Source organism: Nostoc sp. (assembly GCF_036917535.1).
Taxonomy (GTDB): Bacteria; Cyanobacteriota; Cyanobacteriia; order Cyanobacteriales; family Nostocaceae; genus Nostoc.
Window position 1 is genome coordinate 1 of record NZ_JBALDA010000012.1, and the last position, 51,674, is coordinate 51,674.

At 40.9% G+C, this 51,674-nt stretch carries 39 protein-coding genes and 4 pseudogenes; 23 read left to right on the plus strand and 20 right to left on the minus strand.

Annotated features, from left to right (window positions below):
• Positions 1-202: 202 nt before the first annotated feature.
• From V7K56_RS02870 to V7K56_RS02880, 3 genes are all read right to left on the minus strand, one after another.
• The gene (locus V7K56_RS02870; RefSeq protein WP_334907419.1) at positions 203-1,408 is read right to left on the minus strand and encodes a DUF1822 family protein; all 1,206 of its coding nucleotides are present in this window, start codon (positions 1,406-1,408) and stop codon (positions 203-205) included.
• Positions 1,409-1,433: 25 nt separating this feature from the next.
• Positions 1,434-2,624 carry a sigma-70 family RNA polymerase sigma factor gene (locus V7K56_RS02875; RefSeq protein ID WP_334907421.1) on the minus strand — a complete coding sequence of 397 codons (1,191 nt, stop codon included), beginning with the start codon at positions 2,622-2,624 and terminating at the stop codon, positions 1,434-1,436.
• A gap of 312 nt (positions 2,625-2,936) precedes the next feature.
• Positions 2,937-3,500: a 3'-5' exonuclease gene (locus V7K56_RS02880; protein WP_334907423.1), complete on the minus strand. Its 564-nt coding sequence runs from the start codon at positions 3,498-3,500 to the stop codon at positions 2,937-2,939.
• Between the two features lie 628 nt (positions 3,501-4,128).
• On the opposite strand from V7K56_RS02880, the gene V7K56_RS02885 reads away from it, so the two are divergent.
• The 3 genes from V7K56_RS02885 (at position 4,129) to V7K56_RS02895 (ending at position 11,393) form a co-directional block, all read left to right on the plus strand.
• Positions 4,129-7,842, plus strand: coding sequence for a diguanylate cyclase domain-containing protein (locus V7K56_RS02885; protein ID WP_334907425.1), 3,714 nt, complete (start codon positions 4,129-4,131; stop codon positions 7,840-7,842).
• Positions 7,843-8,399: 557 nt separating this feature from the next.
• The gene (locus V7K56_RS02890) at positions 8,400-9,122 is read left to right on the plus strand and encodes a carbonic anhydrase (protein ID WP_334907427.1); all 723 of its coding nucleotides are present in this window, start codon (positions 8,400-8,402) and stop codon (positions 9,120-9,122) included.
• Between the two features lie 762 nt (positions 9,123-9,884).
• On the plus strand, positions 9,885-11,393 hold the full coding sequence (locus V7K56_RS02895) for a UbiD family decarboxylase (RefSeq protein ID WP_334907432.1): 1,509 nt from the start codon (positions 9,885-9,887) through the stop codon (positions 11,391-11,393).
• 205 nt (positions 11,394-11,598) lie between these two features.
• On the opposite strand, the gene V7K56_RS02900 is transcribed toward V7K56_RS02895, so the two are convergent.
• Complete coding sequence (locus V7K56_RS02900) at positions 11,599-12,480, minus strand: TauD/TfdA family dioxygenase (RefSeq protein ID WP_334907434.1); 882 nt, start codon at positions 12,478-12,480, stop codon at positions 11,599-11,601.
• Between the two features lie 282 nt (positions 12,481-12,762).
• On the opposite strand from V7K56_RS02900, the gene V7K56_RS02905 reads away from it, so the two are divergent.
• The 6 genes and pseudogenes from V7K56_RS02905 to V7K56_RS02935 all read left to right on the plus strand — a co-directional run bounded on the left by V7K56_RS02905 (position 12,763) and on the right by V7K56_RS02935 (position 17,353).
• A complete protein-coding gene (locus tag V7K56_RS02905; RefSeq protein WP_334907436.1) occupies positions 12,763-13,302 on the plus strand; it encodes an SH3 domain-containing protein in 540 nt (179 codons plus the stop codon).
• Positions 13,303-13,378: 76 nt separating this feature from the next.
• A pseudogene (locus tag V7K56_RS02910) lies at positions 13,379-14,162 on the plus strand (DUF4058 family protein).
• 23 nt (positions 14,163-14,185) lie between these two features.
• Positions 14,186-14,974 carry a DUF4058 family protein gene (locus V7K56_RS02920; RefSeq protein ID WP_334907438.1) on the plus strand — a complete coding sequence of 263 codons (789 nt, stop codon included), beginning with the start codon at positions 14,186-14,188 and terminating at the stop codon, positions 14,972-14,974.
• Between the two features lie 471 nt (positions 14,975-15,445).
• Positions 15,446-15,769: a hypothetical protein gene (locus V7K56_RS02925; protein WP_334907440.1), complete on the plus strand. Its 324-nt coding sequence runs from the start codon at positions 15,446-15,448 to the stop codon at positions 15,767-15,769.
• Positions 15,770-15,832: 63 nt separating this feature from the next.
• Positions 15,833-15,907, plus strand: a pseudogene (locus tag V7K56_RS36890) (hypothetical protein); the annotation flags it as partial.
• On the plus strand, positions 15,902-17,353 hold the full coding sequence (locus V7K56_RS02935) for a tetratricopeptide repeat protein (RefSeq protein ID WP_334907499.1): 1,452 nt from the start codon (positions 15,902-15,904) through the stop codon (positions 17,351-17,353). The pseudogene V7K56_RS36890 and the gene V7K56_RS02935, both read left to right, overlap by 6 nt.
• Before the next feature lie 51 nt (positions 17,354-17,404).
• Here V7K56_RS02935 and V7K56_RS02940 read toward each other — a convergent pair whose 3' ends face one another.
• The gene (locus V7K56_RS02940; RefSeq protein WP_334907442.1) at positions 17,405-17,854 is read right to left on the minus strand and encodes an endonuclease domain-containing protein; all 450 of its coding nucleotides are present in this window, start codon (positions 17,852-17,854) and stop codon (positions 17,405-17,407) included.
• A gap of 95 nt (positions 17,855-17,949) precedes the next feature.
• Between V7K56_RS02940 and V7K56_RS02945 the strand changes: the two genes are divergently transcribed.
• The 3 genes from V7K56_RS02945 to V7K56_RS02955 all read left to right on the plus strand — a co-directional run bounded on the left by V7K56_RS02945 (position 17,950) and on the right by V7K56_RS02955 (position 20,186).
• Positions 17,950-18,186: a hypothetical protein gene (locus tag V7K56_RS02945; protein WP_334907444.1), complete on the plus strand. Its 237-nt coding sequence runs from the start codon at positions 17,950-17,952 to the stop codon at positions 18,184-18,186.
• 10 nt (positions 18,187-18,196) lie between these two features.
• Positions 18,197-18,343: a hypothetical protein gene (locus V7K56_RS02950; RefSeq protein ID WP_334907446.1), complete on the plus strand. Its 147-nt coding sequence runs from the start codon at positions 18,197-18,199 to the stop codon at positions 18,341-18,343.
• A 220-nt stretch (positions 18,344-18,563) separates the two neighbouring features.
• Positions 18,564-20,186: a tetratricopeptide repeat protein gene (locus V7K56_RS02955; RefSeq protein WP_334907448.1), complete on the plus strand. Its 1,623-nt coding sequence runs from the start codon at positions 18,564-18,566 to the stop codon at positions 20,184-20,186.
• 181 nt (positions 20,187-20,367) lie between these two features.
• On the opposite strand, the gene V7K56_RS02960 is transcribed toward V7K56_RS02955, so the two are convergent.
• From V7K56_RS02960 to V7K56_RS02970, 3 genes and pseudogenes are all read right to left on the minus strand, one after another.
• Positions 20,368-20,904, minus strand: a complete 537-nt coding sequence (locus V7K56_RS02960) for a multicopper oxidase domain-containing protein (RefSeq protein WP_334907450.1) — start codon at positions 20,902-20,904, stop codon at positions 20,368-20,370.
• Complete coding sequence (locus tag V7K56_RS02965) at positions 20,894-21,355, minus strand: aromatic amino acid lyase (RefSeq protein WP_334907452.1); 462 nt, start codon at positions 21,353-21,355, stop codon at positions 20,894-20,896. Before V7K56_RS02965 ends, V7K56_RS02960 begins: the two co-directional genes overlap by 11 nt.
• Positions 21,340-21,921 (minus strand): annotated as a pseudogene (locus V7K56_RS02970) (3-deoxy-7-phosphoheptulonate synthase); the annotation flags it as partial. The gene V7K56_RS02965 and the pseudogene V7K56_RS02970, both read right to left, overlap by 16 nt.
• 265 nt (positions 21,922-22,186) lie before the next feature.
• On the opposite strand from V7K56_RS02970, the gene V7K56_RS02975 reads away from it, so the two are divergent.
• On the plus strand, positions 22,187-23,308 hold the full coding sequence (locus tag V7K56_RS02975) for an alpha/beta fold hydrolase (RefSeq protein ID WP_334907454.1): 1,122 nt from the start codon (positions 22,187-22,189) through the stop codon (positions 23,306-23,308).
• Between the two features lie 413 nt (positions 23,309-23,721).
• Here V7K56_RS02975 and V7K56_RS02980 read toward each other — a convergent pair whose 3' ends face one another.
• The gene (locus V7K56_RS02980; RefSeq protein WP_334907456.1) at positions 23,722-25,101 is read right to left on the minus strand and encodes a 1-acyl-sn-glycerol-3-phosphate acyltransferase; all 1,380 of its coding nucleotides are present in this window, start codon (positions 25,099-25,101) and stop codon (positions 23,722-23,724) included.
• Positions 25,102-25,520: 419 nt separating this feature from the next.
• Positions 25,521-26,090, minus strand: coding sequence for a Uma2 family endonuclease (locus V7K56_RS02985; RefSeq protein WP_334907458.1), 570 nt, complete (start codon positions 26,088-26,090; stop codon positions 25,521-25,523).
• A 205-nt stretch (positions 26,091-26,295) separates the two neighbouring features.
• On the opposite strand from V7K56_RS02985, the gene V7K56_RS02990 reads away from it, so the two are divergent.
• Both V7K56_RS02990 and V7K56_RS02995 read left to right on the plus strand, forming a co-directional pair.
• The gene (locus tag V7K56_RS02990) at positions 26,296-28,110 is read left to right on the plus strand and encodes a proline--tRNA ligase (RefSeq protein WP_334907460.1); all 1,815 of its coding nucleotides are present in this window, start codon (positions 26,296-26,298) and stop codon (positions 28,108-28,110) included.
• A gap of 387 nt (positions 28,111-28,497) precedes the next feature.
• Positions 28,498-29,109 carry a GerMN domain-containing protein gene (locus V7K56_RS02995; RefSeq protein WP_334907462.1) on the plus strand — a complete coding sequence of 204 codons (612 nt, stop codon included), beginning with the start codon at positions 28,498-28,500 and terminating at the stop codon, positions 29,107-29,109.
• A gap of 314 nt (positions 29,110-29,423) precedes the next feature.
• Here V7K56_RS02995 and V7K56_RS03000 read toward each other — a convergent pair whose 3' ends face one another.
• The 3 genes from V7K56_RS03000 to efp all read right to left on the minus strand — a co-directional run bounded on the left by V7K56_RS03000 (position 29,424) and on the right by efp (position 31,058).
• On the minus strand, positions 29,424-29,771 hold the full coding sequence (locus V7K56_RS03000; protein ID WP_334907463.1) for an ArsR/SmtB family transcription factor: 348 nt from the start codon (positions 29,769-29,771) through the stop codon (positions 29,424-29,426).
• 62 nt (positions 29,772-29,833) lie between these two features.
• Entirely contained in the window at positions 29,834-30,391 is a 558-nt protein-coding gene (accB, locus tag V7K56_RS03005) for an acetyl-CoA carboxylase biotin carboxyl carrier protein (RefSeq protein ID WP_334907465.1), read from the minus strand.
• A 109-nt stretch (positions 30,392-30,500) separates the two neighbouring features.
• Positions 30,501-31,058, minus strand: a complete 558-nt coding sequence (gene efp / locus V7K56_RS03010; RefSeq protein WP_334907467.1) for an elongation factor P — start codon at positions 31,056-31,058, stop codon at positions 30,501-30,503.
• Positions 31,059-31,323: 265 nt separating this feature from the next.
• Between efp and V7K56_RS03015 the strand changes: the two genes are divergently transcribed.
• Positions 31,324-32,430, plus strand: a complete 1,107-nt coding sequence (locus V7K56_RS03015) for a peptidylprolyl isomerase (RefSeq protein WP_334907469.1) — start codon at positions 31,324-31,326, stop codon at positions 32,428-32,430.
• 77 nt (positions 32,431-32,507) lie between these two features.
• On the opposite strand, the gene V7K56_RS03020 is transcribed toward V7K56_RS03015, so the two are convergent.
• Positions 32,508-33,089: a Uma2 family endonuclease gene (locus V7K56_RS03020; protein WP_334907471.1), complete on the minus strand. Its 582-nt coding sequence runs from the start codon at positions 33,087-33,089 to the stop codon at positions 32,508-32,510.
• 89 nt (positions 33,090-33,178) lie between these two features.
• Between V7K56_RS03020 and thiL the strand changes: the two genes are divergently transcribed.
• A complete protein-coding gene (thiL, locus tag V7K56_RS03025; RefSeq protein WP_334907473.1) occupies positions 33,179-34,201 on the plus strand; it encodes a thiamine-phosphate kinase in 1,023 nt (340 codons plus the stop codon).
• Between the two features lie 41 nt (positions 34,202-34,242).
• Here the strand turns inward: thiL and V7K56_RS03030 are convergent, their stop codons facing one another.
• On the minus strand, positions 34,243-35,256 hold the full coding sequence (locus tag V7K56_RS03030) for a type I glyceraldehyde-3-phosphate dehydrogenase (RefSeq protein WP_334907475.1): 1,014 nt from the start codon (positions 35,254-35,256) through the stop codon (positions 34,243-34,245).
• A gap of 116 nt (positions 35,257-35,372) precedes the next feature.
• Complete coding sequence (nadD, locus tag V7K56_RS03035) at positions 35,373-35,999, minus strand: nicotinate (nicotinamide) nucleotide adenylyltransferase (protein ID WP_334907477.1); 627 nt, start codon at positions 35,997-35,999, stop codon at positions 35,373-35,375.
• A 403-nt stretch (positions 36,000-36,402) separates the two neighbouring features.
• Here nadD and murC point away from each other — a divergent pair, with 403 nt between their 5' ends.
• From murC to V7K56_RS03055, 4 genes are all read left to right on the plus strand, one after another.
• Entirely contained in the window at positions 36,403-37,866 is a 1,464-nt protein-coding gene (gene murC / locus V7K56_RS03040; protein ID WP_334907479.1) for a UDP-N-acetylmuramate--L-alanine ligase, read from the plus strand.
• 125 nt (positions 37,867-37,991) lie between these two features.
• Positions 37,992-38,990, plus strand: a complete 999-nt coding sequence (gene murB / locus V7K56_RS03045; protein ID WP_334907481.1) for a UDP-N-acetylmuramate dehydrogenase — start codon at positions 37,992-37,994, stop codon at positions 38,988-38,990.
• Positions 38,991-39,191: 201 nt separating this feature from the next.
• Positions 39,192-39,539: a YbaB/EbfC family nucleoid-associated protein gene (locus V7K56_RS03050; protein ID WP_099100025.1), complete on the plus strand. Its 348-nt coding sequence runs from the start codon at positions 39,192-39,194 to the stop codon at positions 39,537-39,539.
• A 299-nt stretch (positions 39,540-39,838) separates the two neighbouring features.
• A complete protein-coding gene (locus V7K56_RS03055; protein WP_334907483.1) occupies positions 39,839-40,342 on the plus strand; it encodes a low molecular weight protein-tyrosine-phosphatase in 504 nt (167 codons plus the stop codon).
• 39 nt (positions 40,343-40,381) lie between these two features.
• Here the strand turns inward: V7K56_RS03055 and V7K56_RS03060 are convergent.
• Both V7K56_RS03060 and V7K56_RS03065 read right to left on the minus strand, forming a co-directional pair.
• A pseudogene (locus tag V7K56_RS03060) lies at positions 40,382-40,648 on the minus strand (IS1634 family transposase); the annotation flags it as partial.
• A gap of 347 nt (positions 40,649-40,995) precedes the next feature.
• A complete protein-coding gene (locus tag V7K56_RS03065) occupies positions 40,996-42,300 on the minus strand; it encodes an MFS transporter (protein WP_334907487.1) in 1,305 nt (434 codons plus the stop codon).
• A 1,024-nt stretch (positions 42,301-43,324) separates the two neighbouring features.
• On the opposite strand from V7K56_RS03065, the gene V7K56_RS03070 reads away from it, so the two are divergent.
• Together V7K56_RS03070 and V7K56_RS03075 are read left to right on the plus strand one after the other, a co-directional pair.
• A complete protein-coding gene (locus V7K56_RS03070; RefSeq protein ID WP_334907489.1) occupies positions 43,325-46,663 on the plus strand; it encodes a PAS domain S-box protein in 3,339 nt (1,112 codons plus the stop codon).
• 484 nt (positions 46,664-47,147) lie between these two features.
• Entirely contained in the window at positions 47,148-48,239 is a 1,092-nt protein-coding gene (locus V7K56_RS03075; RefSeq protein WP_334907491.1) for a hybrid sensor histidine kinase/response regulator, read from the plus strand.
• A 122-nt stretch (positions 48,240-48,361) separates the two neighbouring features.
• Here the strand turns inward: V7K56_RS03075 and V7K56_RS03080 are convergent, their stop codons facing one another.
• Both V7K56_RS03080 and V7K56_RS03085 read right to left on the minus strand, forming a co-directional pair.
• Positions 48,362-49,675 (minus strand): dihydroorotase, encoded by a 1,314-nt coding sequence (locus V7K56_RS03080; RefSeq protein WP_334907493.1) that lies wholly within the window; start codon positions 49,673-49,675, stop codon positions 48,362-48,364.
• 308 nt (positions 49,676-49,983) lie between these two features.
• Positions 49,984-51,336 (minus strand): histidine phosphatase family protein, encoded by a 1,353-nt coding sequence (locus tag V7K56_RS03085; RefSeq protein WP_334907495.1) that lies wholly within the window; start codon positions 51,334-51,336, stop codon positions 49,984-49,986.
• Between the last annotated feature and the right edge of the window lie 338 nt (positions 51,337-51,674).

Sequence of the window (51,674 nt, forward strand, 5' to 3'; positions counted from 1 at the left end):
CAGTGAGGTTGCTGGAATACGCCATTAGCATTGGATTGTAGATGCTCAGGAGTACCTTAATTCAAAACCTCATAAGATGTCAAATGGGTTCTATACTAGAATTACGTTGTGTCTATCTCAATGGTCAACTGGCTATTTGATATTTTTGTATAAGTAGGATGCTCTCAATCAATACCAATTTGACACTGCTGGCTCCTAATAACTAAATTATGAAATTTTCTGTTATTTGATAATTATTCAGATCAATCTGGATGCTGAAACATTCTCCTACTTCCCCATTAAAGAGTTTCAATTGCACATAACTATCTTGAATTCTTGCTTGTACTTGTTGAACTATTTCCCCTCGATCTGAAAGTAAAACTAGCTTGATATTAGCAGGTAGGTAAGGTTGATTACAAGCTGGATGTAGCTGCACGCGAATACTAACTTGTTGGTTAGCTTCTGGTATTAAGGCAATTAATAAAATAACTTTGTGAGCCTCTATATCCATTCCCAAGTCAATCAGCTTGGCACGTTTGATAGCGGCAGCATTTAACCTAGAAGAAGTGCGGAAATTAAAAGCTAAGCTACTGGAGTTTGGCTCAAAAAAAGTCTCTATAGCTTGCCAAGAAGCATCGTAAATCTGCTCTAGCCAACGACTGAGACTCACTTGTACTTGTGAAAATTGCGTAGGTGCAGCCTGTTGTAGATATCGTAGCCTTTCTTGGTACAAACGCTGCCGCCACTGCTGATTTTCTAGTAGCATTCCCCAGGTTGTAAATGGCACTGCAAGTCTCGGAAATGTTACAGAGGAATTACCTAACCGTTGTATAAGATTTTCTGCTTGAACATTCGATAATTCTGGTAGTGGAGCGATCGCAGCTTTCATCTCCTCTGTTCCACAAAATTGGTAGGTCATCCAAAAAGCATTAAGGTCTTTAATTAAGTGGCGTGCATCTATACAATAAGTCCTATCTACTTGGTCATAGTATGCTAATGATTTTAGTTCACTATGGGTTATATAGCTCCAAATTCTTATCCACTCCCCATCTGGTGTGACTTGCACTGCTAAATAATAGTCTGCTGCCCAAGTGGGAATGTCTACCCATTCTTGAGGAACTTCTAACTCTTTATCATCAATTGCCTCGCTAGGAATTAAAACGACTCGCTTTTCCTTTAACAAAATTGCTGTGCCATTGACAAATTCCCAAAAAGCAGGAATACCAGGGGAACTGTGCCACATACTTGCTTCTGGAACATATTCAGCTTTTACCCAATTCAAAAACCCATGAAGGCAAATTTGATTTATGTAAGCACGCCAGCGACTGCTAGGTGTGGCGTACATTTGGCTTTCTTGCCAAGAGCTTGTCTGTAATGATGGTGATATTTCTAACAATAGTTCCTGCGGTTCTGTAAAAGCGGAAGTCATTTTTACTACCTCATCTTTCATAACGTCAGCGAGATTCTCCATACTTAACTTTCAACCATTCTTCCAAAGCACTACTCATATCATTAACTAGGTTGGAAGTCACAGAAATATTAAGTGTGTCTTGACTCCATTCGATCAATGCTTTCAGCATTGATTCTCTACATTTGATCAGCCGACGAGAAACAGTAGGCTGACTCATTTGTAGGCGTTCTACAATCTGTGGCTGAGTTAACCCCTGTTGGTAGTAAAGTTGAAGTATTTCCTGGGTTTTTGCCTCAAAAGTTTGTAAAGTTTTTAACAAAACAGCCTCAATTTGAGATTGTTGATTTTGTTTATTTTGGGCATCCTCTTGGGCTATCATCTCCGTGATTAATGAGTCAGATAATGGATCTGGCAAATCAAAAGTTGTTGTGTAGTCATCTTCTGATATCACTAAATTTAGAGAACTAACAGGTGGATACAGATAACCACGCACGTATATAACTGCCTGGGTTAACCACTGTTCAATTTTCTCTCTCGTACATTGTGAAGTGGGTTGAGTTAACTGATTTTGACGTTCGCGGTTGTAGAGGTTGACAATAGCTTCCCAAAGTTGGGGTTCTGGTTCTGGTAGTGACTTTGTGCCACCTGGTTGGTTTTGAACATACAGTTCTTTGAAACAAGTCCAGGCTAGTCGATATTGGGCAATTAGAATAGGTGATAATCCAGCTTGAGCAAGAGCTTCTAAGAACTGCTTTTTGCTTACTTTGCGTAACAATGCCCAATTTGTGCAAATATCAACTTCTTTGCGTTGGCGTAAAATATCTTTTAGCCGACTAGGAACTGCTATAATAGCATAGGCTTTTAAGCTAGAGCATTTTTCTGGGTTAAATTGTTTAAGAATTGTTTCAATTTCAGCATTCGCCATTTGAAAATAATCTGCTAGGCTATGTTGACTATTTGTGAATTTGGCAATTGTTTTTTTAGCAGCCCAATAATTTGATTCCTGTAAATAAGCAGATAAATGCATTTTAGCAAGGCTATTAGATTCCTCTCGCCAGCACTTGTGCCAATGTAACACCCAAAAATCTTCTGAGTTAGGAACGAATGGTGAAGACTTCAAGCTATTTTGAATATTTCGATGTAGTTTGATATCAATCAACCATTTGCTGAATCTGTCTCCTTCCAACTCAATAAAGGTTGAGAACATCTCGATAATTTTTTGACGAGGACGCATAGCAGTTAAAAATTTCAATTAATCCGAACTTAAGCAACTATCAAAGCCGCAGACACCTCTGTGAAGAATTGCAGGATACTGCTTTTATAATTTACAATTCAATAGCGCACATATTTTATTTCTTGATGTTTTTTGAAGATAACTCTATTCATATTTTCGTTTGTAATTATGGGTTCAGTAGCCATAGTTGCGAACATACACCTAATTAAGTCTTTTTAGGAATATGCCCTTTGGTATACTTTTGACTATTTACTTTTCCTAACTCCCTAAAAAATGGCGAACCGGGAGTAATTAAAGTTAATTGCTTATTATTCAGCTTAGTTTTTTGTTTTTAATATGTCTGTAGATAGTTGCAATATTGCGGGCATCATCAATAGCACGATGGTGTGTGCCTTTTAATTCTATCCCTAACTCATTGAGAGCCTGTGCCATGCCAAATTTTTTTGATACACCAAGATATTCCGAAAATTCCTCTTTGATATTTATATGTTCTGAAGTAAAAGGATAGGGAAAATTATGAAACGCGCAATCTTGAATAAATTGCTTTTTGTCGTAATTACCCCAAGAACAAAAAATATAGTTGGGAAATAAATTAATCCATTCTTTGAAGCGAGAAATTGCCTTGATAAATTTTGGTGCTTCGTCAACATCTTGCTGCCGAATACTAGTCAATTCTGTGCAAAAACCTGTCAGTTGCATATGTCTCACAGGTTGGATGAATTGCTGAAACTCTGAATCAATTTCCCATGTTGTTCGATTGAGCATCACTCCACCGATTTCAATGATTTCCATTTGGTGACGGGGAATAGTTTTACTGTTACAGCATGTAGCTTCTAAATCGACTATCAGATAATAGTGGGATATTTTAGTATTCATATTATGTAATAGAGTAATAATGGCTAAAAACTAGTAACTATTTATACATTACTTTGAGTAATTACACAATTAATTATGTAAGCTTATTGTATTTATTATATTACAAAAGTATGATGCTTACAGCCTTTTTGATTTATTTGAACTACAGCTAGCTCCCGGTTGCTTTTACCTGGGTAATGCTCAACTCAGTCTTGGCAGTTTACAACGCTATACTCAAGAGCTACAAACTTGGTTCTCTCCGTCTCTAATACTCTACGGCTGTGTTGGAAATGCAGGATATATAGCAATACAGTTCAGTTAAGAAAAATTTTTGGCGCTAACCCAAGCGTACTGCAATATATAGTAGGATTTACAATTACTTGGACTACAAAAAATTCGTAGGGAGGTACAGCTAGCTGTGCGTCTCTAGCGTATATATCGTTCAAATGAAAATTGCTATAAATTGCAGTACGAATATTAAGGTTTAGCCTTTAAGTAATTGGTTTGATTTTGAAGTTATTACTAACTATCAAGTTGAAGCTTGAATTTAACTTAACGTTTTGGGTAATTTAGAATAAAATGAGATACTGAAGCAAAATTTTTATATTTAAGTAAGTGCAAATACATAAAGTCTTACTATAAGATTACTATGCTGTTCAATCGTCTATCGGGTTCTGAAATTGATTTAAAGCAAATCCTCGATCAAATTAAAATGCTGGCCGATCAAATTCATCAGTCACTTGAAGTGAGTGAAATTCTCAAGATTATTGTCAGCGAAGTTAGAACAATTTTAGAAAGCGATCGCGTCATTATCTATCGCTTTTTGCAAAATGGAGATGGAGTAATAGCAGAAGAGTCTGTAAGTAATGGATGGAAACCAATTTTAAGGCAATTAATTTACGACCCTTGCTTCAATACAACGCGATATCGAGATGGATACGTTAGTGTTATTGAAGATATTAATACTACAACACTTGATCCTTGTTATAAAAAACTATTAATGGACTTGCAGATTCGAGCTAATTTAGTAGTTCCAATTTTAGTAAATAATCAACAAATTGATGGAATTTCTAGTACATATCCTCATTTGTGGGGCTTACTAATTGCTCACCAGTGCAGTGGCTCACGTCAATGGAGTTCTTTAGAAATTGAGTATCTTCAACTCGTGGTTACAGAGCTAAGAATCGCTCTTGGGGAAGCAGAACGCCATCAGCGAAGGGCTACATCCTGCCAAAAACTAACGCCGCAACTCAATCAAAACCTGAAAAACTTGACAGTTCAGCCAAAGTTGAGGTTGACATCAATCAAAATAAATCTGTATAAAAATTTTAGAGAATCCATTGTAACAAGAACGGTATTGCCAAAGAATATATCAGTTACAGATTTGATTGCATTTGACCGATTACAAACTCCAGTTTGGATTTATGATATTCAAAACTTGCAGATGTGGTGGGCGAATCAATCCGCACTGCATATTTGGAATGCTCAAAGTCGAGAAGAATTGCTCAATCACAACTTCAGTGATGTTTCCCAGTTTACTCACATTCGACTGCAAAGTTATTTGCAAGAATTTCAGCAAGGGAAAACCATCGCTGAAAATTGGATATTTTACCCACAGGGAAAACCTGTTTCTCTTCGCTGCATCTTTTCTGGAATTCAAATTGAACAAGGGCGGATGGCGATGCTGGTTGAAGGATCAACACAAGTCATCAATCAGATTGATCGAGAAACACTCAGATCGATTGAAGCCCTACGTCACACTACAGCGATCGTCTCACTTTATACGATGGATGGTGTGCCTTTGATACAAAATCCGGCAGCCCTTCGCTGTTATCGGGATACCCTACACCCTAACTCGTTAGTTGAGAATATTTTCTTAAGTCACTTTGTCGACAAGAGTGTTGGACAACAGGCTATGGAAGCGATTAATTTAGGTGAGGTATTCAGCATAGAGGCTCAGGTGTTTACTACTGAAGGGATTCAATGGCATGGGATGGATATACGATGCACCCGCGATCCCGTAACGGGTAACTCCATCATCCTCGTCAACGAAAAGAATATTACCAAGCAACAAGCAGCGCTACAAGAACACCAGCGTGCAGAGTCAGAATTGCGCTGGCGGGAAACTTTGCTGCGTTCCATGACTGACACTTCTTTGCTGGGATTCTTTGTTGTTGACAATCACACCGACGAAATCCTTTATTTCAATCACCACTTCTGTAAAATTTGGGGCATCGAACATCTAGAAGACCAAATGCGTCTGGGTACTTTAAAAAATAATCAGATCATTCCTGATTGCATATCTTCAATTGTCGATGTATCGGCATTTGTTGAATCCTATAAACCGTTGCAGTCTGAAGAAAATCGTTGCACGATTGAGGATGAAATTTTATTCGTCGATGGGCGAACGATTCGCCGCTTTTCCAGCCAAATTCGGGATACTCAGGATCGATACTTTGGGCGGTTATACATTTTTGAAGACATCACCTCACGTAAACAAATCGAAGCCGCACTCAAAACCAGTGAAGAAAGATGGCAGTATGCCTTGGAAGGAAATGGGGACGGAGTTTGGGATTTGAATGCTGAAACTAACGAAGTCTTTTTCTCCCAGCGATGGAAAGAAATGTTAGGGTTTGCAGAGCATGAAATTGGAAATACCCTCAGTGAATGGGAACAACGGGTTCACCCTGATGATAAAGCGAGGGTTTATGAGGAGATTATCAAGCATTTGTACGGTGAAACCCAACAATATGTCAGTGAATATCGGATCGAGTGCAAAGATGGAACCTACAAGTGGATTCTAGATCGGGGGCAAATTTCGAGTCGCGCAACCAATGGTTTTCCCCTACGGATGTTAGGAACCCATACTGATATTACTGAACGCAAGCGTATGGAAGAAGCGCTGCGAGAAAGCGAACAACGCTATCGTTCTGTAATTACAGTGATGGCAGAAGGTATTGTCGTACAGCAATCCGATGGGCGAATTACCGCCTGTAATAACAGTGCCGAAAGAATTTTAGGGTTAACAGCTGATCAAATGATGGGACGAACTTCCATCGATCCGCGATGGCGTGCAATTCATGAAGATGGTACTTCTGTTACAGAGAAAACTCACCCTGCCTTTGTCACCTTACGCACCGGACAACCCCAATTTCATGTCATTATGGAAGTTCACAAACCTGATGGCAGCTTGACTTGGATTTCAATCAATTCTCAACCACTGTTTGAATCCGATGAATCAAAACCATCTGCGGTGGTCGCATCACTAACAGATATTACAGACCGTAAACAGGTACAAATTGCCCTAGAACAGCAAACAGAACGGGAACGCATGGTCTATGCGATCGCTCAACATATCCGCAAGTCTTTAGAATTGGATGAAATCTTGAACACAACTGTTGCTGAAGTTCGACGTTTTCTGCAAACTGATCGCGTGATCATCTACCGCTTTAACCGTGATTGGAGTGGTGTAGTTGTCACCGAGTCTGTGGCAGAAGGTTGGCAAACGATTTTGAATATGGAAATTACAGACAGCTATTTTGTCAAAACACAGGGACAGTCTTATCAAGAAAGTACGCTCAAAGTTACTCCAGACATCTACACCGCCGGATTGGATCCTTGTCATCTAGAGTTATTGGAAAAGTTGCAAGTCAGAGCCAAGCTAGTTGTACCAATTTTACAAGGCGATCGCCTTTGGGGACTTTTGGTTGCTCATGATTGTAGCACCCCGCGTCAGTGGCAACCTTGGGAAAGCGAACTGCTTCAGCAATTGGCAACACAGGTAGCGATCGCTATTCAACAATCAGAACTTTATCAACAATTGCAGCGTGCCAACCAGCAACTTGAAAATCTGGTGATGGTAGATGAATTAACTCAAATCGCCAATCGTCGATGTTTTGATAATCGGCTTAATTCTGTCTGGCAATATCTTTTACGAGAACAAGGTTTTGTCTCATTACTTTTATGCGACATTGATTATTTTAAACAATATAACGATACTTATGGTCATGCCACCGGAGATGATTGTTTGCGCTTTATTGCCAAAGCTTTCAAACAAAGTGTCAAACGTTCTAGAGATTTAGTTGCTCGTTATGGCGGAGAAGAGTTTGTTATTATCTTACCTAACACTGCTAGTGATGGGGCTGATTACGTCGCCCAAGAAATTCATAAAGCTCTAGAACAGCTAAATATTCCCCATGCGGCCTCGGCTGTGAAACATCACGTCACCTTGAGTATCGGAATTGCCACAGTGATTCCTACACCCAATATAGTTCCTTTAGATTTGATCGAGGCAGCCGATCAAGCCCTTTATCAAGCCAAAGCAAACGGGCGTAATCGTTCTTGTATAAATAGACTGTCTTAGCTCGACTTTCTCCATTTTTTCCCAACGCGATACTCCTACGGAGTCGTTGCACGAACGCTTAAACTTAAACCTTTATGGAACAGTAGTTTTACTTTTTTAACTTCATCAATAATCTATGACGTGAAAAAAGTATTTGCCAAAAAGTTAGGGTTTTTGCCGGATAAAGAAAACCGAGTTCTTAATTTTGGATAAAGTCGAGCTTAGGTAGCTATAAGTAAGTATCGTTTGAATGCCAGGTACAAAAACTATTTTACTTATGTTAGCACTGCAAAGCGTAGCCCATTTTGACTTTATCTAAAATTTTTTTCACGAAAATACTTTTAAAAAACTTATGAATTGATTGATTATTAAAATTTAGAAAAGGAGCGACAAAGCCGCTTTAACGACTATCTTCTATCGCTTGTTTAGCTGCTTTCATCACTAACGCAGACTGGATTTTAATAACTCTAAATCGTGTGAATATTAAATGACTCTTAAATCGTGTCATCAGGTACTCTTGCATCTTATTTAAGTCTGATATCTTCTAAAGAACAGCTTTGTTGTTGTCAGGTAGATTGATGAGTCGAATTAATGGATTTGTCGGGCGACGTAATTTCTTGAAATTCGCCAGTGTTGTAGGTATTGCAGCTACTATTTTTGGTGATAGCTTTTGGAATACAGAGCAAACTGCTGTTGCTGATATTCATCCAGTTAACCCTAATTTAATCACTCCGAATGAAGCCATCAGACGCTTGCTTGATGGTAATCAAAGATTTATCCATCAAAAACGTCAATATCCCGATCAATCACTAGAACACCTACGATTAGTTGCTAAAGCTCAGTATCCCTTTGCTGCCATATTGGGCTGTGCAGATTCTAGAGTACCTGCGGAAATTGTCTTCGATCAAGGACTTGGAGATTTATTTGTTGTGCGAGTTGCTGGTAATGTTGTCAGTGACACGGTGATAGGTAGTCTGGAATATTCTACAGCAGTATTGGGTTCGCAGTTGATTATGGTTTTGGGTCATAGAAGATGCGGTGCAGTAGCAGAAGCAATCAAAAACGAACCACTTCCTGGAAGAATTGGTTTGATTATTGAGAGCATCAAACCATCTGTAGAAAGGGTAAAGTTTAGAACGGGTGATAATATGCAAGATGCAGTTATAGCCAACATTCAATATCAGACTGAAAAATTGCAAGAAAGCTCAACTATTTTAGCTAAATTGCTTGGTGAAGGTAAACTAAAAATTGTTGGTGCTTGTTACGATATTGACACTGGTAAAGTCAATATTATTACTTGAATATCTCACATTTTTTAAGTGTATAATTTTTAGTTTGATGATGTTAAAAAATTATTAGCTATATATTTTTTGGCACCAATATATAGTTGTACACCCTTACAGCTAAAGCATTTGATATAAATATTTTTGAAAACAGTGTTGGTGATGTTTGAATTGATCTACCCTAACGCAAACTCACGAAAATTTATAAAAAACTTAAAGCTTATAATAAATAAACCCAGCAGGGACTATATAACAAGACCGCCTGCCAGGAAGGTATAGTATATTCTGGGCCATGTTTGATTGGTTAACGCTTATTTGTAAAAAATAATTGCGTATCCCTAAATACAATAACTAAATGCATCGGAAAATACAGTTAAGAAAAGTTACTAAATAGGTTAATTTCTAATTAAAACCCAATACGCTTGGGTTAAGAATTATTCGGTTTAGATAATTAGTTTTTCAAGACGCGATCAATCGCGTTTCTACATTAGGGTTTTGTTGCTCATTTTAAACTGTATTGAATTAAAACTAACAATTTCCTAAATGGAGAGGACAAAAGGGACAAGAGACAATGATTGAACATGATTGAACAAGTTTCTTCTTTGTCTCTTGCCAATGACGCCAGTTGCTTCTCTCAAGGGGAGACGTTGCGCGTAGCTTGCTTTCCCGGAGGGGTACAAGTCGGGCATTGCCCGCCCAATGCACTGGCTCCCCAATCCCCAATACCCCATAATATAAGAAAGCGCTTCACACTTCTTAAATAATCAGTTTTTTAGAACAATGGCGAGAGACTTGCGGGGATTCATTAAAATTTTGGAAGAAAGAGGACAATTACGGCGAATTTCAGCTTTAGTTGACCCAGACTTGGAAATTGCTGAGATATCCAACCGGATGCTGCAAAAAGGTGGCCCAGGATTGTTGTTTGAAAACGTCAAAGGCGCTTCCTTCCCGGTGGCGGTGAATTTGATGGGAACTGTGGAAAGGATTTGCTGGGCGATGAATATGCAGCATCCAAAGGAGTTAGAAACTCTAGGGAAAAAATTGAGTATGCTGCAACAGCCAAAACCACCGAAGAAGATTTCCCAGGCGATAGATTTTGGAAAAGTGCTGTTTGATGTGGTGAAGGCCAAACCAGGGCGAGACTTTTTCCCCCCTTGTCAGCAAGTTGTGCTTCAAGGTAATGATTTAGATTTAAATAAGTTGCCTTTGATACGTCCTTATATTAAGGATGCTGGCAAGATTATCACGCTGGGACTAGTAATTACCAAGGATTGTGAAACTGGTACTCCGAATGTAGGAGTGTATCGTTTACAACTACAATCTCAGAATACGATGACGGTTCACTGGTTATCGGTACGGGGCGGGGCGAGGCATTTGCGAAAAGCAGCCGAACGTGGGAAAAAATTAGAAGTTGCGATCGCACTTGGTGTAGATCCTCTAATTATCATGGCAGCAGCTACACCCATTCCTGTAGATTTATCAGAATGGCTGTTTGCTGGACTGTACGGCGGTTCTGGTGTGCAGTTGGCGAAATGTAAAACTGTGGATTTGGAAGTTCCCGCAGATTCCGAATTTGTCTTGGAAGGAACGATTACACCAGGGGAAGTCTTACCAGATGGGCCCTTTGGCGACCACATGGGTTATTACGGTGGTGTGGAAGATTCGCCGTTAATCCGCTTTGAGTGTATGACGCACCGGAAAAATCCGATTTACTTAACAACATTTAGCGGTCGTCCACCCAAAGAAGAAGCGATGATGGCGATCGCATTAAATCGCATTTATACGCCCATACTACGGCAACAAGTATCAGAAATTGTCGATTTCTTCCTCCCAATGGAAGCTTTGAGTTACAAAGCGGCGATTATTTCCATTGATAAAGCATATCCAGGACAAGCGCGACGGGCGGCTTTAGCGTTTTGGAGTGCTTTACCACAATTTACATACACCAAATTTGTAATTGTTGTGGATAAAGACATAAATATTCGCGATCCGCGTCAAGTTGTCTGGGCGATTAGTTCTAAAGTTGACCCAGTGCGAGATGTCTTTATTCTCCCAAATACACCTTTTGATACGTTGGATTTTGCCAGTGAAAAGATTGGCTTAGGTGGACGGATGGGAATTGATGCAACTACAAAGATTCCGCCGGAAACAAACCATGAATGGGGTTTGCCTTTAGAATCCGACCCAAATGTGGCGGCGATGGTAGAGAGACGATGGGCAGAGTATGGTTTGGCAGAGTTACAGTTAGGAGAAGTAGACCCGAATTTGTTTGGCTATGATATGAAATAACCTGTTATAGCTCGATACAGTTCAGAATAAGCAACAAAACCCTAATGTATAGACGCGATTTATCGCGTCTTTTAAAACCAATTATCTACACCAATAACCATTAACTAAAACGTATTGTGTTATGGATCGTGCAGTAAGAGCACAGCAATGCTGTACCTTGACGACAGATATTATTTAAATAAATAAAAACTGCTGTAATAAAATATCAAAATGAAAAAGCTGGAGAGCACAGCCTGATATAAATATCTCTTTGATCGTCAGCAAAAGACCTTCTTCCATGAAGTATTCTTGTATTATCAATCATTAAAATATCGCCTTTTTGCCACGAAATTTCCGTAGTTATTTTTTCAGCAATTTCATTAAGTTCAGATACAACCTCTTCAGGAATTTCTGAATCATCTTCAAAATTAAGAATCTTTGGGTTTAACTGCTTTGCAGGCAATAAGCTATTAATAAATACTTGGTATTTTCCACATCTGCTGGGGATAATGGCTGGAGAAATGTATTCAAGCAGAATCGATTGATCGTTATTTACTGTCAGATGTGTATTATTTTTCTGACACATTTCTTCTAGCTGATTCAAATCATCTGTTTGATATTTTTTCTGCCAGTCCTTTTGAGATATCCAAACAGTAAATTTTAACTTCTTTTTACTGAATAACTCTTTGGTTGAACTACTAATTTCATTAAAAAACTGTCTGCCATCACATACTGTAGTTTCACCATCTTCTAATGGTGGATTAGCACAAAAAAACCACAGCATAAGTGGGATATTCTGCTGATAATACATTTCGCCGTGCAACTTAATCTCAGATTTAAAATCATTGACGCTTAAAAGAGTCTCATCTCCATTAATTACCCTTCTACTGAATGCACCACCAGCATAATTTATAAAATCGATACTCAAGAGATTGGTAAATTCTTTAAAAATATCAACATCAACATCAAATCCTCTAAAGAGTAAGATTCCATTAGCTTTAAATAAGCTAATAATTTCTTCTTTATTTAATTCTAAAATACTCACATTGTCAAGATTATTAATTTCTTGAACTATGCTATCTGATCTGGAATGTATTTTCTTATTCATATAACTTAATGAATCTTTGTAGAAATTCTAACTTACTGTTGGCGTTAATTACACCATATACTGACATATTAATACTCAATGATATCGTTGTGTTGCATTCATCAGCGTAGGCGTAGCCCGTCGTAGACATCGCAGGACTAAATTTTGTAAAATGCTATTATAGTACTAAAATTTATTTGATAGAACTACGTTACAAAGTTAACCAAAATTTGTTTAGGTAGATTCAGAAATATAAATTAAGACTCCAGTTTTTGGTAATGATGCTAGAAACTTGAAGAAATTATGATAAAAAAAGTGAAAAATGTAGCATCAAAGTTAGCGGTCGGATTGGCATTCAGTTGTATTAATATGATACTCAATACTGGTATAGCTAGTGAAATAAGTTTAGCGAAATCAACTAATCCTCAAAAGTGCGATATTCTTGCCTACGTCACCGATACGGATCCACAAGGTTTAAATGTGCGGAGTGGTGCAAGTACAAATAACGTAATTATAGGACAAATACCCATCAACGAAACAGTTCAAGTTATTGGTGCGGCTGGAAATTGGGTGCAAATTACTAATGCTAGCAATGGTTTTCAAGGAACTGGATGGGTATTTGTGCCAAAGTTAGGCTTAACAACGCGGGGCTACGGTACTAACGGCGTGGATTTATATGCTAGTACCAGTCAAGAAAGCCAAAAAGCGAGAAGAATTCCTGCTAATACGGCTGTCAAATTGTTAGGCTGTCAAGGAGATTGGGCGCAGGTGGAATATCAAGGTGTTAAGGGTTGGTTAGCCAGGGAAGATCAATGTGGCGCAGCCCTTACTAGTTGTTCTTAGAACCTCACTCCCTCCCCATAAGTGAGTATGGGGCTATGAGAATTACTTTTAAAATTTTGGTTTTGAGATATTTGTTATGGCTTATCCATTTCCAGGAATGAACCCGTATTTAGAAGATCCTGCATTATGGCAAAAAGTTCATAAGCGCTTGATAATAGCGATCGCAGATGCTTTATCTCCTCAACTACGTCCTAAATATATAGTAGACATCGAAGAACGAGTATATCAAACAAGTGGAGAAGATTCTCTCTTGGTGGGTATTCCTGATGTAGCAGTGCAGCGTCAAAAAAGTGTAATAAATTCAGATATAGCGAATGTTGCGATCGCTTTGCGCCCAGTTCAAGCTGTGAGAGTGATAGTTCCTATGCCTGAAACTGTCAGGGAAATGTATTTGGAAGTGCGAGAGGTAGCAACAAAAGAAGTGGTGCAGTTATTGAAGTTTTGTCTCCCAAAAATAAACGCCCTGGAGAAGGACGCTGCGCCTACGAAAGAAAACGTCAGCGGGTACTGGGAAGTTTTACAAATCTAGTTGAAATTGACTTGTTGCGTGACGGTAAACCAATGCTAATTTTTGGTAATGATACGCACAATCATTATCGAATTTTAGTTTGTCAAGGTGAAATCGTCCTCAAGCTGATTTATATGCCTTCAATTTACAAGATATAATTCCTGCATTTCCCTTACCATTGGGAACTGGTGATAGTGAACCTTTGGTAGATTTGCAGAGTTTATTAACTGAGATTTATGACCGCGCAAGTTATGATTTAGTAATAGATTACAGTCAAGAGACAGAATTATACTTGTCAGAAGATAATGCCGTTTGGGTGGATGCACTGTTACGGGAAAAAGGACTGCGTTAAAGAAGACAATAGGAGGAAAATCAATGCCTTCAACCTTTCCTGGGATGAATCCCTATTTAGAACATCCTGAATTATTTCCAGGATTACATCACTTGCTAATTAGTGAAATTGCCAGGTTTTTATCTCCCCAACTGCGTCCTAAATATCGAGTTGCTGTAGAGGTGCGGATGTATGAAACGACTGATGAAAATTCACTACTTGTTGGCATTTCTGATGTGATTGTGAAGAATCGGCAGACTGTAACTGATGATTCTATAAATACAAATGTAGCAGTAGCCGCACCGACACCTAAACCTATAAAAGTAAAGATTCCTATGCCTGTTTCTATCAGGGAAGGATATTTAGAAGTGCGAAAAGTAGGAACAGAGGCATTAGTTACTACTATTGAAATTTTATCTCCTACCAATAAACGTCCGGGTAAAGGACGGCAAACATATCAAGAAAAACGCGAACAAGTATTAGCCAGTCGTAGTAATTTAGTTGAAATTAATTTACTACGTAAAGGTGAATCAATGCCAATGATGGGCAATGATATTCAGAGTCACTATAGAATTTTAGTTTGTCGTGGCGATCGCCGTCCTTATGCTGACTTATATGCTTTTAATTTACCAGATATCATTCCACCTTTTCCCCTGCCTTTGCGTTCTGGAGATACGGAACCAGTTATAGATTTGCAGACATTGTTAAATGAGGTATATGATATCTATGGTTATGATTTGGTAGTAGATTACAGTCAACAGCCAGTACCAGCGTTGTCAGAAGTTGATGCAGCTTGGGCGGATGCACTGTTGCAGGAGAAGGGGTTACTGTAGAACAACTTAATAAGGATTTGAGATTTCTGTCACTTAACTGGGAATACTAACCGGAGATTCCTTGTAAGGTAAGACTGGATTCCTAAAAACATGAACTTGACTACATTACAAAAAGCAAAACGGGCTGTATTTATAAAATTTTCTAATGTATTGCAGCACTTATTTAAACTTGTACTTTGTATTTTACTCGCATCGATTCTGAGTATGATAGATATTATTAGGACTTACGCACTGTACAAAATAACTATCTTGTGTATTAACCTAAATACGTTGTTTTAGGCTTTTGTCAATCATCCTTGATTAGTTGCGATCGCCAAAATATCATTGAAAAATCTAGCTATAAGCCTTGAAAACTATACGTGTTATTTTGGCTTGTTTGTCAATGCGTAAGTCCTAATTATTTTACCTATTATACCTCTAACAAGGCATGGAGCGGCTGAGGCAGTTTCCATAAATAAATATATATCATCCTTGCAAGTAGATAAGACACTTACAGTTTTGGAAAAAGCTAGGAATTTTATTGCCACAGGGAGTTCTTTTATCCCAGATATTTCTATTTTAAGAGCAACATTGGCGCCAACTATTGCTCCTACTTTCGCACCTACTTTCGCACCTACTTTCGCACCTACTTTCGCTCCTACTTTATCTTTTATTGGCAGAGTAGATTTCTTTTTTGAAGCTCAAGAGGTTAACTTAATTAAGATTAATATAGGTGATAAAAAAGATTCCTTTGTGTCTCCTGCTCTAGAGTGTTATAAATTAGGAGTCGAAAAAGCTCAAGGAAAAGCAGATTAGAAGGGTGCTGTTAAGCATTACAGCGATGCTTTAAGTAGAGATGGCAAATTTGCAGAGGCCCATGTAAGCCGAGGCCGTGCATATTCTGAGTTAGGAGATCAGGATAGAGCTATTAAAGATTATACTATGGCAATGAATATTAGCCCCAAATTTGCCGAAGACAAAGATAGATATGTTGAACCATTACTAGGACGAGGTACTGTTTATATAAAACTTGGTGATTATCAGTCAGCACTTGATGATTTTAATCTAGCAATTAAACAAAATCCTGACTTTTATGATGCTTATTTAGGCAGAGCTATTATCTATATTGAACAAAAAGATTATCACCAAGCAATTAAGGATTTAACAGAAGCATTAAAGTTAACTGCTGATAATTATCCGGCTGCGTTTCTGAAACGGGGTTCTGTTTGGGCTGAATTGGGCGAATATGAAAAAGCTATTGAAGACTTCACTCAGGCTATTTATAGTAATGCAGATGATGCTAATACCTATTATCCAGATGCCTATTATAAGCGTGGACTTATTAATTTAAAATTAGGCGAACCAGAAAAAGCAATCGAGGATTTAAATAATGCTATTAAGCGGGATTCTAAGTATTATGAAGCTTATGATATTCGTGCGATCGCTCACGAAACACTTGGAGAATACGAAGCTGCAAATAAAGATTACATCAGTGCAGATTATAGTAAGGCATTATTAATATATAATCTCACAGGGCATTCAGGAATGTTTGCTGCGGTTCGGTCAATGGCTATCAGTTCTAATGGAACAACTTTAGCTAGTGGGAGTGAAGACTCAACTATCAAACTATGGAATTTCAAGACAGGACAAGAGATTAACACACTTTCTGGAAATTCAGGTTCAGTTCTTGCTGTAACTTTTAGCCCTGAAGGTCAAACTATTGCGAGTTCCGGTACTGAAAAAACTATTAAAGTTTGGAATATCAGCACAGGAGAAGAAATCCTTACTATATCAGGGCATTCTGGTTATATTCGTTCCCTTGCTTTTAGTTCAAACGGACAGACCATAGCTAGTGGAAGTGATGACAAAACCATTAAATTTTGGAATATAGAAACTGGAGAACAAATTCACAGCTTAGTTGGACATTCGGATTATATTCAGTCTTTGAATTTTAGTCCAAATAATAATATTATTGCTAGTGGAAGCTGCGACAAAACTATCAAACTATGGGATGTGCAAACTGGCAAAGAAACTAATACTCTAGAAGGACATCAAAAGTGTGTTCGTGCTATAGCTTTTAGCCCAAATGGTCAGACTTTGGCTAGTGGTAGTGAAAATAATAACATCATACTTTGGGATTGGCAAAATAATAGGCAGATACGTACTTTTAAAGGTCACTCTAATGCAGTGACATCCTTGGCTTTTAGTCCTGATGGTCTAATCCTTGTAAGTGGCAGTGACGACAAAACCCTTAAAGTATGGGATGTGCATACTGGACTACCAATTATCACTCTTTTTGGGCATGAATCTTATGTGGAATCAGTAGCTTTTAGTCCAGATGGTAAAAATATTGTTAGTGGTGGTTATGATAAAACAGTTAAAGTGTGGGAAATGCCTTGAATGGATATTTTAATAGAGTAATCTCATTAAAAGATTTGCATAAACTCGCACTTACTCACCAAAAACCATATAATTAGCCCCCTCCATCCTTTCCAGAACATCCTCATTTCTAAATCGCACAACCTGCAACCCCAAACTCTCCAAAAATTCTTGATGTATCGCATCTTCCTGTTGCGTGTAGTCGTGAATTTCCCCATCCACTTCCACCACTAACCGCGCTTCATTACAATAAAAATCAACGATAAAACGGTCAATTGTTTGCTGACGGCGGAACTTGAAACCCAAAAGTTGCTTGTGTCTCAACTTCTGCCAAAGTAACTTTTCTGCTAGAGTTGGTTCACAACGCATTTGTCGCGCTAATGGCTTAAGTTTTTTCCAAAGTTCGTGTGGGGTTTGCCAAGGGTATCCCTGAACCCCACCCCCTAACCCCCTCCCCGCAAGCGAGGAGGGGGTACTGGAGTTGGTGATAGGCTTTGGGTTGGGGTTGTGATTTTCGGCCATTTGCGATCTTGGTGGTTAGCTAATTAATATTTCATGTATTATTCCCAGCGATCGCACTCTTCCCCTAACTCCTCAAAACTTTGGCATAATCAGACATGGCCACACCTTTAAAGTGGAAGCTTCATTTAACGAAACGACTCTACAAAAGAGGTTATCAGCGCGAAGATATCATCAACCTGTTTCGCTTTATCGATTGGGTGATGAGATTACCTGAAGAATTAGAGAACAGTTTTTGGCAAGAAGTAACTCAATATGAGGAGGAAAAGAAAATGCCGTATATTACCAGCATAGAAAGAAGGGGCATTCCAAGGAAAAAGAGAAGGACTTATTGAAGGTATTGAAATGGGTTTGGAATTAAAATTTGGTAGCCAGGGGCTAACAATATTACCAGAGATTGTCCAGATACAGAACGTAGAAATATTAAGCGCTATTCTCACCAGTATCAAAACTGTGAATAATCTAGAAGAAGTTCGGCAAATCTATCAATAATTCACCACTTCTACTCGACTCTAAAAAGCAGCAATGTTTGAGAGAAAATGCTATATCTTAATACACTCGCTTTAACCCCATCTCACCCTCTGCAAATTTTCATATATTAAGTTAAATTAAGAATTATTGCAAAATAGTAAACAATTTAGCTAATTAAAAGGTTTACGCCGAATGGATATTTTAATAGAATAATTTCATCAAAAGATTCGCAGAAATATAAATGGACTGGATTACACTACTGCGATCGCTACAATCCGATTTTATTAAAAGGCTAGCATCTGGTTGTCTGCTTCATTGTGAAACAGAAGGTCAATATAGTGAATTAACAATAATTTCTGGAGAAAGATTAAAGGTACTACGGGAATTTTGCTGGCAGATGGCTGAAAAATATAAGCGTGTTTTACCTGTCCGTGATGTTTTTATTAGCTATCTCAAAGGAAAGTTGGGTGAGGAAGTTGTCAAAGAACGTTTAGCTGATTTTGTTACCGAAGTCGATTATGAAAAGCGATTTGGCGGCGATGGCAATATAGATTTTACCTTGACTTCTGACCCATCTATTGGTATTGAGGTTAAATCTCGTCATGGTCACATTGACAGGGTTAGATGGTCAATTAGTTCTGAAGAAGTTGAAAAAAATGCAGTTGTAGTTTGCATTTTAATTCAAGAAGATGTCAGTGAAGCACAATCTGAGTATCATCTTTTTTTGGCTGGCTTTCTCCCAACCCAAATGATTAAGTTGAAGACTGGTAAAATTTCTTTCGGAATAGAACAATTACTATATGGTGGTGGTTTATGGTGCTATCTAGAACAGTTCCAATCTTCTATAAATAATTCTTCTCGGCAACAACCACCTATTTACAAATATCTTCCAAAACAGGAAATTCTATCTAAGCCAACTAATTATCAGGTACTCAAATCTTCTTTTCAGCCTGAATACGATAATGAAGATTTAAATATGTTTTATGTAAAATTGGGTGATGAATGCTTTCAAAGGGGAGAATATACAAATGCAATTACTAACTATAATCAAGCCTTACAAGTTAATCAAAGCGATGTTGATTTGTTATATTATAAACGAGGTTTAGCTAATTATCAAATAGGAGACTATGAAGCTGCGATCGCAGATTATTCTCAAGCAATCCAAAGAAATATTCAGGATGCTAAATCTTACAATAAGCGAGGTTTAGCTCTCTATCAACTGGGGCGATTAGAGGAAGCCATTGATGATTATACCCAAGCTATTAGAATTAATCCTAATGTTGCCGTAACCTATAAAAATCGGGCTGAAGCTCGTTCTCATGTTGGAGATAACCAAGGAGCAATTGAAGATTATACCCAGGCTATTAAAATTAATCCTCATTATGCTGATGCTTATAAAAACCGTGGGATTGCTCGTTATTTATTAGGCTCTCAGCCAGGATTGCCTCAAGCAATCAAGATTAATCCTCAAGATGCCATAGCTTATAAAAAACGTGGTAATGCTCGTTCAGATTTAGGAGATTTTGAGGGTGCAATCGAAGATTATACTCAGGCAATCCAGATTAATCCTAGTTATGCTGATGCCTATTATAACCGTGGTAATGCTCGTTCAGATTTAGGAGATTTTGAGGGCGCAATTGAAGATTATACTCAGGCAATCCAGGTTAATCCTAGTTATGCTGATGCTTATTATAATCGTGGCAATATTCGTTTAGAAATTGCGGATAAACAGGGAGCAATTGAAGATTTTCAAAAAGCGGCAGACATCTATCGTAAAGAGGGTAAACTAGAAGCACTCAAAGATACACGAGAAATAATATTAGATTTAGAGATAGAAGAATCATTAGATATTTTAAACTTCTAGATAATTGCTATATAGGACTTACGCACAGGTAACGGAAAACGAACCACAGAGGCCACAGAGTTCACGGATAAATGAGAGTTTGAGAGGGTTTTTGCGTAAGTCTTATAAATCTCCGTCTGAAAATGTCTTTAATTTTGAATTTTGAATTGTTAATTGTGTAACTAATAGCTGTTGGCAAGGGCTACAGTAGCACGTCAAAGGGTAGCATCATGTCGTTATCCTCGTGATTAAGCATGTGGCAGTGCCACATGAAGCGTCCAGTAAATGAATTGCCAAAAAGTAAATTCGCTGTGGCTTTAGCACCGAAGGGAACTATCAGACGAACAACCTCAAACGGATTGACTACCACAGTATCCTTCCAACCAGCTTCGTTTGCTGCTGGTGGTTTTGCTAAACCTTTTAAATAGGGGGTAGGATCAAGTGGTGGATAAGCGAATGGCACTTTATCCCCACCAGGTGCATGGTGCATAAGTACTTGACGTGGCCCAGTAGCTTTGTATGCTGCGGAGTAGGCAGTATCATTAATTGATTGGCGGTTGAGGATTTGAAATGGTACTAGATGCAGATACATTGTGTGGGCGAATGGCTGTAGATTGATGAAGTTCCACTGCTCTACTGTGTCTACTTGTGGTTGCTCCCTCAATTCTGGGTGGTTGGCTGCTTCATGCCAGTAAACTGCGTTGAGCATCATTGCTAACACCTGAAAGTTAGAGTTCAAAATAAATGTACTGCCCTAAGAAATTACCACCATGATAACTTGCTTGGTTTTCTACATCGATGAGCGGGTTGTCAGTTACAGAGTTAATTTCTACTTCAATTTGTTTTTGAATTTGCTCAAGTCCATCGACAATTGGCCCTATATATTGAGGTAAACAACGCAGTGAATAACGGTCTTGAATCGGATCTTCACCACGATAGTTGTGAGAACCATTTAACTCTTCTCGAACTAATCGTGAACCTGTCAACAGGTTGAGCATTTGGTTAGCTGCCCATTTTTGTCCTGAATGTAGTTTCAGCTTATGAATAAATGGGTGAAATGATTGATTAGTCCCATTTAAACCTTGAATAGCTAAGGCGTGAGCGCCCATTGCTAATGCTAAAAGATTTTTGGTGTCGTAGACGCAATTGGCAGCGATACCTGTCACTTCAACATAATGCCCCGTTCGCATAAAATCACATTGGGATTTCCTGCTGCCAAAATATACTCAGCAGACATCAGCCAATCTTTAATAGTAACTGACAAACCACGTTTGAGTAACATAGGTTTAGCTGTTGCACCGACTTTTTTCAAAAGGGAAAAATTTTGCATATTGCGGGCACCAACTTGCAGGATGTCTGCGATTGATGCCACCATTTCTAATTCAGCCCCATCCATCACCTCAGTAATAATACCCAAGCCAGAAACCGATCTAGCTGTTGCTAACCAGTCTAAAGCACTTTCTCCATGTCCCTGGAAAGCATAGGGTGAAGTTCGTGGTTTGTAAGCACCTCCTCTGAGAAACTTTGCACCTACGGCTTTGACTCGCAGCGCAGTTTCTACAATCATCTCTTCGCTTTCGACAGAACAGGGGCCTGCAATTACGACTACAGGATGGTTTTGACCAAAGGTGACAGTTTCGGAGGGTGTAGACACCTTTACATCGCTGGGTTCACCATAACAAAACTCTAAACTAGCTCGTTTGAATGGCTTCTTTACCCGCAGCACTTGCTCAATAAAAGGGTTTAGATTTTGCAATAAGTCTGCCAAGCTGTAGACATTACGCGTCAGCAGTATCGCATCTGTCAGTTCAAATGTTGCATCATGGGCTTTCCCTAAATGTCTGTAGGCGGCTTGACGAAATTCTTCGAGTACAATGAAGTGTTTCCTTGCTGAATAACTCTATTATTGAGAATTAAACGCTTGTATTTCTGGTTTGGCGTTAGTAATTCTCAATAGAAATCTCTGTCCCCTAACGCATAATACAAATAATACTAATTTGTTACGCTCCCAGTATTCGACCATGACAGCCCCATTTCAACCGCTCAGTTTTGCAGCCGGCCTGACGCTCAACCGACGTTCCATCCTCCTCGGGATGGACGCAGCCACCCTGTCGGGTGTAGCATTGGGAATGCTTTCCACGCTGGTTTCGCGCACTTTCAGCACGCCTCGTCAGACAACGCACTACATCGAGTGCGGGCCGGCCGACGGACCGCTGATGATCTTCCTCCACGGCTGGCCGAGCATCGGTTTGATGTGGCGCGCCCAGATGGACGCGTTCGCCGCCGACGGTTGGCACTGCGTCGCTCCTGATCTGCGCGGCTACGGCGGCTCTTCCACGCCTGCAACCAACGACGCCTACACCATCAAGGAAGTCGTGGCAGACATGGCGGAGCTCCATGACCACCTTGGCGGCAAGCCTGCGATCTGGGTTGGCCACGATTGGGGCAGTGTTGTGGCCGGTGAGTTGACCGGGCATGAGCCCAAGCGCAGCCGTGGCGTCGTGCTGACCTCGCTGGCGTATTTTCCCGACGCGAACGCCCTGCCCACGCTCGTCCCGCTGGTCGATCGAACGATTTACCCGGCTGACCAGTATCCGGATGGCCAATGGGATTACTACCGATTCTACACGACGCACTTCGAGGCGGCGATCGCCGACCTCGACGCAGACCGAGCAGCAACGCTGGCGTCGATCTTTCAACCAGGCAGCCCCGCCGCCGTCGGCAAGGTTTCGCCGAATGCGGTGGTCACGCGCAACGGGGGGCGCTTCGGCGCCGCGCACCGCGCCCCGCCGACTCGACCTGACCCGGCTCTCTGGCCGCCGACGGACTTCGACGTGTTGGTACAGGCGTTCAAGGCTCATGGCTTCCGCCCTCCCTGCGCGTGGTACCTGAACGATGACGCCAACATCGCCTACGCTCGCAAGGCGCCCAATGGCGGCCGCCTGTCGCAGCCAGTGCTGTTCGTCAACGGCGACTTTGACCAGATCTGCAGCATCACCGGAAATCACCAAGGCGACCCGATGCGCGCGGCCTGCGCAGACCTTACTGTGACAAGTCTGCCCGCTGGACATTGGCTGCCGCTGGAGCGTAAGGCAGAACACATCCAGGCCATTCGCACCTGGCTCCAGAGCAAAAATCTTTGATGGCGACAGTGGGAAAGTGAAGTCCCACACGCGGAGCGGTTGCCCTACGGCACGCCCGATCGGCTGCGGGACATCTGGTACATGGCTTTCCATGAGACCGAATGTGCGCCGGCGCTGATCGGTGCCGCACCTGAGACGGTTCAGCTCTATATCACCACCTTTCTCAAACATCGGTCTTACCCGAACAAAATGGGAGCCTGAAAGCCCCCGTCTTTATAAGCGGGGGATGAAAGGCGACTCAACAGGTTTTAACCTGTTGTATTTTTTCACTAAGCCTTGTATAGTTCAAAACATTGTACTATTCTAAGCCCGTAGATATATTGAAGCATTCAATTCAGTTACTATTTCATTACTTGAAGTATTGGGAAATACTCGTATTAAACTGAATCATCCCGCATTTATGCAACGCCGAATTAAATCAATTTTTCCAACGCGTGCTGTAAATCATTTGTCACATCAGCAACAGCTTGCCTAGCACCCAAACGATTTTCCTTATACGCTGGGTAACGCTCAGAAATAGATATGGGTTCACCCACAGTAATTTTTACCTTTTGCTTACCCAATTGTGGACGTTGCACTTTATTACCTTTGATTTTAGCAATCATCTGCCATAAAATTAAAGTCGTCTCAGCGAACCTTTCTGCTGTTGGATTTTCACGAATATAATTACCAGAAACTGCCACAAAACTTTCTACTAAACGCATGTGCCACATCCGTGCATTCGCTTCTTCAGCAATGCGATCGCCTAAAGCTCTTTCAACAGCAGATACTCCTTTTACATCCTTAAAATCTTCTCTAAATATATAATTCCACCCAGCTTGTTCTACCCGCCGACATCGGTCACTTAAAGTACCTTTTGACTGCAAATCAAAATACTGTTCTGATATTAGTAACGCCGCATTCAATAAAGCTTGCAAACGAACAGCTAATGCTTCATTTCTATTTTCGATTTCTTTTTCTACTGTTTTGGCATCTGTAAGCTTTAGATGATAAAAGCGTGTGTAAAATTTTTCCATCAGCGAAAGTAAATGTTCAGCCAAAGTCAACAACCGAGGATAAAGCGATTCTATAGAAGCATTTTCTGCTGGATTCACAGGTAAACCACTAGCCGCTTCCAATTCACTCAAAAGATTAGCGATCGCATCCCAAGGAGCATCAACATAACTATATTTAATTCCAACTGGTACAATTAGAACCTGTTGGTCGCTTCCAGCTTTGTGCAAATCTTCAGCACACCAAAAGCCTAATTGGGCGATACCAGGTTCTAGAGGGCTAATATTCTCTGATAAACCATTGGTAGCACCTTCTGGCGCAGCCGCCATCGGGAATTTGCCATTGGCAAACAACTCACGCGCCGAACGTAATCCCGTCCAGTCAGCCTTACCTCGTTGAATTGGAGTACCACCTAAATGAGAAGCAATCCAGCCAACGTAAGCACCTGCCCATAGAGGAATGCCGCGATCGTAGATAAAATGAGCATGAATGGGAAATTGTAGTGTTGTACCTTGCGATCGTGCTACCTTTGGCACGAGTTGAGACAGCAAGTAGCCCAAACAAAACGGATCGTCTGTTTTCGGATGACGAAATGCCAGCAGAAAACGGATTTTACCCTCCTGAAATTGGCGATAGAGATCCACCAAAACTTCTACGTTGTCTGCTTCAATTTGGGTAATAGGTGTTTGCCATTTTATCCAACTGGGTAGCAACAGATGGACAACTCGTAGTAATAAAGGGTTAAACGCTGGGGGAATAAATTCTAAGGGTGCTTGTGCTTGATAAATTACATCTGCCAAAGTATTTTTCTCCTAAAGATGCCCTGATTCTAATCGCCTGATGATTATTTCTTTTAAAATATTCTAATGGCTGTAATATGCCCTAAATAATGAAGTTTAGGTAAAACCTGCCTATTGCGTTGTGCTTCGCACATCACTCAGCTTAGAAAACTAGGATACCTTCTTAGCTCGACTTTATCCATTTTTTGGCAACGCTCAAGCTGACGCTGAAAGCTTTGTTGGGCAGTAGTTTGACTTTTTCGTTTTCACGAAGCATCAGTGACATGGAAAAAGTTTCTGCCAAAAAGCTAGGGTTTTGCCGATACAAGAGAAGCAAATTCTGAGACTTTGATTTAATCGAAGTTTGAGGCTTTATAAAGTATTTTCTACTGCAATGGAAAGTATGGGCGATAGTAGAGGTTTAGCAGCACTTGCAAATCTTAATAACAGGATAGACTCAACCTAAATTCTGGCAATACATCTTCACCCGATAATTGTATGGGTAGATTTCGCACTTCCGTATCTTGTTTTTGGCGATAAATTTCTACTTGCTGCTGTTGGGGGTTAATTAACCATGCTAATTGCACTCCTGCATTCATATATTCCTGCATTTTAGAACGCAACATTTCCAAATCATCTGTTGCTGACCTTAATTCAATGACAAAATCGGGTGCAATGGTGGGAAATTTGCGTCTTTGTTCAGGTGTAAGTGCTTGCCAACGTTCTCGTTGAATCCAAGCAGCATCTGGAGAACGATCAGCACCATTAGGTAATTTGAATACAGTAGAAGAACTGAAGGTAAAACCAAGGCCAGTTTGCCGATTCCAGATTCCTAAATCAATAATTAAATCTGCTTCTCGATTCCCGCTTTCACCTCCAACGGGGGACATGATGATTAATTCTCCCTTGGTAGTGCGTTCAAACTTCAATTCGCGGTTATTTTGACATAAATGATAAAATTGTTCGTCGCTTAGGTGAACGGTGTCTAGTTTTAATGTCAAAGGACTCATAACCTAGACCTAGATTAAATAGTTGCAAAGATTATATCATGCCATATCTTAACGGCTGTATGATGCCTATCACGCTTGCCCTAGACGTAGCAAAAACTAGGATACCTTCTAAGTCCGCGCAGGCAAACGAGAGTTTGTGTGGCTGCGATTTCTAATCGCCAGGTGGTTTATAAACAAATTAGTGATCAAAGAAAGGCTATAAACGATGCGACTGTCACAAATGTTATTCGTTACACTCCGGGACGATCCAGCTGAAGCTGAGATTCCCAGCCATAAATTATTACTCCGTGCAGGTTACATTCGTCGCATCGGTAGTGGGATCTATGCTTATCTCCCGTTAATGTGGCGAGTACTACAAAAAGTTTCCCAGATTGTACGGGAGGAAATGAACGCTACAGGCGCACAAGAATGTCTTTTACCACAATTACAACCTGCTGATTTATGGAAGGAATCGGGACGCTGGGACACTTACACCAAAGCTGAGGGGATCATGTTTTCCCTAATTGACCGCCGGGAGCAACAATTAGGATTAGGCCCAACTCATGAGGAAGTCGTCACAGCGATCGCTCGTGATATGATTCGCTCTTATCGCCAGCTACCCCTACATCTCTACCAAATTCAAACCAAATTCCGCGATGAAATTCGTCCCCGCTTTGGTTTAATGCGCGGACGGGAATTTATCATGAAAGATGGCTACTCTTTCCATGCCGATGAAGCTAGCCTCAAAGAAACTTACCAGGATATGTATAAAGCCTACAGTAATATCCTACGGCGTTCTGGTTTAGCTTTTCGGGCAGTGGAAGCTGATTCTGGTGCAATTGGTGGTTCTGGTTCCACAGAATTTATGATTTTGGCAGAAGCTGGTGAAGACGAAGTTCTTTACACTGAAGATGGTAAATACGCCGCTAACGTAGAAAAGGCTGTTTCTTTACCAATTGACGCCGAAACCTCACGGTTTACAACCTACGAGAAACGCGATACACCTGGAACAGAAACGATTGAAAAGGTGTGTCAACTCCTCAACTGTTCTCCCACTCAATTGGTGAAAAACGTCCTTTATCAGACAGTTTATGATAATGGTGTAACGGTGTTAGTTCTGGCGAGCATCCGAGGCGATCAAGAAGTTAATGAAGTCAAGTTGCAAAATGAATTGACTAAACTAGCGGCTTTGTATGGCGCTAAAACTATTATTAGTTTGAATGTACCAAATGTAGAAGCCCAACAAACATGGACAACTAAATCTCTACCTTTAGGCTACATTGCGCCAGACATCGCAGATGAGTTTATTACTGCTAATAAACAGATCCATCCCAAGTTTTTACGCTTGGTGGATCAAACAGCCGTTGATTTAAAAAACTTTGTTACAGGCGCGAATAAAGCTGGTTATCACGTAGTTGGTGCTAATTGGAATGAGCAATTTAAATTACCAGAACGAGTAGTAGATATTCGTAAGGCAAGACCAGGCGATCGCGCCATCCATAACCCAGAACAAACCTTACAAAGCGCCCGTGGAATTGAAGCAGGTCACATCTTCCAATTAGGCACTAAATATTCACAAAGCATGGGAGCAACTTATACCAATGAACAAGGTGAAGAAAAGCCGCTAATTATGGGTTGTTTTGGTGTCGGTATATCACGATTAGCACAAGCTGCCGTAGAGCAATCTTACGATAAAGATGGAATTATTTGGCCAGTTGCGATCGCACCTTATCATGCGATCGTCACAATTCCCAACATAAAGGATGCTCAACAAATCGAAATCGCTTTAAATATTTACACAGAACTCAATTCCCAGGGAATTGAAACCCTACTAGATGACCGCGACGAACGTGCGGGAGTGAAATTTAAAGATGCTGACTTGATAGGCATACCTTATAGAATTGTAACGGGGCGGGCGATCGCTAATGGCAAAGTTGAAGTTGTAGAAAGAGCAACCCGTAAATCTCAAGAAATTGCCATTGATGAAGTGACAACAACACTTCATAAGTGGATTACGGAAGCAATAGGAGATGGAGCATAGGGCATGGGGAATTGGGCAAACAGGGCATGAAGAAGAGACAAGGTAGACAAGGAAGAGGGGGGAGACTTGGGAGAGACTTGTTCAATAATTCCCCCTTGTCCCCCTTGTCCCCCTTGTTCTCACTGTCCCTCTGCCTTTCTGTCCCCTAGCTCCCCTGCTCCTTTGCTCACCTGCTTCCCACTCTCCATTCCCCATAATTTACATAATCTGGTAGGTGACTGATTAAAAATAAAAATTCTAAAATTAGATTGGGGATTTATAGGATTAAAAGCCATCAAGTCTCCTCTAAATTGTGGGTGGGAAACTCTCTACTTATAAGTATCGTCTTTAACCAGGCTGCTCCTCACATAACTACCATATCAGCCCTCAGTTAGGAAGGTTTTGAACATGAAAGACCAACAAGGATCTAATCGTATTTCTTCAGGCGTAATTGCAGCCGTGTCAGCAGCGGTTGTAGCGGTGGGTGGCGGTGTAGCTTGGTTTACCACACAATCTGGCAATACTCCTACACCGTCAAACCCCTCTGGGCGCATTGAACAGCCCGTACAGCCATCAACTAGGCAGCCAGCTAATGAGCAAACCCCTAATGTTTATTGGCTCAGACCAAAAGACAAAAATGTTGCTTTGGTTCCCCAACCTGTTAAAGTCGCTTCTATTCGACCCAACCAGCCTTTGGAAGCAGCTTTCCAGAGTTTGTTAGCAGGCCCAACAGAAGGGACAGATTCAACAACTATCCCTAAAGGAACCAAGCTATTGGGACTGAAGGCGGAAAATAACGAGGTTCACGTTAATTTATCTGAAGATTTTACCAGTGGTGGTGGTAGCACCTCAATGATGGGCCGCGTCGGACAAGTTGTTTATACTGCGACAAGTTTAAATCCCAAAGCCAAGGTATACATTGACGTGAACGGCAAACCGTTGGATGTTTTAGGCGGCGAGGGTTTAGAGTTACAACAACCGCTAACTCGCGAACAGTTTCAGAAAGATTATCCGCTTTAGTCATTAGTCATTGGTCATTAGTCATTAGCTTTTCACAAAGGACATAGACGCGCCAGCGGTGAAGCAGCGCGGTCTTGGGGGTTTCCCTCATGAGTGACTGCTGTTAGCGTAGCGTTAGCGAGGTACGAGCGTCACCCGAAGGGCTTCCCGCAGGATAGGACAAATGACGTAGACGCGCCAGCGGTGAAGCAGCGCGGTCTTGGGGGTTTCCCCCATGAGTGACTGCTGTTAGCGTAGCGTTAGCGAGGTACGAGCGTCACCCGAAGGGCTTCCCGCAGGGTAGGACAAAGCGCAAAGGACAAATGACAACTGACCTAATTCTTGCTATTTAACACACGAAAATTACGGGCTTGCTGCTCTAACCTTGTGGCGAGACGATCGCAAACCCGATTACACAAATCAAAAATCATTTGATCTTCCACCCGGTAATAGGCGCAAGTTCCTTCACTGCGGCGGCTAAGAATACCTGCTTGCCACATTACCTTCAGGTGTTTTGATACATTTGCCTGAGAAGTCTGTGTTGCCTCTACCAACTCTTGCACGCATTTTTCTTCATCCCGTAATAAGTGTAGCAGCCGTAGGCGCATTGGCTCACTTAACAGGCTGAAGTATTCAGCTACTTGTTGCACCACTTCTGGTGGTAAAGGCAACGTTTGTTTCATCAGGATTAACCCGCAAAGACTGAAAGTTTTAACAATGACTCACATCATATATACATTAATACTTAATCAGGGTTAATTCGCATCAAAGGTTGACCATATTCTACAGCATCGCCATTTTGGAGGAGAATTTCCATCACCTGTCCAGAGACTTCGGCTTCGATTTCATTCATCAGCTTCATGGCTTCAATGATACAGACTGTTTGACCCTTGTGGACGCGATCGCCTACTTCCACAAATGCCGCTTCCCCAGGCGCAGAAGCGCGATAAAACGTTCCGACCATTGGGGAAGGCACTTCTACTAATCTCTGGTCAATAGTTGAGGGAGGATTTACTGACAACTGCATTTGTGTGCTAGTTCCAGTATTCTCAAATACACGAGATGTAGACACCTCCGTCACCTGACTTCCGCTCGTCTGGTTTCCCCCAGATGAACCCAATGTCAAGCCTGAACCTACCACACCGCCTAAAGTCCCTTGACCTACCGACAACATTTGATTGCTAACGCTCACAGCCTTACGGACTGTTAGCTCAAAATCATCGCTTTTGAGCGTGACTTCTGCAATATCTGTTTGTGCGATAGTTACCAGAAGTTGGCGGATTTCATTAAAGTCCAATGGCACAGTTTTTATTACCTCGACCTATCCGTAAATGAGCATCTTAAGTGTGGCAGGAAATTAATCCCTGTGTAGGGATTTCAATTGGGAGCAAGCATCTTTGTAGAGATGAAAGTTATTCCCTGCTGATATATTTATCTTCTTGGGTATCAACTTTGATACGTTCCCCTTGGGAAATAAATAAAGGAACCATCACAACTGCACCAGTTTCCAGAGTTGCTGGTTTTGAGCCACCTGTGGCAGTGTCACCTTTTAAACCTGGATCTGTTTGTACAATTTCCAGAACCACAGACTTAGGTAACTCTACTCCCAGTACCTGTTCGCCCCACCGAATCACTTCGGCTTCCATACCTTCTTTGAGGTACTTGACGCGATCGCCAATTTGTTCTCTAGTCAATCTGCCTTCTTCATAGGTTTCCATATCCATAAAGACGTACTCATCGCCTTCTTTATAGGTATGCTGCATCGTGCTTTTTTCTAGAGTGGCTTGCGGCACTGTTTCCCCTGCGCGGAACGTTTTTTCCATAACGCTCCCACTCTGGACATTTTTTAGCTTAGTTCGTACAAAGGCGGAACCTTTGCCTGGTTTGACGTGCAAGAATTCAAGCACTCGCCATACAGACCCATCCAATACAATTGAAACACCGGGTCGAAAGTCGTTACTGGAGATCATGAAACTTTCAAATTTTGGAAGACAATCGGCATTTATTGTACCCTTCAAGCGGAGTAATTAGCTATTTAGTCACGGGGCATTGGGCATTGGGCATTGGACATTGGGTTCTTCCTCATCCCCCTCATCCTCCACTCCCCACTCCCCCCATCCACTTGCATTTATTTTCACTCAGCACTTAGCACTCAGCACTCAGCACTCATACTGTGGGAAGATTATTGATGGGTTACGTCCAGTCAACAATTCACTGCTGCATTTGAGTTATCCCATGCTTAACTTATTAAAATCCTGGCTGAAGAACAGCCTAATGGCAATACTGCTGGTAACAATATTTTTAGGCATAACTACAGCTGGGTGGACTCCCTCCAGTAGCGCCGCACTGCCAGCTGGCAATGCAGTTACCGACGGAAAGGCTTTGTTGCGGTATGCACTCCCGATAGATAACAAACCTGTGCGGCAACTACAAGGCAGTTTAGAGGACATCTCTGTCCAACTGCGGGCGAATCGACGTTGGGGTGCTATTTCCAAAGACATCAGCCAAGCATCCCGCATTCTCGATAAACCTTCCCAAATCTTAACAAGCGTTCCCGCAGAACGCCAACCCCAAGCCGAAGCTTGGATTACCGAGTTGAAAGCTGGGGTTGGTAAATTGGAAGAATTGGCGAACAGCAAAGATAAAGAACAAATTCTGCAAGAGAGAACTAAACTGCTAAATCTCGTTACTGGGCTAGAAGATTCAATGGTGAAACAATTCCCCTTTGAAGTTCCTGCCCAATACAGTAACCTGCCACAACTTAAAGGTCGTGCCACTGTAGAAATCAAAACCAACAAAGGCGATTTGGCCCTTGTCGTAGACGGTTATAGTGCCCCTGTAACTGCTGGTAATTTTGTAGATTTGGTACAGAGAGGTTTTTATAATGGCTTAGAATTTACCCGTTCTGAAGAATCTTACTTTCTCCAAACTGGAGATCCTGCCGGGAAAGATGTGGGCTTCATTGATCCAACAACGGGCAAATATCGTGCTATTCCCTTAGAAATCTTAGTTCAAGGCGATAAAGCACCTACTTATGGCATCACTTTAGAAGAAGCTGGTCGTTACGTTGATATGCCAGTTCTACCCTTCTCTGCCTTTGGGGCAGTAGTGATGGCTCGTCCTGAAAGTGAAGTAAATGGTGGTTCATCACAATTTTTCTTCTTTTTGTTTGAACCAGAACTCACCCCCGCCGGACGCAACCTATTGGATGGTCGTTATGCCGTTTTTGGCTATCTCACCGAAGGTAAAGAAGTTTTGGATAAACTGAAGGCTGGTGACAAAATTGAATCGGCAACTGTGGTTCAGGGAATAGAAAATCTGGTTGAGCCGCAAGCTGCATAAGAAGGAGCGGGAGGAGCAGGGGGAGCAGGGGGAGAATAATTACTAACTCTTAAGTTCTAATTTCTAACTCCTAACTTCTAACTCCCCTGACTCAAATTCCCGGCAGTGAACACTTGATCAACGGCAATCACTAATTCTGGAAAAGTCCGTGATCCAATTTGCTGGTTGGCAGTAAAAACTGTCTCTTCGTAAAATCCATCTTCCAGTAGTAATACCGAAATTTTTACTTTTAGTGGGTCTACAATCCAATATTCAGGGACTTCTAAAGCCGCATATTCAGAGCGTTTATAACGATAGTCTCGTTTTACAGACTCTGGACTGACCACCTCGACAATTAATAACGGAGGTGACTCAAATACTGCTGAAGCATTCAACAATTCTCTAGCTTGCTCCAGTGTCACTACACACAAATCAGTCAACCTAGATTTATTTCTACCTGTTCTCACCCCACTTTCTTGAAAGCACAACCAAGTAGAGTTACAACGTTTGATTTCTGCATCTAGTAATTGCTCAAGAAATTTGGCAATCAGGAAATGTTCAATAGTAGGTGGATTCATTAGCTCTAGCTTGCCATCCACTAGTTCATAATGGAAACCCTTGCCATCATCGTAGGTTAAGTACTCTTCAAATGTGATGCTGGTTACTGGTGTTATTACCATTCCAACTGACTCCTAGACGATATCTTTATCTTAAGCAGTAAAGTAAATCATCAGTTTTCTTAGTAATTTTGCAACCCGGAAAACCGATTGTGAACAGTGAGTTATCTTCTCAACAAATAAAAGACATTGGTGAACAAGGTCTTTTAGAAAGATTACAGCGCTTCTGTCCTCCAGAACTTATTGGTGATGATGCCGCAGTATTTAAAACTGCACCAGGGCAATCTTTGGTAGTGACTACAGATGTGCTGGTTGATGGCGTACATTTTAGCAACCTCACTACTTCCCCAGAAGATGCTGGTTGGCGAGCTGCTGCTGCCAATTTATCAGATTTAGCAGCAATGGGTGCTTCGCCATTGGGAATCACTGTCGGGTTGGGACTCCCCGGTGAAGTTAGGGTGAGTTGGGTTGAACGACTATACCAGGGAATGACAGAATGTCTGCAACAGTACAATACCTCAATTGTCGGGGGTGATGTGGTGCGATCGCCTGTTACTACTCTGGCAATTACCGCTTTTGGTCAAGTTAACCCTAGTCAAATTATCCGCCGTTCTGCTGCTGTTGTGGGAGATGCGATCGTTGTTACAGGCGTTCATGGAGCCTCAAGATCTGGCTTAGAACTGCTCTTACATCCCGAATTAGGACAAAACCTCAAAGATGCAGAACGCACCGCTCTAATCCGCGCACACCAGCGCCCACAGCCACGATTAGATGTCCTACCAGTAATCTGTCAAGTTTTAGCATCCCCATGTCCCATGCCTATTGCTGGTATGGATAGCAGCGATGGTTTGGCAGATGCGATTATTCAAATCTGCCGCGCCAGTAGTGTTGGCGCTGTCCTAGAATGCAGACAAATTTCCATGCCAGCAGCTTTTGGCCATTGGCTGACAAAAGAACAAGCGCTAGAGTATGCTCTATACGGTGGTGAAGACTTTGAATTAGTGCTGTGCTTGCCACAAAAGTCAGCATTAGCCTTAGTACAATATCTTGGTCAAGGTGCTGCGATTGTAGGCAACATAATACCCGGATCAATAGTACTATTGCACGACGAACAAAAAAAATTCCCCGACCAAGTTCTGAATCTTAGCCAGGGATTTCAACATTTTGATGATTAATCCTTTGTCATTTGTCTTAAACTAATGACCAATGACTAAATTTATTGCCATTTCTCGGCTACCAATTCTGCCAAATCCAAGACTCGTTGGCTGTAACCCCACTCGTTGTCATACCACGCCATAACTTTTACTAGGTCATTGCCCATAACCAAAGTCAAGCTAGCATCGACAATCGAAGAAGCGTCAGTACCTTGATAATCAGAAGAAACCAGTTCTAGTTGGCTATATTCCAAAATCCCTTTAAGTGGACCTTCGGCAGCATCTTTGAGAGCTTGGTTAACTTCTTCAGTAATAGTACGCTTCTCAACCTGAACTACGAAATCTACCATTGAGACGTTCGGGGTTGGTACGCGTAAGGCAACGCCATTTAGCTTGCCTTTGAGGTCTGGGATAACCAGTGCCACTGCTTTTGCTGCGCCAGTAGAGGTAGGTACAATGTTTATCGCTGCGGCCCTTGCCCGTCGCAAATCCCGGTGAGAAGCGTCTAACAAGCGCTGATCGCCTGTATAGCTGTGGGTGGTGGTCATCGTGCCTTTGATGATGCCGAACTTATCGTTCAACACCTTGGCGATTGGTGCCAAGCAGTTGGTAGTACAGCTAGCGTTACTGATAATGTGGTGTTTGTTGTGGTCATAGTCATGATGATTCACACCAACCACAAAAGTACCATCCTCGTTTTTACCAGGAGCGGTAATCAGAACTTTCTTGGCTCCAGCATTTACGTGCCTGAGCGCTCCTTCTTTGCTAGTAAATACCCCGGTTGCTTCGATAATTAGGTCAATTCCCCAATCTTTCCAGGGCAAGTTTTCGGGGTTGCGATCGGATACGCATTTAATCGTCTTACCGTTAACGATGATAGAGTTATCATCGGCACTAATCTCAGCATCCTTGATCTTGCCTAGCATTGAGTCATACTTCAGCAGGTGGGCATTGGTTTTAGGGTCTGAAGTGTCATTAATAGCGACAAGATCGAGCTTGCTATTCTCTCTACCCACCCAGCAACGCGCAAAGTTACGTCCAATCCGCCCGAAACCGTTGATTGCAACTCTAATCACAGTGTCTTGCCCTCTGTATTTATGCTTATATGTTGATATCGTTGACCCCAATCATATCGCAAAGGGGGGGGGCACTTATAACAATAAAGTGTTAGATCAATAAAAAAACACATAATTTATTCAGATTTGTAAGAGTAGAGATTGTTGTTAGTGATATATGATCTGACCGATTCCGGGACTAAATAACGAATTGACTGGCGTTCGCGGCAAAATTTGCGAATTAGACTTGACGAAACTCCTATTAAAGGTATATTCAAGAGTTGCCAGTGAATGTTGTATGACTGCTCTCTAAGTTGTTGCTCCACTCGCTTGCAGATTAATTTGCTTTGAGTTATAGTCTCACCACCTAGCTGTCGGGGTGCGATTAACCAATCACACATTTGTGCTAGTTCGTGTCCCCGGTACCAACCGGGTAAGGTTTGGAAAGTATCCAAGCCCACAATCCAGTACCAGTGAGTATTTGGGTAACAAGCAGATAAGTCAATCAGGGTGTTAATGGCATAAGAAGTCCCAGAGCGATTTGTCTCCACTAGTGAGACAGTAAACGCTGGGTTATCTTTGATGGCTAATTGCAGCATTTTGACACGATGCTCAAATAAAGCTGCTTCTTTGTGAGGCGGATTTAGGGATGGCACCCAAATTACCTTTTCAAGGGATACTTGATGCAAAGCTGTCTCGGCTACGAGCAAGTGTCCCCAGTGAATTGGATCGAATGTGCCACCAAAAATTGCTAGTTGCTGCATCCAGATAAGTCTGGGTTATATGCTATTGAAAAATAGTTTCATTATCAATGTACTATTGTACTCAATTCACGCCTAAACTTGATGCAATTTCAAATTAGTTTCACTAAACAATGTATTATGTAGCCAATTCCAGTAAGGTAGCCAAAAATATGTATTTGACATTACAAGAATTTCTTTCCCGATGCGACCAAAATTTTCAGAATAATCTTAAGAACAGTTCAGAAATAGCAAAAACCTCTAACCAAGGTAAAATCATTCTCAACCAGGAAAACCAGAGCAGAAACATCATTTGGGCATCAAACATGAACATGATACAGAAGTAGTTACGGTAAAAATCAAATTCCTGTTATGATACGCGTGTCATTTGTGATTATGGTGTGGTGTGGTGTAAGAGGAGCAGTAAATGACTAATTCTGTAGATTTTAGTGGTAGACCATTTCATTTTATTGGCATTGGTGGCATAGGTATGTCTGCTCTGGCGTACGTTCTTGCAAAGCGTCAATTTCCAGTATCAGGTTCGGATCTTCGTCCCAATCATATTACGCACAAGTTGGAATCTATCGGTGCTCATATTTTTGGTAAACAAGAGGCAAGCAATCTCGAATTCTTTCACCCTCAGGTATTGGCTAATACAGTAGTATTAAATTCACAAGAACAATTACTTACTGATACTAAGTCAAAACTGCCTCAAGTCATTTGTTCAACAGCAATTAACACTAATAATTTAGAATACAAAGCAGCGCTGGAATTAGGTTGTCCAATTTTACATCGTTCAGATGTACTAGCAGCTTTAATTGCCGATTACTACAGTATTGCAGTGGCAGGAACACACGGCAAAACTACAACCAGTAGTATGATTGGCTATATGCTTCTGGAAGCAGGTCTAGACCCAACGATTTTAGTCGGTGGCGAAGTCAATGCTTGGGAAGGTAATGCTCGATTGGGACAAAGCCAATATTTGGTAGCCGAAGCAGATGAATCAGATGGTTCTCTGGTAAAACACGCTCCCGAAATTGGTATTATTACCAATATTGAACTCGATCACCCTGACCATTACGATACTTTAGAAGAAGTCATTGATACCTTCCAGACATTTGCTAAGGGTTGTAAAACGTTAATAGGTAGTATTGACTGTGCTACGGTGCGCGATCGCTTGCAACCCACAATTACCTACAGCTTACACTCAGATACCGACGCCGATTACACCGTCACCAATATTGATTATCGTGCTGATGGTACCACGGCTTTGGTTTGGGAAAGAGGCAAAGCTTTGGGAGTGTTGACGTTGCGGTTGCTCAGTCGGCACAATCTCAGCAATGCCCTAGCCGCAGTAGCTGTTGGTCGCGCCTTGGGCTTAGAATTTGGAGCTATTGCCAAAGGTATCGCCACTTTTGAAGGAGCAAGACGACGCTTTGAGTTTCGAGGTGAAGTCAATAACATTACCTTCATTGATGACTATGCTCACCACCCTAGCGAGATTCGCGTTACTCTCGCCGCAGCACGTTTACAGGCAAGACCAGGGCAAAGAGTAGTTGCCGTCTTCCAACCCCATCGCTATAGCCGTACACTGACCTTTTTAGAAGAATTTGCCGAGTCCTTTACCCATGCTGATTTGGTTGTACTGACTGATATTTACAGTGCAGGCGAACCTAATTTAGAGCAAATTAGTGGTGAACGTCTAACGACGGAAATTGCTAAACAGCATTCGCAGGTAGTTTATCAACCAACTTTGTCCGCAGTGTGTGAGTACTTGCTACAAACACTACGCCCAGGAGACTTGGCGCTGTTTTTGGGAGCTGGAAATTTGAACCAGGTGATTCCTGAAATAATTACGACACTCTGTGAACCGATTAAAGCTACATCCTAAGTGGATACTTTGCAAAGTTTTATTTCCAAACAAAGTGTCCCTCTAGCAACGGTTTCATCTGTGAATTCTATTACCGTGTCTTTGCGGTAAATTAATGTAAAAATTTTACCAAAACAAAAGTAAAGATGATCATTTCCCAGGCATCTGGAAACGTCTGCACAGTTCCTGTTTTGAATACAAAGAAACATCAAACACCTAATTCAGTGGAGAGCGAAGTAATTTACTTACCCAGTACTGATTGTGCGATCAAGTCCCAGGCTTCTTTGTCAGCGTTTACTTCCTATAGAGTTGGGGGAGCCGCTGATTTATACGTTGCCCCCCGAAACTTAGAAGCACTGCAAGCAAGTCTTAAATACGCAAAAGAACGTAATTTAAAGGTGACAACACTGGGAGCAGGTTCTAACTTACTGGTAAGCGATGGTGGTATATCAGGTTTAGTCATTGCTACTCGTCATCTCCGCTTCAGTAACTTTGACCCCCAAACCGGTCAATTAACCGTTGCTGCTGGAGAATCAATTCCCAGCCTGGCATTGGCGGCAGCAGAATTAGGGTGGCAAGGATTGGAGTGGGCTGTTGGTATCCCTGGAACAGCCGGAGGTGCAGTGGTAATGAACGCGGGGGCACATAATAGCTGTATCGCAGATATGTTAGTTAGTGCCCAGATACTTTCACCCGATGGTACGTTGGAAACTCTTACCCCGGAACAGTTAGGTTACAGCTACCGGACTTCATTATTGCAAGGTGGCGATCGCATAGTCACCCAAGCCACCTTACAACTCGCGCCAGGTGCAGACCCAGCAAAAGTTGTGGCAATCACCAAAGAACATAAAAAGCATCGCTTAAGCACTCAACCATACAACTTTCCCAGTTGTGGCAGTGTGTTTCGCAATCCGAAACCTTACAGTGCTGGCTGGTTAATTGAACAAACAGGTCTGAAAGGCTACCAAATTGGTGGAGCACAAGTAGCACAACTCCATGCTAATTTTATCGTTAACCGTGGCGGGGCAAAAGCTAGTGATATCTTCTGTCTCATTCGCCACATCCAACATCGAGTACAAGAACGTTGGTCTATTAATTTAGAGCCAGAAGTCAAAATGCTCGGAGAGTTTCAAGGTGCTTGTTGAAACTTTCAATTCACGGGATGGGGATTAGGAAGTGGGGAGATGAGGGAGATTAGAAAGATGGGGTATAACCAATGCCCAATGCCCCATGCCCAATGCCCAACTCCAAGATGCATTAATTATTGGTAAAAAAAGAGGCAAATTACTTACCGCATCTATAATTGAATTTGATTTGTTATTCAACGCACACGCGTACAAATAATTATGACAGGAAAAGGACAGGGATTCGGCTTTGGCTTAGGAAAAATGAAAGAATTAGCCGAAGCTTTTAAGAAAGCACAGCAAGTTCAAGAAGGTGCAAAGCGACTCCAAGAAGAATTGGAGCAAATGGAGATTCAAGGAGAATCTGGCGGTGGTCTTGTGAAGGTGATTGTCAGTGGGAACCAAGAACCCAAGCGGGTAGAAATTTCTCCAGATGCTTTAGCAGAAGGTGCAGAAGTACTTTCTGATCTTGTAACAGTGGCAATGAAAGAAGCCTACAACAAGTCCACAGCAACAATGCGGGAACGTATGGAAGAGTTAACCAGTGGGTTGGAGTTACCTGGATTTTAGTCATTGGTCATTAGTGAGCTAGCGCGGTCTTGTTTCTAAGGGAGAGGCTAGCGCCTTTCCTTCGGAACGCTACGCGAATGCGGAGCGTCTTGTAAAGAAGGGGTTTCCCCCATAAGTGACTGGCGCTAGCATAAAGCCTACGGCATAGCTGAGTCGCAAAGCGACACGCTGCGCGAACGCTTACCGCGCGGCGTCTCGTAGAGAAGCGATAGCGACGCAGGACGTCACTCGTAAGGGTCATTGGTCATTAGTCACTGGACAAAGGACAAATGACTATTGACTATTGACAAAGTATATCTATGCCTTACAAGTTGCTGTTTGTCTGCTTAGGTAACATCTGCCGATCGCCATCGGCAGAAAATATCATGAATCATCTAATTGAGCAGGCTGGCTTGAGCGATAACTCCGCCGACCCCAAAGGCGTACGCATTCTCTGTGACTCTGCTGGTACATCTAGCTATCACGTTGGTAGCCCACCTGACAGACGTATGAGTGCTGCGGCTGCTATTAAGTTGGGAATTAAACTGCGTGGTCGAGCACGCCAGTTTCAAAAGTCAGACTTTCAAGACTTTGATTTAATTTTGGCTATGGACCGAGAAAATTATGAGAACATCCTCACTCTTGATCAAACTAAGCAATATCAGCATAAAGTACGTTTGATATGCGAGTTTTGCTCTCGACACACTTTAAAGGAAGTTCCAGATCCCTATTACGGTGGTCAAGAAGGATTTAATCAGGTCATTGATTTACTGATCGATGCTTGTGAAGGTCTGCTCACAAAAGTTAAAAGTGAAGAGTTATGACTCCCGGTTCGCCCATTTCTTCGGGAGTTAAAAGAAAGGCTACTCAGGAGTAAACGATTGACCACCAAGTTGAGTATAAATATTAGTCACGAACCCAAGTAAAACAAGAATACGCTGCTTGAAAGGGGAAAGACCAGTCAAATGAGCATAAACTTCGTTTTTAACCTCAATCAAGAACAGGGTAATCTTCTTAAATGCAGCAAGAACTATTTCAGCAGTAGAACGTGCGGTTTCTCGTTTAGGATTACTAACATAAAGTCCAGTTAGCTTTTCTTTATCTTTCTCCAGATTGCGACGAACTTGAAACAAAGATAACCGTCAAGCAGCAGTCAATATTGTGGTCAAAGAAAACAAGTTATCACCAGAAGCGGCTAGCTTAACTTTAGGTCATCGAAACTTAATATTTGAACCTCCAAATGATGAGTATCGTCAAGAGTTGATTAACCAGTCCTAATTATTTGCTCGTCTTGGACTGATTAAACAACAGCCAAATTGGGATAAAGCGATTGATACAACATTAGCTAAAACTATCGCTGCTTCTTAATACCGTACCACTAAGCGGTGCGCTGACAATGATAACAGAGTACTTTTTTGTTTTCTGTTTGTTGGTTTATCTTTAAACTATTGCTTGCCTGTAAGAAAGTCTTTTTCGACTAATTTAACTTTTCCAAAGAGAAGCGACTTTTTTCGCCACCGATCCAACGGCTTATTCCAGGCAATTGTGCAGAGAACCATAGCGCACCTAAGATAATCAGACCACCACAGACAATTAAAGCATTAGTAGCACCAAAATTATGTGCTAAAGTTCCAGCTAACAGATTGCCAAAGGGCATTGTACCTACCATTGCTAGGGCATAAAAACTCATTACTCGTCCACGCTTATCTTCGGTAACTAGGGTTTGGATAATCATATTACAACTCGTAATTTCAAGGATGGCAAAGCAGCCTACAAACACCAGTATGATTATTGACAGCCCAACTTGACGCGATAGTGAAAAGGAGATCAGACTCATCCCGATTAAAATTTGAGCAATTACAATCAAACGGTCTAAGCCCACAATCCCTCGTCTGACACTCAGATACAAACAAGCAAACAACGAGCCAATCGGCGCTGAAGTACTGAGGTGAGCCATCGTAGTTGCATCCCCATTTAAAATCTTAGCCGCGAAGACGGGCATGAGCGCGACATGAGACATCCCGACTGAACCCTGTAATGCCAGTATTAATAAAATTGCTCTAATCGGCTGGAATTTGGAGACATATTCAAAGCCCTCCTGCAATTTCAGCAAAGTATCGCTAAGGTTCATAAAGGTCTGCGTGGGTCTGACTTGAAGCCGCATTGCTAGCAGGGTAAAGATGGCAGGGATATAGCTGAGGGTATCGTAGAGAAAACAATATTTTACCCCGAAGGTCGCAATTAAAATCCCGCCCATAGCTGGCCCTAATACCAGAGATGAACTTAACATCACTGAATTTAAAGCGATTGCATTACTCCAATCAGCGCGATCGTCTACGGTTTCGGTGACGATTGTATGGCGCACGGGCATATCTAATCCCTTGAGCAAACCATTGAGAACACTCAGTATCAATAAGATAGGAAACGTAATCGAATTCGTAAAGGTAAGAATCGTTAAAGCCAAGGAAACGCTAATTCCCAATATCTGCACCAGCATTAATAAGTCACGACGACTCCAGCGATCAGACAATACGCCCGAAAATGGAATCAGTAATAACGTAGGTAAAAATTGTACAAACCCTGCAACTCCTAACAACCAAGCTGATTTAGTCAAATCGTATACTAGCCAAGGAATAGTTAGCTGCTGGGTCATAAATGTCCCAGACATTGATAGTAACTGTCCCCCAAAAAACAGGCGAAAATTACGCCAACGAAAGGCAGGTAAATAGCGATAAATGGTCTTACTGACGCGATCGCCTAGTTGTCCATTCCAAATTTTCATGAGGAAAGTTTTAATATGTTTTACTAAGTGTTAGGTTAGCTAACAATTATAGGATAATCGCGTAGTTTACCGCCGCAGGCATCGTTTATTTGCCTGGGCTAACACTTTTGCCGTGGTGAGGCTGATACCCGCCCCCATTGAAGCGATGTTCTACTTTTAACCCTCTTTTATCACTTTTGGAAGAGAATAATCTAAAATGCTTACATCATAAGACTTTTACCAAAAAGCTTCATTTGACCCATTCTGTTAGAAATTTTTATAGAGCTTACGGTCTACAAGTTTGATCTAGGGAAATCCCGGTACAGGTTCAGGCTCTTTGAGGGGATGGGCGAAAGTCACTTCGCCGAAACGAGATGTGAACTCAACCTGAGCAGCATGATCAATGTTCTGAGTACGAAAGAACACAACTTTTCATTTCAATAGCGCTTTACGAATTTCTTTGACTTGCTCATCAGAAAGTTAGATATTCTTGTGAATAATGTTGGAATGCGTGATCGCCGAGGGTTGTTTCAGTTTGAAATAGATGCAGTGCGTCGATTAATCAATGCTGATTTAATTTTTTTTTGCTGAAGCGTAATATAGGGAAAAGCCAAATAAGATGACTGATGAGGTTCTTGAGGAGATGTCATAAGCCTTGCATCATCGCTAATATCCTGAACCTGGTGCGATCGCAAGGGTTGGTATTATGAATATAGTCCGATGTTTAAAGCTTAGTCATTTGCTCAAATATGAGTTTTTACTTAGTTCCAATTGCTTGGATTACGGTTAAGCTGAATCTATCTTGAAAACCGTAGTTTGTTGAAATCAGGGAAAAGCTGATAACTCAAGCCATGAGACAATAATATACTTTACTTAAAAACTCCATATTTAAAAATGTATGGAGTTGATTACAAATAATATAAAATTTCAATAAAAAATTAAAAAAAATAATCATAGAAAACACTGATGCTTTTTAATTCATTATAAGCAAAAATATTACTTGCATCTTTTTTAGAGATAATTTTATTTTAGGCATCTATACATAATGTTTATTAACTCTCTCATTTCTGATAATTTACAACAGACAATCATTCGCCATCCGCTTGTTGTTAGCTCTGAGATTATGCTTCCAGATGTGATTGCAATAATCAATGAAGCATCAGGTAATCATGATAGCTTGCCAATTAAAGATAGCAATTATTTAACCAACTCAGGTAAAGATATAGCTAGCAACACATTTCAAGCTACCAGTTGTGTTTTAGTTATAGAAAACTCACAATTAGTGGGAATAATTACGCAACGAGATTTAATTAAGCTGACAGCACAAGGTAAAAATATAGAGGGTATCAGTGTTGCCCAAGTGATGACCAGAGAGTTAATAACATTGAGGTTAAAAGATTTTAAAGATGTTTTTACTGCGTTACATTTGCTGAAGCAAAATCGGATTTGTCATTTGCCTATTGTTGGGGATCAAGGAGAATTAATTGGATTAGTTACTCCTACCAGTCTGCTGGCAGTTTCTATTCTACAAGCCGAACTTTACAATCATACACGAGTTAAACTTGTAGAACGCCAGAAAATTGAGGCAGAACTGCGATTAGAGCGTAATTTTGTTTCTACCGTTTTGAATCTAGCAGACGCTTTAGTCATAGTACTAGATTTTCAGGGGAAAATTGTTCGCTTTAATCATACTTGCGAACAAGCTACGGGTTACACATTCGATGAAGTTAAAGGAAGATTTGTTTGGGATGTGCTACTGTTACCTGAAATCACACAATGTATCAAAGATATTTTTCAAAATTTAGCTGACAGAGAATTTCCTCAACGTTACGAAACTTCTTTAGTTACTAAAGATAGCGATCGCCGCTTAATTTCTTGGTCAAATAAAGTCTTACTTAATCGGGATAATCAAGTTGATTATATCGTTTGTACAGGCATTGACATTACTGAAAGCCGAAAAGCACAAGAGGAACTCCAGCAAACTCGCAACTTTTTACAGTCGATGATTAATAACCTGCCTGTAGCCGTCTTTGTTAAAGATGCTAAACCAGAAAGTTTTGGGACATTCAAGCTTTGGAATCATACCTGTGAAAATATTTTTGGCATTACAGCAGAGCAGGCTATTGGCAAAACAGATTACGAATTATTCTCAAAAGAACAAGCAGACTCTTTCTGCCAAAAAGACCTAGAAACTTTTGCTAGCAATGTACCTCAAGATATCTCTGAAGAACCTATTGACAGCCCTAGTTTTGGTAGAAGAATTTTACACACGACTAAAATTCCTTTGTATGACAAAGATCAACAACCCGAATACCTGTTGTGTATTTCCGAAGATATTACAGAATACAAACGAGCAGAAAAAAATCTGCAACAAGCAAAAGAGCAATTACAAACGGTTTTAGATGCAGTACCTGGGTTTGTTTCTTGGGTAAATTCTGATGGACATTATTTAGGGGTTAATCACCATTTAGCTGAAAGTTTTAACTTGACTACCGATGCTTTTGTTGGTCAAGAATTGGGCTTTATGGAAAATAGTCCGCAATTTACAGAATTTATGCGTGAATTTTTAGCTAGGCAAGATTTAGCAGATTCTAAGGTTATTGATACCCAAATCAATGGTAAAATATGCAATTATTTGCTCGTAGCTCAAAAATATCAACAAAACACAGCTGCTGTTGCAATTGGAATCGATATTACAAAACGCAAACAAGCTGAAATAGCCTTACAAAGTTTGATAGAAAGTACAGCTTCTACAACTGGACGTGACTTTTTCCCAGCATTAGTTGAGCACATTTCTTCTACTTTAGATGTCCGTAACACCTTAGTAACTGAGTTCATTGATGGGCAAGCTCACACTTTAGGATTTTGGTCTGATGGGCAGTTACAACCCAATATTTGCTATGATCCAAAATCAACTCCATGTGAAATTTTGCTCAAGCAAGGATTTTACCACTGTAGTTCGAGAATTCAGCAACTCTTTCCTAATGCTAAAAGATTAGCTGCTATGGAAGCTGAAAGTTCTATGGGAGTTATTTTGAGTGATGATTTTGGTCAACCAATTGGCTCACTATGCATAGTAGATGACAAACCCATACCTGACCAACATAAATTTGAAGGAATTCTCAAAGTATTTGCAGCCAGAGCATCTGCTGAACTGCAAAGGCAACGAGCACAGGAAGCTTTACAAAAACTCAATCAAGATTTAGAAGTCAGGGTTAAGCAACGCACTTTAGACTTACAACAAAGTGAGGCAGAACTTAGAGCTATTTTTAATCAAGCAGCTGTAGGAATTAAACTAGAAACTTTAGATGGTCATTTTCTTAAAGCTAATCAAAAGTTGTGTGAAATTTTAGGCTATAGCCAAGAAGAAATATTAAAGAAAAACTTTAGAGATATCACACATCCAGAAGATATACAAATCCATCTAAATCAGCTGCAAAAATTAATAGCAGGAAAGTTAGAAACATTCTCCATTGATAAGCGCTATTTACATAAAAATGCTGATATAATTTGGATAAATTTAACAGTTTCTCTAATTCGAAATCCGATTGGTAAACCCATTTATGTGATCGGTGTAGTTAAAGATATACGCGAACAGCAAGCTGCGCTACGCGAACGCAAACAAGCTGAAGAAAATATTTGTAAAGCTTTAGTAAAAGAAAAAGAACTCAGTGAGTTGAAATCTCGTTTCATTTCTATGACCTCCCACGAGTTCCGAACTCCTTTAGCTGTGATTGCTTCCTCTGCTGGAATCTTAAAAAGTTTTAGTCATAAACTAGATGAACAACAAAAGCATAAACATCTCCAGTGCATTCAGACTTATGTTAAACACACAACTCAACTATTAGATGATATTTTGCTAATTAATAAGGCTGAAGCTGGAAAATTGGCATTTGAACCAACTTGTATTAATTTAATTAATTTCTGTCGTTCTTTGGTAGAAGAAATTCAACTCAGTTCTCCCAAGCATACTCTAGCCTTTTCTCCCCAGTCCTTGGGTAATTCATCAACGGATGATCACTTTATGGCTTGTATAGACAAGAAACTTTTGCGGCAAATACTGAGCAATTTGCTTTCAAACGCTGTCAAATACTCACCAGATGGTAGCAATGTTCAAATTGATTTATTAGTTCAAGATGAAAGCGCAGTTTTTCTAATTCAAGATGAGGGTATTGGTATTTTACCAGAGGATCAACACAACTTATTTGAACCATTCTACCGAGCTAGTAATGTTGGTAATACGCCAGGAACTGGATTAGGTTTGGCAATAGTCAACAATTGTATAGACCTTCATCGAGGAAAAATTACCTTCGCTAGCCAGGTCGGAGTCGGTACGACATTTAGGATAGAACTGCCACTACTTATAAGTGAATTCCTCAATTAAAAATATCTAATGTGTTATTAGTAAATAATTTTAGGGAACAATGCTAAAAAAAGCTCAATCAAATGTTGAGCGCGATCGCTACTTGAGTATCCTCCAACAAGAGTACGCTAGAGAAATGATATTTTTGAATGAAATGAAGAATTTACAAACATTACTAACCCCAAAAAATGCCAAAATTTTGCAAAATTTTAATTTGTTTAACTGTAGCAAATAGTATAGTTGCACAAAAAACACATTGAAATATTTCAGCGTTTGTACTTAGGGCATAAATATGATTCTACGGTATTATTGACAATTAATTTTTCTTGTTTAGCAAGATCAGCTTTATATGAATATAGCGTTTTCTAAGCAACTGAAGTATATCCAAATCTTGTTTACCAAGGTTAGTACCTTTGAAAACGTATCTCACTAGGTCGAAAATTGCTATACATATCATGTTAAGCCAATAAAATAAAACTGATATTTTTATTTTTACTAATCATAGATGAACACAATTTTAATTATAGAAGACGAACCTCAAGTAAGAGGAAACATTCAGGAAATTTTACAATTTTCTGATTTTGAAACTTTGATAGCTGCAAACGGTAAGATTGGATTAGAAATTGCTCAAGCAAAATTACCAGATTTAATTATCTGTGACATTATGATGCCTGAATTAGACGGCTATAGCGTGTTGTCTGCTTTACGTCAAAATGAAGCAACCATCAATATTCCTTTAATATTTGTTACTGCTAAATCAGAGCGTTCAGATTTTCGTCAAGGAATGGATTTTGGGGCTGATGATTATTTGACTAAACCATTTACTCCTGAAGAACTACTCAATGCGATCGCTTCTCGTCTTGATAAACACGCTTTGGTTGAGCGCCAAACTCAAGCCAAACTAGACGAACTCAGAATGAATATTGCTCACTCATTACCTCACGAACTGAATACGCCTTTAAACGGTATTCTCGGTATGTCACAGTTGTTAATAGAAAGTTGTGGCATTATACCTGACTCTGAAGAAGTCGAAATTGCCGAATTAATTTACAGATCCGCCAATCGCTTGAATGCATTAGCTCAAAAGTTTTTATTATATAGTAATTTGGAATTAATAGCTAAAAGTCCCGAGAAAATTCGTCAAATAAAAGGAAAAAATGATAGATGCTTTGCTGAAAAAATCATTAGTGAAGTTGCTCTTAAAAAAGCTACAGAAAACTGTAGGCAAAAAGATTTAAAGCTAGATATCCAAGAATATACAGTACAATTATCACAGGAAAATTTGAGTACTCTGATTGAAGAATTACTTGATAATTCTTTTAAGTTTTCTTTACCAAGCAGCGAAATTCAAATTTTGAGTAAGATAGAAGGTAATAAATTTAATTTATATGTAATTGATAATGGTAAAGGAATGACAATTGAAGAGATTAATAAAATTGGAGCCTTTGTACAATTTAATCGAAAGTTATGGGAACAACAAGGCTCTGGCTTAGGGCTGGCTATTGTTCAGCATATAGTTAAATTATATGGTGGTGAATTTACAATTGCTAGCATTCCTGAAAAAGGAACTACTGTAAGTGTTAGTTTGCCTTGCTAGTGGATGCTTACAAATATAACTACAGTGAAATAGAAATTTACAAAATAGTAATTCAGGGAGTAAGGGAGTCTACCGAATCTTTTAGAGGATTAGTTATATTCCGTAGTTTTAAGTACGCTTTTTCAACACCAGGTTTGCACAACATGACCCTTCAACTGTTGTCCTAACCAAGGTGTATTTTGTGAAAGTGTATGAAGACTTTTACGTTCGACTTTCCAGGTTTGCTGGGGATCAAATAAAGTAAGTTCTGCTGGTTGGTGAGGTACGATCGCACTTACTTTTTGCCTCAAACACTCGGCTGGATTGCTACTCAAAGCTCGCCATAATTCTAAAGCTGTAAATTCCTCAGTTTCAACGAGATATTGCCACAGCACAGGTAATGCTAGCTCTAAACCAATAGCCCCAGCAGGTGCTTCGGCAAAGGCTTGAACTTTTTCTTCGTAACTGTAGGGTGTATGATCGATAGCGATCGCATCGATTACACCCGCACGTATCCCTGCACGTAACGCCGCCATATCACTGGGATTACCTAAAGGCGGGTCTAAATGCAAGCTGGTGTGATAACTCTTAACTGCTTTTGTATCAAGTAAAAGATGCATCCAGGTGGTGCTGGCGGTGATGGGTAAACCAGCTGCTTTAGCTGAGGCGATTAATTCCACACCGCGAGCTGTGGAGACACGCATGATATGGACTGGTGTGCCGATGGCTGCAACCAATTCAAGCATAGCTGCGATCGCAGTAGTTTCAGCGCTGGCGGGTATTGGAGGTAAACCAAAACGAAGAGCATCTGTCCCTTCTCTCATTACACCATTGGCTGTTAACTGGCGATCGCTAGGCCAAAATGCTACTGGTTTGCCCAAAGGCTGGAGATACTCTAACACTCTCTGCACCAGCGCCAAATTTTCTAAGGGTTTACCATCAGTAAAACCAACAATTCCAGCAGACGCTAAATCTGCCAATTCCGTCATCTGCTTCCCAGCAATATCTACGGTGATAGCACCCCAGATATGAAGCAGGGGGAGACGAGAAGACAAGGGAGAAAAATTGCCCCCTTGTCCCCTTGTCCCCTTGTCCCCTTGTCCCTCTTGTCCCTCTCTCCTCTTCTGCAACTGTGCCACAAGCGCAGGGTTATCAATAACTGGAGATGTATCGGGTAAAATGCTAACTCTAGTAAAGCCGCCAGCAGCAGCAGCTTGTAAGAAAGACAAGAGGGTTTCTCGTTCTTCAAAGCCAGGTTCACCAGAGTGGCTGTACAAATCTACTAACCCAGGACCGAGAACTAATCCTTGACAATCTCTGATTTGAGTATCGGAATTGATGTTAGAAATGTGTGAAGCCACTTCTCGGATATAACCATCAGCAATCAGCACATCAGAGAGTTCATCAATTTCAGAAACTGGGTCAATCACTCGTACTTTTTGCAGCAGTTCAGCCATAAAAGTTTTTAGTTATGAGTTAGAAGTTTAAGTAGGTAGGCATAATTAAACATAAAGTAAAATCTTAGTTCGTAGCGAGCGATTCATTGCTCAAAGCAAGGATTATTAAGAAGACTAAAGTCCTTACCTAACGGGAAGGTTAGTCGCTCATAAGGGAAATCTCCTTGGCGCTAGCCTCTCCCTTTAGGAGAAAACCGCGCTAACTCACTACAAACTTTAATTTATTTACGTCTAGCTACTTATGAGTTATTTGTTCTTCAGTCATTGCTTCTAACTTTATTCCTCACTCCTCACTCTTAACTCAGCACTCACAATGCCCCTGCTGCTGTTTTATCTAATACGCCTCCACCCAAGTGAGTGGTGATGTTCATCGCTTGCAGTACTGGTAAACCATCGATGCCAGCAGTGTAGTCGATAACACTGACTGCACCATTACCCTGGCGAAAACTCCAGAAATTTTCTAGCGATAAACCCAGAATGTGACAAAGCAAGGTTTTGTTAGTAGCGTCATGAGCTACTACTAATACAGTTTTGAATTGATTATTTGATGCTGCTTGCACAATTGATTGCCAAGCTGCAACGCTGCGTTCCCACACTTGTTGCAAATTCTCCCCTTCAGGCATTTGCACTTGTGTTGGTATCATCCGCCATCGCTGTAACTCTCCCGGAAACTCTAGCTCTATCTCTGTTTCTAATTTTCCTTCCCAGAGACCATGACTGATTTCTCTTAAACCATCTTCCAGTTCTAAGTTTACATTAGGATGTTGTTTTAAGATAATCTCTGCTGTTTCTTTAGGGCGCAGCATTGTGCTACTGCAAGCATTATCAATTGCTACTTCTTGGAGAAATTCGCTTGCTTTTTGCGACTGTTGTCTACCGTTGTCGTTGAGGGGGACATCAATTTGCCCTTGAAACCTGGTTTGGCGATTCCAGTCGGTTTCACCATGACGCACTAGTAACAATCGTACTCCTTGATGATCCGGTCGCAATGAAGGTAGAGTTTCTCCGGTGTGTTGCGTCTGATTTAAGGATTCTAGCTGTACTGGTTCGCCCAATGCTCCAGCAAAATTTAATACACTAATGCCACAGTTAGATTGCTGTATTGAGTGGTAACGACTGGGAGAGATTCCTAGCGCTGTGCTAATCAAGGCGCGATTAATTCCGTTATGTCCGACGATGAGAATAGTTTCGCCTTGATGTTGGGACAAAATTTCTTGCCAAAACTGCCGTGCTTGTTCGTATAAAGCAAGAACGGGAAAATGTTCTCTTGTTCCTTCTGCATCATTAAGCAGCATCCGCAGTTCGTCCGGGTGTTGATGCCAATTGCGGTAATCTTCGGCAAATTTTTGCTTGACTTGGGCAGTCAGTAGTCCTTCCCATAAAGGTAGGTCGATTTCTAGCAGCAAATCAGAAACTTGGAGTGCAGCAGATTGTTCAGTATGAGTAGCTAACTCACTATAAATAATATCTGCTGTATGTTTCGCTCGTTGCAAGGGACTGCTGTAAATTGCATTAAATAAGATATTGCTGAGGGCTTTGCCTACCTTACTAGCATCTTTACGACCTTTTTCAGTTAATGTTGACGCATCAGTGCGTCCTTGGATACGCCGCTCGGTGTTATAACTGCTTTGACCGTGGCGCACAATGATGACACGAGTCATCTCAAAGCCCTCCTCTATCTTGACGATTAATTTTACTGCAAAACGATTGCATAATTATCGACTGAGGAAGGCGGATTAAGTCAGGTGTAAAACTTTATTCTGCTAGAGGAGGCAGGATGAGCAGCTAAAACTGCCGTTGTCTAAACTATGTTTTCTAATAAAGCTGTTTTTATTTAAGTAAAAATAGTAAGAGTAAAAATGATCTAGGCATAATTTCGGAATTGTGCCTAGTACAATGTTTAACCTAGTGGTCTGTCCCATTAATTTTGATGGGTAATACCAGATCGTGATTAAATAGCAATGTGGGCGGATTAGTAACTCACAAGCAGGCAGGCGAT

Bases quoted from the DNA above. Each gene is read 5' to 3' on its own strand.
- V7K56_RS02870 (WP_334907419.1), bottom strand. From the start codon at position 1,408: ATGACTTCCGCTTTTACAGAACCGCAGGAACTATTGTTAGAAATATCA.
- V7K56_RS02875 (WP_334907421.1), bottom strand. From the start codon at position 2,624: ATGCGTCCTCGTCAAAAAATTATCGAGATGTTCTCAACCTTTATTGAG.
- V7K56_RS02880 (WP_334907423.1), bottom strand. From the start codon at position 3,500: ATGAATACTAAAATATCCCACTATTATCTGATAGTCGATTTAGAAGCT.
- V7K56_RS02885 (WP_334907425.1), top strand. From the start codon at position 4,129: ATGCTGTTCAATCGTCTATCGGGTTCTGAAATTGATTTAAAGCAAATC.
- V7K56_RS02890 (WP_334907427.1), top strand. From the start codon at position 8,400: ATGAGTCGAATTAATGGATTTGTCGGGCGACGTAATTTCTTGAAATTC.
- V7K56_RS02895 (WP_334907432.1), top strand. From the start codon at position 9,885: ATGGCGAGAGACTTGCGGGGATTCATTAAAATTTTGGAAGAAAGAGGA.
- V7K56_RS02900 (WP_334907434.1), bottom strand. From the start codon at position 12,480: ATGAATAAGAAAATACATTCCAGATCAGATAGCATAGTTCAAGAAATT.
- V7K56_RS02905 (WP_334907436.1), top strand. From the start codon at position 12,763: ATGATAAAAAAAGTGAAAAATGTAGCATCAAAGTTAGCGGTCGGATTG.
- V7K56_RS02920 (WP_334907438.1), top strand. From the start codon at position 14,186: ATGCCTTCAACCTTTCCTGGGATGAATCCCTATTTAGAACATCCTGAA.
- V7K56_RS02935 (WP_334907499.1), top strand. From the start codon at position 15,902: ATGAATATTAGCCCCAAATTTGCCGAAGACAAAGATAGATATGTTGAA.
- V7K56_RS02940 (WP_334907442.1), bottom strand. From the start codon at position 17,854: ATGGCCGAAAATCACAACCCCAACCCAAAGCCTATCACCAACTCCAGT.
- V7K56_RS02945 (WP_334907444.1), top strand. From the start codon at position 17,950: ATGGCCACACCTTTAAAGTGGAAGCTTCATTTAACGAAACGACTCTAC.
- V7K56_RS02950 (WP_334907446.1), top strand. From the start codon at position 18,197: ATGGGTTTGGAATTAAAATTTGGTAGCCAGGGGCTAACAATATTACCA.
- V7K56_RS02955 (WP_334907448.1), top strand. From the start codon at position 18,564: ATGGACTGGATTACACTACTGCGATCGCTACAATCCGATTTTATTAAA.
- V7K56_RS02965 (WP_334907452.1), bottom strand. From the start codon at position 21,355: ATGCGAACGGGGCATTATGTTGAAGTGACAGGTATCGCTGCCAATTGC.
- V7K56_RS02975 (WP_334907454.1), top strand. From the start codon at position 22,187: ATGACAGCCCCATTTCAACCGCTCAGTTTTGCAGCCGGCCTGACGCTC.
- V7K56_RS02985 (WP_334907458.1), bottom strand. From the start codon at position 26,090: ATGAGTCCTTTGACATTAAAACTAGACACCGTTCACCTAAGCGACGAA.
- V7K56_RS02990 (WP_334907460.1), top strand. From the start codon at position 26,296: ATGCGACTGTCACAAATGTTATTCGTTACACTCCGGGACGATCCAGCT.
- V7K56_RS02995 (WP_334907462.1), top strand. From the start codon at position 28,498: ATGAAAGACCAACAAGGATCTAATCGTATTTCTTCAGGCGTAATTGCA.
- V7K56_RS03000 (WP_334907463.1), bottom strand. From the start codon at position 29,771: ATGAAACAAACGTTGCCTTTACCACCAGAAGTGGTGCAACAAGTAGCT.
- efp (WP_334907467.1), bottom strand. From the start codon at position 31,058: ATGATCTCCAGTAACGACTTTCGACCCGGTGTTTCAATTGTATTGGAT.
- V7K56_RS03015 (WP_334907469.1), top strand. From the start codon at position 31,324: ATGCTTAACTTATTAAAATCCTGGCTGAAGAACAGCCTAATGGCAATA.
- V7K56_RS03020 (WP_334907471.1), bottom strand. From the start codon at position 33,089: ATGGTAATAACACCAGTAACCAGCATCACATTTGAAGAGTACTTAACC.
- nadD (WP_334907477.1), bottom strand. From the start codon at position 35,999: ATGCAGCAACTAGCAATTTTTGGTGGCACATTCGATCCAATTCACTGG.
- murC (WP_334907479.1), top strand. From the start codon at position 36,403: ATGACTAATTCTGTAGATTTTAGTGGTAGACCATTTCATTTTATTGGC.
- murB (WP_334907481.1), top strand. From the start codon at position 37,992: ATGATCATTTCCCAGGCATCTGGAAACGTCTGCACAGTTCCTGTTTTG.
- V7K56_RS03050 (WP_099100025.1), top strand. From the start codon at position 39,192: ATGACAGGAAAAGGACAGGGATTCGGCTTTGGCTTAGGAAAAATGAAA.
- V7K56_RS03055 (WP_334907483.1), top strand. From the start codon at position 39,839: ATGCCTTACAAGTTGCTGTTTGTCTGCTTAGGTAACATCTGCCGATCG.
- V7K56_RS03065 (WP_334907487.1), bottom strand. From the start codon at position 42,300: ATGAAAATTTGGAATGGACAACTAGGCGATCGCGTCAGTAAGACCATT.
- V7K56_RS03070 (WP_334907489.1), top strand. From the start codon at position 43,325: ATGTTTATTAACTCTCTCATTTCTGATAATTTACAACAGACAATCATT.
- V7K56_RS03075 (WP_334907491.1), top strand. From the start codon at position 47,148: ATGAACACAATTTTAATTATAGAAGACGAACCTCAAGTAAGAGGAAAC.
- V7K56_RS03080 (WP_334907493.1), bottom strand. From the start codon at position 49,675: ATGGCTGAACTGCTGCAAAAAGTACGAGTGATTGACCCAGTTTCTGAA.
- V7K56_RS03085 (WP_334907495.1), bottom strand. From the start codon at position 51,336: ATGACTCGTGTCATCATTGTGCGCCACGGTCAAAGCAGTTATAACACC.